The 57,671-nt window shown below is 41.3% G+C and carries 45 protein-coding genes, 5 tRNA genes and 1 other annotated feature (2 of these 51 cut by a window edge); of the genes, 28 read left to right on the forward strand and 22 right to left on the reverse strand.

The annotated features are described in order from the left end of the window. The 13 genes from FTV88_RS04695 to FTV88_RS04755 form a co-directional block, all read left to right on the forward strand. Nucleotides 1-2,234, forward strand: the 3' portion of a protein-coding gene (locus FTV88_RS04695; RefSeq protein WP_153724623.1) for a copper amine oxidase N-terminal domain-containing protein. Its footprint begins 10 nt before the window's first position; the window shows 2,234 of its 2,244 coding nt (coding positions 11-2,244); its start codon lies off the left edge, out of view; its stop codon occupies nt 2,232-2,234. Between the two features lie 103 nt (nt 2,235-2,337). After that, on the forward strand, nt 2,338-3,117 hold the full coding sequence (locus tag FTV88_RS04700) for a stalk domain-containing protein (RefSeq protein ID WP_153724624.1): 780 nt from the start codon (nt 2,338-2,340) through the stop codon (nt 3,115-3,117). A gap of 12 nt (nt 3,118-3,129) precedes the next feature. Then, entirely contained in the window at nt 3,130-4,701 is a 1,572-nt protein-coding gene (locus FTV88_RS04705; protein ID WP_153724625.1) for a stalk domain-containing protein, read from the forward strand. A 134-nt stretch (nt 4,702-4,835) separates the two neighbouring features. Continuing rightward, nucleotides 4,836-6,692 (forward strand): O-antigen ligase family protein, encoded by a 1,857-nt coding sequence (locus FTV88_RS04710; protein ID WP_153724626.1) that lies wholly within the window; start codon nt 4,836-4,838, stop codon nt 6,690-6,692. A gap of 159 nt (nt 6,693-6,851) precedes the next feature. Next, on the forward strand, nt 6,852-8,204 hold the full coding sequence (locus FTV88_RS04715; protein ID WP_153724627.1) for a sugar transferase: 1,353 nt from the start codon (nt 6,852-6,854) through the stop codon (nt 8,202-8,204). Nucleotides 8,205-8,226: 22 nt separating this feature from the next. Beyond that, complete coding sequence (locus tag FTV88_RS04720; protein ID WP_153724628.1) at nt 8,227-9,168, forward strand: NAD-dependent epimerase/dehydratase family protein; 942 nt, start codon at nt 8,227-8,229, stop codon at nt 9,166-9,168. A 123-nt stretch (nt 9,169-9,291) separates the two neighbouring features. Beyond that, nucleotides 9,292-10,665, forward strand: coding sequence for a UDP-glucose dehydrogenase family protein (locus tag FTV88_RS04725; RefSeq protein ID WP_153724629.1), 1,374 nt, complete (start codon nt 9,292-9,294; stop codon nt 10,663-10,665). Nucleotides 10,666-10,680: 15 nt separating this feature from the next. Further along, complete coding sequence (locus FTV88_RS04730; RefSeq protein ID WP_153724630.1) at nt 10,681-11,661, forward strand: SDR family NAD(P)-dependent oxidoreductase; 981 nt, start codon at nt 10,681-10,683, stop codon at nt 11,659-11,661. 191 nt (nt 11,662-11,852) lie between these two features. Then, nucleotides 11,853-13,139, forward strand: coding sequence for a lipopolysaccharide biosynthesis protein (locus FTV88_RS04735; RefSeq protein ID WP_153724631.1), 1,287 nt, complete (start codon nt 11,853-11,855; stop codon nt 13,137-13,139). A 132-nt stretch (nt 13,140-13,271) separates the two neighbouring features. After that, complete coding sequence (locus FTV88_RS04740; protein ID WP_153724632.1) at nt 13,272-14,789, forward strand: adenine nucleotide alpha hydrolase family protein; 1,518 nt, start codon at nt 13,272-13,274, stop codon at nt 14,787-14,789. A gap of 51 nt (nt 14,790-14,840) precedes the next feature. After that, a complete protein-coding gene (locus FTV88_RS04745; RefSeq protein WP_153724633.1) occupies nt 14,841-15,953 on the forward strand; it encodes a glycosyltransferase in 1,113 nt (370 codons plus the stop codon). A gap of 108 nt (nt 15,954-16,061) precedes the next feature. Beyond that, entirely contained in the window at nt 16,062-17,267 is a 1,206-nt protein-coding gene (locus FTV88_RS04750; RefSeq protein WP_153724634.1) for a glycosyltransferase family 4 protein, read from the forward strand. 318 nt (nt 17,268-17,585) lie between these two features. Beyond that, nucleotides 17,586-18,377 (forward strand): glycosyltransferase family 2 protein, encoded by a 792-nt coding sequence (locus FTV88_RS04755; RefSeq protein ID WP_153724635.1) that lies wholly within the window; start codon nt 17,586-17,588, stop codon nt 18,375-18,377. A gap of 189 nt (nt 18,378-18,566) precedes the next feature. On the opposite strand, the gene FTV88_RS04760 is transcribed toward FTV88_RS04755, so the two are convergent. The 3 genes from FTV88_RS04760 to FTV88_RS04770 all read right to left on the reverse strand — a co-directional run bounded on the left by FTV88_RS04760 (nt 18,567) and on the right by FTV88_RS04770 (nt 21,033). After that, entirely contained in the window at nt 18,567-20,045 is a 1,479-nt protein-coding gene (locus FTV88_RS04760; RefSeq protein WP_153724636.1) for a copper amine oxidase N-terminal domain-containing protein, read from the reverse strand. A gap of 192 nt (nt 20,046-20,237) precedes the next feature. Continuing rightward, a complete protein-coding gene (locus FTV88_RS04765; protein WP_153724637.1) occupies nt 20,238-20,396 on the reverse strand; it encodes a hypothetical protein in 159 nt (52 codons plus the stop codon). A gap of 235 nt (nt 20,397-20,631) precedes the next feature. Next, nucleotides 20,632-21,033: a helix-turn-helix domain-containing protein gene (locus FTV88_RS04770; protein ID WP_162007901.1), complete on the reverse strand. Its 402-nt coding sequence runs from the start codon at nt 21,031-21,033 to the stop codon at nt 20,632-20,634. A 292-nt stretch (nt 21,034-21,325) separates the two neighbouring features. On the opposite strand from FTV88_RS04770, the gene FTV88_RS04775 reads away from it, so the two are divergent. The 10 genes from FTV88_RS04775 (at nt 21,326) to FTV88_RS04820 (ending at nt 32,786) form a co-directional block, all read left to right on the forward strand. Beyond that, nucleotides 21,326-24,328: an S-layer homology domain-containing protein gene (locus FTV88_RS04775; RefSeq protein WP_153724639.1), complete on the forward strand. Its 3,003-nt coding sequence runs from the start codon at nt 21,326-21,328 to the stop codon at nt 24,326-24,328. Nucleotides 24,329-25,060: 732 nt separating this feature from the next. Beyond that, nucleotides 25,061-25,552: an RpnC/YadD family protein gene (locus FTV88_RS04780; RefSeq protein ID WP_153724640.1), complete on the forward strand. Its 492-nt coding sequence runs from the start codon at nt 25,061-25,063 to the stop codon at nt 25,550-25,552. 262 nt (nt 25,553-25,814) lie between these two features. Further along, nucleotides 25,815-26,039 carry a DUF1659 domain-containing protein gene (locus FTV88_RS04785; RefSeq protein ID WP_153724641.1) on the forward strand — a complete coding sequence of 75 codons (225 nt, stop codon included), beginning with the start codon at nt 25,815-25,817 and terminating at the stop codon, nt 26,037-26,039. Between the two features lie 62 nt (nt 26,040-26,101). Beyond that, nucleotides 26,102-26,332, forward strand: coding sequence for a DUF2922 domain-containing protein (locus FTV88_RS04790; RefSeq protein ID WP_243137329.1), 231 nt, complete (start codon nt 26,102-26,104; stop codon nt 26,330-26,332). Nucleotides 26,333-26,939: 607 nt separating this feature from the next. Continuing rightward, nucleotides 26,940-27,875, forward strand: a complete 936-nt coding sequence (locus tag FTV88_RS04795; RefSeq protein WP_153724642.1) for an Rpn family recombination-promoting nuclease/putative transposase — start codon at nt 26,940-26,942, stop codon at nt 27,873-27,875. Between the two features lie 259 nt (nt 27,876-28,134). Further along, nucleotides 28,135-28,359, forward strand: a complete 225-nt coding sequence (locus tag FTV88_RS04800) for a DUF1659 domain-containing protein (protein WP_153724643.1) — start codon at nt 28,135-28,137, stop codon at nt 28,357-28,359. Between the two features lie 62 nt (nt 28,360-28,421). After that, nucleotides 28,422-28,652, forward strand: a complete 231-nt coding sequence (locus tag FTV88_RS04805; RefSeq protein ID WP_243137329.1) for a DUF2922 domain-containing protein — start codon at nt 28,422-28,424, stop codon at nt 28,650-28,652. 145 nt (nt 28,653-28,797) lie between these two features. After that, nucleotides 28,798-28,971 carry a YvrJ family protein gene (locus FTV88_RS15610; protein ID WP_207707913.1) on the forward strand — a complete coding sequence of 58 codons (174 nt, stop codon included), beginning with the start codon at nt 28,798-28,800 and terminating at the stop codon, nt 28,969-28,971. A gap of 463 nt (nt 28,972-29,434) precedes the next feature. Continuing rightward, complete coding sequence (locus FTV88_RS04815) at nt 29,435-30,919, forward strand: S-layer homology domain-containing protein (RefSeq protein WP_153724644.1); 1,485 nt, start codon at nt 29,435-29,437, stop codon at nt 30,917-30,919. A 139-nt stretch (nt 30,920-31,058) separates the two neighbouring features. Continuing rightward, nucleotides 31,059-32,786, forward strand: coding sequence for a hypothetical protein (locus FTV88_RS04820; RefSeq protein ID WP_153724645.1), 1,728 nt, complete (start codon nt 31,059-31,061; stop codon nt 32,784-32,786). A 109-nt stretch (nt 32,787-32,895) separates the two neighbouring features. Here the strand turns inward: FTV88_RS04820 and FTV88_RS04825 are convergent, their stop codons facing one another. Beyond that, nucleotides 32,896-36,465: an S-layer homology domain-containing protein gene (locus FTV88_RS04825; RefSeq protein ID WP_153724646.1), complete on the reverse strand. Its 3,570-nt coding sequence runs from the start codon at nt 36,463-36,465 to the stop codon at nt 32,896-32,898. 466 nt (nt 36,466-36,931) lie between these two features. On the opposite strand from FTV88_RS04825, the gene FTV88_RS04830 reads away from it, so the two are divergent. After that, entirely contained in the window at nt 36,932-37,468 is a 537-nt protein-coding gene (locus FTV88_RS04830; protein WP_153724647.1) for a hypothetical protein, read from the forward strand. A 138-nt stretch (nt 37,469-37,606) separates the two neighbouring features. On the opposite strand, the gene FTV88_RS04835 is transcribed toward FTV88_RS04830, so the two are convergent. Then, the gene (locus tag FTV88_RS04835) at nt 37,607-38,899 is read right to left on the reverse strand and encodes an RNA-binding domain-containing protein (protein ID WP_153724648.1); all 1,293 of its coding nucleotides are present in this window, start codon (nt 38,897-38,899) and stop codon (nt 37,607-37,609) included. A 659-nt stretch (nt 38,900-39,558) separates the two neighbouring features. Here FTV88_RS04835 and ku point away from each other — a divergent pair. The 4 genes from ku to FTV88_RS04850 are packed head-to-tail and all read left to right on the forward strand — an operon-like array spanning nt 39,559 to nt 42,198. After that, the gene (gene ku / locus FTV88_RS04840) at nt 39,559-40,410 is read left to right on the forward strand and encodes a non-homologous end joining protein Ku (RefSeq protein ID WP_153724649.1); all 852 of its coding nucleotides are present in this window, start codon (nt 39,559-39,561) and stop codon (nt 40,408-40,410) included. After that, nucleotides 40,407-41,312, forward strand: a complete 906-nt coding sequence (locus tag FTV88_RS04845) for an ATP-dependent DNA ligase (RefSeq protein WP_153724650.1) — start codon at nt 40,407-40,409, stop codon at nt 41,310-41,312. Before ku ends, FTV88_RS04845 begins: the two co-directional genes overlap by 4 nt. Beyond that, nucleotides 41,255-41,596, forward strand: coding sequence for a non-homologous end-joining DNA ligase LigD (gene ligD / locus FTV88_RS16115; RefSeq protein WP_368277512.1), 342 nt, complete (start codon nt 41,255-41,257; stop codon nt 41,594-41,596). The genes FTV88_RS04845 and ligD overlap by 58 nt, the downstream gene beginning before the upstream one ends. Then, entirely contained in the window at nt 41,551-42,198 is a 648-nt protein-coding gene (locus FTV88_RS04850; protein ID WP_368277581.1) for a DNA polymerase domain-containing protein, read from the forward strand. The genes ligD and FTV88_RS04850 overlap by 46 nt, the downstream gene beginning before the upstream one ends. Nucleotides 42,199-42,361: 163 nt before the next feature. Here the strand turns inward: FTV88_RS04850 and FTV88_RS04855 are convergent, their stop codons facing one another. The 17 genes from FTV88_RS04855 to FTV88_RS04940 all read right to left on the reverse strand — a co-directional run. Continuing rightward, nucleotides 42,362-43,084: a copper amine oxidase N-terminal domain-containing protein gene (locus FTV88_RS04855; protein WP_207707914.1), complete on the reverse strand. Its 723-nt coding sequence runs from the start codon at nt 43,082-43,084 to the stop codon at nt 42,362-42,364. Between the two features lie 212 nt (nt 43,085-43,296). After that, entirely contained in the window at nt 43,297-47,091 is a 3,795-nt protein-coding gene (locus FTV88_RS04860; protein ID WP_153724652.1) for a phosphoribosylformylglycinamidine synthase, read from the reverse strand. A gap of 1,068 nt (nt 47,092-48,159) precedes the next feature. Then, a complete protein-coding gene (locus FTV88_RS04870) occupies nt 48,160-48,966 on the reverse strand; it encodes an undecaprenyl-diphosphate phosphatase (RefSeq protein ID WP_153724654.1) in 807 nt (268 codons plus the stop codon). Between the two features lie 32 nt (nt 48,967-48,998). Beyond that, complete coding sequence (locus tag FTV88_RS04875) at nt 48,999-49,370, reverse strand: DUF4870 domain-containing protein (RefSeq protein WP_207707915.1); 372 nt, start codon at nt 49,368-49,370, stop codon at nt 48,999-49,001. A 122-nt stretch (nt 49,371-49,492) separates the two neighbouring features. Then, entirely contained in the window at nt 49,493-50,224 is a 732-nt protein-coding gene (locus FTV88_RS04880; RefSeq protein ID WP_243137332.1) for a copper amine oxidase N-terminal domain-containing protein, read from the reverse strand. A 275-nt stretch (nt 50,225-50,499) separates the two neighbouring features. After that, nucleotides 50,500-50,575: transfer RNA gene (locus tag FTV88_RS04885), tRNA-Thr, on the reverse strand. Between the two features lie 6 nt (nt 50,576-50,581). Further along, nucleotides 50,582-50,657 (reverse strand) — tRNA-Glu (locus tag FTV88_RS04890). A gap of 5 nt (nt 50,658-50,662) precedes the next feature. Further along, a tRNA-Gln gene (locus tag FTV88_RS04895) sits at nt 50,663-50,737 on the reverse strand. A 13-nt stretch (nt 50,738-50,750) separates the two neighbouring features. Then, nucleotides 50,751-50,834 (reverse strand) — tRNA-Tyr (locus tag FTV88_RS04900). A gap of 9 nt (nt 50,835-50,843) precedes the next feature. Then, a tRNA-Met gene (locus FTV88_RS04905) sits at nt 50,844-50,920 on the reverse strand. A 286-nt stretch (nt 50,921-51,206) separates the two neighbouring features. Beyond that, nucleotides 51,207-53,717, reverse strand: a complete 2,511-nt coding sequence (gene leuS, locus FTV88_RS04910; protein ID WP_153724656.1) for a leucine--tRNA ligase — start codon at nt 53,715-53,717, stop codon at nt 51,207-51,209. 43 nt (nt 53,718-53,760) lie between these two features. Next, nucleotides 53,761-53,989: a binding site (T-box leader), on the reverse strand. A gap of 62 nt (nt 53,990-54,051) precedes the next feature. After that, the gene (locus FTV88_RS04915) at nt 54,052-54,798 is read right to left on the reverse strand and encodes a class I SAM-dependent DNA methyltransferase (RefSeq protein WP_153724657.1); all 747 of its coding nucleotides are present in this window, start codon (nt 54,796-54,798) and stop codon (nt 54,052-54,054) included. A gap of 64 nt (nt 54,799-54,862) precedes the next feature. Continuing rightward, entirely contained in the window at nt 54,863-55,228 is a 366-nt protein-coding gene (rsfS, locus tag FTV88_RS04920; protein WP_153726514.1) for a ribosome silencing factor, read from the reverse strand. A gap of 38 nt (nt 55,229-55,266) precedes the next feature. Next, nucleotides 55,267-55,848, reverse strand: a complete 582-nt coding sequence (gene yqeK / locus FTV88_RS04925) for a bis(5'-nucleosyl)-tetraphosphatase (symmetrical) YqeK (protein ID WP_153724658.1) — start codon at nt 55,846-55,848, stop codon at nt 55,267-55,269. A gap of 74 nt (nt 55,849-55,922) precedes the next feature. Continuing rightward, on the reverse strand, nt 55,923-56,180 hold the full coding sequence (rbp, locus tag FTV88_RS04930) for an RNA-binding regulator (protein WP_151620153.1): 258 nt from the start codon (nt 56,178-56,180) through the stop codon (nt 55,923-55,925). Between the two features lie 113 nt (nt 56,181-56,293). Then, complete coding sequence (nadD, locus tag FTV88_RS04935) at nt 56,294-57,076, reverse strand: nicotinate-nucleotide adenylyltransferase (RefSeq protein WP_368277514.1); 783 nt, start codon at nt 57,074-57,076, stop codon at nt 56,294-56,296. After that, nucleotides 57,051-57,671 carry the end of a glutamate-5-semialdehyde dehydrogenase gene (locus tag FTV88_RS04940; RefSeq protein ID WP_153724660.1) on the reverse strand. Its footprint extends 633 nt past the window's final position, so 621 of the gene's 1,254 nt are visible here — the last part of the coding sequence; its start codon lies beyond the right edge, outside the window; the stop codon is at nt 57,051-57,053. Before FTV88_RS04940 ends, nadD begins: the two co-directional genes overlap by 26 nt.

Raw genomic sequence — 57,671 nt, forward strand, 5'->3', positions numbered from 1 at the left:
AAGCTAACAAAAAAATGCTTGCTATCGTGACAGCATTTATGTTCATGTTCACGGTATTCGCACCCATCGGAATGATTGGCGAAGCAGAAGCAGCAAGCAAGAACCGCGTTGACCGTGTTGTTTATGTAGATAAGGATGAGAACTTTGAAGATCTTGCTCGAGTACCTTACCTTATCATTCAAGATGAAGATGGTGACTTTGGTGCTTCAGAAAGATTCCGCTTGCAATTGCCAGGTTCTGCTGAGTGGAACTTAGGAGAAACTACTGCAACAAGCGCTGCAGTTAGCGCAACCAGCGGCGCAATCGCTTCTACAACTGGTGCAGCTACTCAATATCAAATCAGAGTAATCTCTGATCAAATTATTGACGTAACTCTCAGTGGCATTCTCAAAAGCCAGACCTTCCACATTCCTTTGAACGTAGACCTAGACAACGCTTCCGGTGAAATCAAAGTAACTGTTAACCCAATGGATAGTGCAGTCTCCAGCGGTACCTATACTTTCGCAGTCGTTGAATCTGGTGGCACCATTGCTACAGTCGGCGAAAAGAGAGATGTTACTAGAGGTAATGCACATGGTGCAACAATTACGATAGATGAAGCTAGAATTGGTGCACTTGATCCTGGAACTCAAGAGTTTAGATTAAGATTGCCTAGTGGTTTCAACTGGAACGCTACTCTTACGAGTGGTAGTGCAGTTGTTGAAGGGTTAGGTAATACAGCAACACTCGAGGCTCGGATTGGTGCAAACGATAGAACGCTAGAAGTTACTGTTAGAAATATTGTTAGATCTTCAGATTCTAGAGGATATATCGCAATCACTCCATATTTTAATATCACCAGAGACGCTAACCTAGGTGATGTTAAAGTAGATATACTCAGCCGCTCTAGTGATGTTACAGCCGTATCCGGCCTAGTAGTTGCTGAATATATTGAGCACGGCGTTACTGTTTCAATTGACGAAGTAAGAGAATTCCTTGCAGGTCGTGCTGCTGTTGGCAATCTTGCTGACTTAGATGAAGAAGAATTTGAAACTGCTGAAATTACAATCGAGCAAAATGGTAGAGCTTTACTAGATGGTCGGATCGTAGAGTTTGAACTACCAAGCTGGGTTAAAGTAGCAGTTGCAGAAAATGCAGACCATGAAACTGTTTTTGATGAAATTTTTGGTGACGGTAGCGCTGTATTTGAAAGAAATTCCTTCTGGATCAACAGCGATAGAAACAGATTTGAAGTTACTGTAGAAGATAGCACAGAAGCAGATGAAATTGAGCTAGTAATTCCTTTGCTTATTGAAGCTGACAAGACTGGCAAAATCTACCTAAACATCAAAGGTGCAGGCATTGCTGAGCAAAACCTCCTAATCGGGACAGCAATTGCGCCTGTTGAAGTTGACATTAAAGTTGCGGATGTTAGAATCGGTGTTCAGAATCAATCTGCACCTGACATTGTAATTACTGAAAACCAAGCTGGTGCTTTAATGGAAGGTAGCTTAGTCATCGACTTAAGACAATTTGATGGACTAAGATTCACTGATGCAACTTTTGAAGTGATTGCTGGAGACCTTGAAATTGATGTAGACGCCTCTGATGTAGATGATCATCGTTTGACGATTGTTATTGAGGCAGACTCTACTGAACCTTCAACTATCAAAGTAAGCAATATTGAGCTAACTGTTAATCGCATGGCTCCAGAAGGCTTTGTTCAAGTTGACGTTAGTGGTGATGCATTAATTGGATATGTTTCTATTAATGGTGAAGATGCTATCGAAAGAGATGCGGATTCTGGCACATTCAACACTCGAGTAGCACGCGTTAACTTCGCTAACGTAATCACCCCAGCTCCTGGTCAAGTTCGTTCCGCTGCTACTTTCGTAATCGGTGAAAATGTTTACACTGTTAACGGTGTAGAAAAGCAAATGGACGCTGCGCCTTACATCAAAGACGGTCGTACTTTCTTACCAGTTCGCTTCGTAGCTGACGCTCTGGGTGTAAGCGAAAACAACATCATCTGGAACCAAGCTACTCAATCTGCTACTATCATCAAAGGTGACCGCATTGTTTCCGTACAAATCGGCAACAACGTAATGACTGTTAACGGCACACCTCTAACTATGGATGTAGCACCTGAGATTCGCGATGGTCGCACTTTCCTACCTCTACGCTTCATCGGTCAAGCTCTCGGTGCAGACATGGAGTGGGTAGCTGAGACTCAAACTGTAATCGTTAACCAGTAATTGTCTCAGACGGGCAACCGAATCGATAAAAAGAGGACTCCTTCGGGAGTCCCTTTTTGCATCATCACAAATTATATAAAGCACAAAGAAAGGAGTCTCTATCATGAAAATTCAAAAGGTAAAATACCTTGTAGCAGGATTTCTACTAGGTGCATCATTAACGGTGGGCACAGCCGTCTTAGCAACATCTATTAACACAGTGACAGCTTTTGAGGACAAGAATATACGTTTTTACTTTAATGAAGAGAAAAAAGAAGTAGCCCAGGACTATACAACCTTAATTTACGAGAATCGAACATACGTACCTGCGCGATTTATAGCCGAGAATTTAGGTGTCCAAGTTCAATGGGATGATCTCAACCGTGCTGTAAGAATTACAACAGAGCCTTGTGAACTCTCCGAAGAAAAAGAAGTCATCGAAGAGCCACAAGATGATCAAAAAGAAGAAGTGAAAGCGCCCTCTATCGAAGATAAGCAACCAGCAGGAGATTATCGCGAGTTACCCTTATCTAGATATTTCCGAGATATGGAACTTCACGTTCAATCGGTTATTCTTGGCGATGGTTACCCAGCAAGCAATGTCTACACTCGTGTCTATCTAACCTTGGAAAACACAGATTCCATACCTTTGAATCTGCAACAGCGTAAAACCAGAGCAATCATTGATGGCAAAGAATACACCGCCCAGAACATACCCGGAGCAGAACAAGATAGAAAATGGTATAACGATCTCTATCGAAGTGATAAAGTAGAAGGTTACATAGCCCTACCACCTATCCCCAAAGATGCTCAGAAAATGCGTCTCTATTTATACGTATTATCGAATGATCATACCCAAACAGAACGTGAAATACAATTTGACATTTCTTTAGATCTCAACTAGGAGGTCCTTCCTGTGAAAAAAATCAGTTGGCCTCTAACAGCACTTTTGGCTTTCTCACTAATGCTACCATGGCCTGCCCCAGGAAGTGCTAACAGTACGGAAACAGAGTCAACCATCCTAATCAACGGTGAAGAGCATACCTTTGCCCATGGGCCTTTGCATGTAGAAGGTCGAATCCTAGTTCCCATGCGTACCATCTTTGAAATCTACGGAGCAGAAGTAATCTGGCATCAAGACAGTCAAAGAGCCCAAGCCATAAAAAATGGAAACAATGTAGAAGTAACCATCGATTCTCACATTGCCCGTCGAAATGGTGAAACATTGTTTTTAGATACCAAGCCGCGCCTGCACAATAACACCACCATGGTACCACTACGTTTCATCTCAGAATCATTAGGAGCAGACGTTAGCTGGGATAGTCAAAAGCATCAAGCCCTCATTAACTTTCCAGCAACAGAAGCAGTCGCAGAAAGCGAAGCCCTAAGGGATAACAGTACCAATTCGAATGCTGCCGCTGTGAAGGATATCCCAACAGATGGCTCTATCAATAATGCCAATCTATTAACCTATGATGAAGCTGTTACCAAAGCGATTCAACATAGTTATCAATTAAAAAACAAAGGTCAAGACATAAAGCGCTTAGAAGAACTACGAAGAGATGCCCAGGATAATCTAACCTTTACTCGACCAGACTCTAACGATCCGCGTCAGATCTTTGCAGATATGATGGCCAAGCAAGCATTGCTCGGTCTTGTGCAGACAGAAATCGCTCTAGAAATGACGAAAAAAGAAGAAGAAGTAACCCGTGAAGCCATTGCCTTAGAAGTGCGCGCCTCCTTTGATGCCATCCATAACTTACAAGAACAACTAGACTTGCTTCAACAATCGGTAGCATACACCAAAGCTTCTATTGAACAGATGAGGCTACAAGCGCGCCATGGTCTAGTCAGCGAACATCAATTGGCTGAAAACGTAAGAAAATATGAACAAGCTCTAAAGCAAATAGAAGTACTACGCAAATCACTCGATAACGAGTATCTAAAGCTGGATAAGATTCTAGGCATTAATAACAGCAAAGATTATGCATTATCGTACCAAGTTACATTTGAGCCCCTTGAACCTGTTGCTGATCTCGATATGCATATCTACCGACTTGCTCAGACCGATCCCTATATCTGGTTACAACAAAAACAAATTGAACGACTTGAAATGAATCTAAGACTTTATACCTATACAGGTAGAGACGATCCTTATGCAGTGAGACAAATCGATTTACAAAAAGCAAGAAACGATTTAGCAGAATTAAAGCTAAAGCTCGCAGAAGCAATGAAAAGTCGTTATAACCAGATTCGTCAACTAGAGAGCAACTATGCCATTGCAGAAAGCAAGCAGAAGCAAGCCCAGCAAGATCATAACCTCCTACGCTTGAACTACAACCTCGGTCTGACAACGCAGTTAACAGTAGAAGGTGCAGAGCTAGCGCTCGTGGAATCAGAAAAGGAACTAGAAAAGATTAAAAGACAGCATAGTCAATTAAAAATAATTTTTGAAAAGCCCTATCTCATGCCTGATTATTTACGATAATCTTAAAGGGTAAAAAAGGAGAGCACATGCTGCTCTCCTTTTTTTGTCAAAATAGAATATCATATTGAGAAATATGATGACTTATGGCAATATATAAAGGAGTTAGATAGTATAGACTGGGAGGGGATTACTGTTTGAGTAAAAATAAACAAAAAGATAACAAGCAACACCATTATATTTCTACCTTTGACTTATTTCCGTTGTTAATCGTTATCGCTCTTGTACCATTGATTGTTTATATGAATCCAATTGAGCTGGAAGGCATTGTTAAGTATTACTGGCCCAGTGAAGTCAACAACGATTTTTTCTCTTACAACAAAGCAATTATCTTGATGATGGCAACAGCCACAGCCTTTTTCTTTTTTGCAATACGCTTTTTCTTGAAGAATATTGAATTCAAGCCAATGCAAATATATATTCCTTTGGGAATATACGCTTTATTTATCATACTATCAACTCTTTTGGCCGAACACAAAAGCGTAGCCATGCTAGGCTTTCCAGATCGTTATGAAGGCGCCCTCGTACTATTGTCTTACTTGCTTATCACTTTTATTACTTTGAATATAGTAAAAGAAGAAAAACACTTCAAGATCCTGATAGGCGGGTTATTCCTATCAGCTTCCATTATTGGCGTCATTGGGGTTTTCCAGTTTTTCGGCATGGACTTTTTTAAGAGTGACCTTGGCAAACAATTCATGGTACCAGCGGCTTATAGTGATATCGCCAGTACACTGAATTTTACCTTCGGGCCTTATACCATTTACGCCACTCTTTACAATACCAACTATGTGGGTAGTTACGCTGTTCTCGTCTTGCCTTTGGCTATGATGCTATTTTACTCACTCCGTCAACAGCTGCCCATGGTTGCTTCCTTTCTATTGACTTGCCTGATCTTTGCGACGTTGTTTGGCTCGAATTCACGGGCTGGTATGATGGGACTTCTAATCGCTTTTATCCTGTTAGCGATACTATTTCATCGGGAAATGCGTACTCAATGGAAGAAAACAGCGGCATTATTTACTTCTTTTGCTCTTATCTTGTTTGTCCTGAACACAGCTTCCGACGGTCGAACCTTAGGTCGATTGGGGAACATGACACCAGCAGCGCAACCAGTTCTAATGCAAAGTGGTGAGAGTGAATTCGCTGTCAATCAAGAGGCAGCTTCAGAACAAGCAAGTGATTCTAATAGTTTGACCTTATTAGATATTGTCATGGAAAGAAATCGTATTGCCTTGCTTTTTGATCAAGACACATTAACCTTTGCCAATGAAGAAGGTATCTTGCAAATTGTCAATCAAGCAGGAGAGGCACTTGATTATGACTATGATGAAGAAAAAGAGCTGATTGTTTTTACAGATTCACGTTATGATGGCTATGCTTTTATGCTCGCTGACAATCGCTTGAAAATTGATTTACCTCGAGGTTTTCTCGTTTTTGAAGCAACCGAAGATGGCTTTATGCTTTTTGGCCCTGGTGGAAAACTCCATGACCAGATAGTACTCTCAGAAGGTATAAGTCTTTTTGAAGGTCGAGAACGCTGGGGATCCGGTCGTGGCTACATCTGGTCCCGTTCTGTACCGATGTTGAAAGATACCTTATTACTGGGTTACGGTCCTGATACCTATGCCATCTACTTTCCCCAAGAAGATCTAATCAGTAAATTAAATTATATGAGCAATGCTTACACCATTGTGGACAAACCTCACAATCTCTATCTACAAACAGCCATTAACACGGGTCTTCCATCGCTGTTCGCTATGCTAGCCATGTTCGGCATGTATGGATACAGCAGTTTGCGACTCTATGGGCGCAGTCGCTTTGATAGCTTCTATGCTAGGACAGGCCTGGCTATATTCATAGCGATCATGGGCTATCTTGTAGCAGGCTTTTTCAATGACAGCCTTGTTTCCGTAGCGCCTGTTTTCTGGGTGCTCTTCGGTTTAGGATTGGCTTGTAATTATCTTTATGAGAAAGAAGAAGAATCTACGTAAATAGTAATTTCAGGAGATATGCCTGCAAACCTTGCATTGTAGCAATGGTTTGCAGGCTTTTTTGTTGCAATTGCCACCATTTACATCATAAAAACAGTATAAATTAATGGTATAATCTACGTAAATTTCAGCAAACCAATAATTCTTCGGAGGATCATCATGAACTGGACAGTGATAGCAAAAGTACTCATAGATATAAGCATAATGAATGGAGCAATTTTGATTGCTTTCTTACTTCGACTTGGCTTTCCCGTTCCCAATCCTAACTGGGAAGCCTATATATTTATGCTTCCTTGGATTAACATCTCAGCTTTTTCACTTTTAACTTTGTACAACCTTTATACACCAGGACGACGCTTGTGGAAAGATATCTTTTCTTCAATTATTTGCGTTGTCGTACTACTTTTCCTCGTGACGCTAGCTTTATCTTTTCTATTTTATCAATTTGCCTTTCCTCGTTCTGTATTGATTGTATCTGCACTTTTACAACTTGGCTTACTGAGTCTGTGGAGATACTATCTCTGGAACTGGACCAACAAAAAGCTAGGACCGATGAAATTAATTCTAGTAGGCCCTGAAGACAAAGCCATTGCCAGAGCCCTTGCCTTACGCAATGAAAGCAAAGAACTATATGCGATACAAGGTATCATCACAGAACAAGAATCAACTGGAAAAGCAAGTGAAAATCACTGCAATCACTTGGGGACCTATGCAAACTTTGAGCAAATCATCGATCAAGCAAAGCCCCAAGCTCTACTTTTTTCTGAAGATATAGCAAAAGACTTACGCAACCAAATGCTAGAGCAGACCTATATGCGCAATATTGTCTCTTTTCTCATTCCTGACATTCACGATATTCTTCTCATTCAATCACAAGCAACACAAGAAGCAGGATTGCCATTGTTTAAGATCAAAGAAGCTGTCAAAAAGCCGCAAGTAAGCTGGAAGCGACTTATCGATATCACACTGGTTATGCTCTTAGCCATACCAGCTTTGTTATTAATCGCGCTCGCTTCTTTAACTATGATAATCGAAAACCCGAAAGCGCCCTTGTTATTTAGACAAGATCGCGTTGGTCATAATGGCAAAGTATTTCGTCTCCTTAAGCTACGAACGATGATTCCAGATGCAGAAAAAAGTACAGGACCTGTCTTAGCCACAGAAAAAGATCCGCGCATCACCAGGGTAGGACGTTTTTTAAGAACGACTAGAATTGACGAATTGCCACAACTGTGGAACGTATTCATAGGAGACATGAGCTTCATTGGCCCTAGACCAGAACGTCCTTTCTTTGTAGAACAATTTGAAAAAGACATTCATGGTTATCAATATCGCCATCAAATCATGGTGGGTATCACTGGCTTAGCCCAAGTAGAAGGACGTTATAGCACGGCTGTCGACGATAAGTTACGGTACGACCTTCTCTACGCCAAAACAGTATCGCCTTCAACAGACGCACGAATCTTACTGCACACCTTGAAGGTCATGCTCTTAAAAGACAAAGCATCATAACAGAACAGGAGAGATAAACACCATGAAAGTACTAGTCACAGGTGGTGCCGGTTTTATCGGCTCCCATATCGTAGATGCCCTAATCAAAGAGAACCACACCGTCACAGTCGTTGATAATTTATCACAGGGCAAACTAGAACAGGTTCACCAAGAAGCCGACTTTTATCAAATCGACATTTGCTCTCCTGAACTGATAAAACTAATCAAGAAAGCAGCCCCCGAAGTAATTATCCATCAAGCAGCACAAATTAAAGTGAACAACTCCATTGAAGATCCCATCTTTGATGCTCGCGTCAATCTAATAGGAACACTGAACCTGTTAGAATCAGCCGCACAATGTGGCGTAAGGAAAATCACCTACGCTTCATCAGCCGCTGTCTACGGAGAACCTGCCTATCTAGCCATCGACGAAGATCACCCCGTAAATCCCATATCGCCTTATGGCGTATCCAAATATGCACCAGAAATGTATCTAAAACACTACAAAAACATCCATAACCTTGACTATACCGTCCTTCGCTACGCCAATGTCTACGGCCCTCGCCAAGACGCATCGGGAGAAGGTGGCGTTGTAGCCTTATTTTGCGATCGTCTGATTCAAGGAGAAACTTTAACGATTCATGGTGATGGAGAGCAGACACGAGATTTTATCTATGTTGGTGATGTAGCATCAGCCAATTTGGCTACACTAACGAAAGGTGATGGCTCTATTTATAACGTAGGCTGCAATCGACCCACCTCCATTAATGAACTTACAAAAATACTCAGCCACGCGAACCATCAATCCATCAAAACGAAATACACAATCCCGCGCCCAGGCGATATAAAAGAGAGTTATCTAAATTCAATTAAAGCACAACGAGAGCTAGACTGGAAGCCACAGTGGTCTTTGCATAAAGGATTGGCGGAGACGTTAGGAAGTTATAGAAAAGATAATCGTCATTTAAGAGTCAAAGTAAGCTAAATAGATATTTTGATAAGATGAAGGTAATCGATTCTAATGTAACTCTTTGTAGTTAAAAGAATTAACCAAGCATTTTCTAATCACGATAATATAATAACTCCTAGAAAGGAATGAATAGCAGCTGTGCATATCACTATTATTGGTTGTGGATATGTAGGACTTACCACTGCTGTATCCTTAGCTTATATGGGTCGTTGTGTTCACGTAATTGACCAGAATGAAGAACGTATTCAAATGCTACGAAGGAGTCAGCCCCCCATTCATGAAAAAGGTCTGGAAGAACTATTGAACCAAACCAACGGCCGACTCACTTTTGGAACTTGGGATAGTTTCGAGATCAAAACAGATGTTGTTATCATCGCAGTCGGTACACCGAGCAAAGAAAATGGCGATGCAGATCTCTCCTATGTTGAGGCAGTGGCTAGAGAACTAGGTCAACGTCTTACCCCACAAGTGTGTGATAAGTCCACTTCAGCCCCTGTCATCGTCAACAAATCCACTGTTCCCATCGGCTCAGCTCGTCGCGTACAATCCATCATTAGCCAGCACCTAAAGGAGCGCAATATTGTTACTTCTATCTCCGTCGCCTCTAACCCCGAATTTCTACGAGAAGGTGTGGCTCTTCATGATACGTTTTACCCTGATCGCATCGTCATCGGTTCCGAAGATACCCAAGCTGCTTACACATTGCGAGAAATGTACGCCCCAATCCTAGAACAAACCTTTTCAGCTCCTGAATTCTTACCAAGACCTGAGAACTATCTTCTGCCAGCATTTATTATCACGAGCCCCACGAGCGCGGAACTAATCAAGTATGCTGCTAACACCTTTTTAGCTATGAAAATTTCCTATATCAATGAGATTGCTGGCCTCTCTGAAAAAGTAGGCGCCGATATTCAGGAAGTGGCGCGTGGGATTGGCTTAGATAAACGCATTGGTAGCCAATTCTTAAACGCGGGCATCGGCTGGGGTGGAAGTTGTTTTCCCAAAGACGTACAAGCTCTCATCCACACCGGGGAACAATATGGCTACGCTATGCCACTTAGCCAGTCCGCCATTGATGTGAACTACCGACAAAGAGAAGAAGTAATTAAAAAGCTTCAATCAGCCCTCAAAGTACTACGAGGCCGAACCATTGGCCTTCTAGGGCTCGCCTTCAAACCAGGCACCGACGACTTGCGCGATGCACCCGCTATTACCATAGCGGAAAGGCTTATTGAACTAGGTGTACATGTAAAAGCCTACGATCCTATTGCGATGGAGAATTGTCGTCATATCCACCCTAATTTAGCCATTGAATATGTCAGCAGCTCTACCGAACTAGTAAATGGTATTGACGCTCTTATTCTTATAACGGAGTGGAATGAATTTATTCACTTACCGTATAAACTATACGGTGAAAAGATGCGACAAAAAGTTATCCTTGATGGACGCAATGCCTTGAATAGCCAGGCATTAAGGGACGCAGGATTTACTTACATTGGCGTAGGAAAATAGAAAGTGAGGCACTCCATGTCTGTCATTGTTGTTACTGGTGCCGCTGGATTCATTGGAAGCTCCGTCTGTCATCAACTCCTCGATCAAGACTATCAAATCATTGCCATCGATAATATGAACGACTACTATGACACCCGACTAAAAGAATGGCGACTCCAAAAACTTAAAGAGCATAAGAAAAGTAAAAAAAACTTTACTTTCTACCGCTGCGACATTGAAGACCTTGAATCTCTAACGAATATCTGCCAAAAATACAAAATCGATGCCATCATCAACGAAGCCGCCCGTGCCGGCGTCCGTTACAGCATCGAAAACCCTCATATCTACCTAACTACCAATGCCAATGGCAACCTCAACCTCTTAGAAATTTGTAAAAAGCACAACATTAACAAATACATCCTCGCTTCCACTTCATCTCTCTACGCAGGACAACCCATGCCTTTCCAAGAATGCCTGCCTGTCAACGAACCTATTTCCCCCTATGCCGCATCAAAAAAAGCCGCCGAAGCAATGGCTTATAGTTATCATCACCTCTTCGATCTCGATGTTACCATTCTCCGCTACTTCACCGTTTACGGTCCTGCAGGACGACCTGATATGGCACCTTTGCGTTTTATCAAGTGGACTCTAGAAGGGACACCTTTGACTATTTATGGAGATGGGAGTCAGACACGAGATTTTACCTATGTTGAAGATATCGCTCGAGGCACCATTAAAGCACTTAAACCCATGGGGTTTGAAGTTATTAATTTGGGTAACAACCATCCAGATAAAATCAGCAAACTTATTGAACTTATCGAAGAAAAGACAGGAAAAAAATCAATTCGCCAACACAAGCCTTTTCACAAAGCCGATATGATCGCAACTTGGGCTAATGTTGAAAAAGCGAATCAATTATTAGGCTGGAAACCAGAGGTAAGCTTAGAAGAAGGCGTAGAGCGGTCTGTGAGATGGGCGAAAGAGAGTTGGGATTGGGTAAGGAAAGTAAGTGTTTAGTTTAGCAATTCAGACAAAAAAATGAAATGAATATTACCACAAATAAACCAAAGAGAGCAAAGTTCACAGATTCAATGTAGGTTCAATAATTGATGGACGCATCAATTTTAGAGATACGCTTTGTCTCGTCGAGTTCTTCTGATAAATTCTCGATAATAGCCTATCTAATGAATTAAGGTAAATGTTTTTGAATGAAAAAAAGTGTAACAAGATTAAAAAAAAGCAAATTTATTCGTAATATTGCTATTTTAATGTCCGGAACAGCCATAGGTCAAGGCATGATGGTTGCCGCTGCACCGATACTTAGCAGAATATATGATCCTACTGATTTCGGTGTTTTAGGATTGTTCACAGCCTTGGTAAGTATAATATCAGTAATAGCCTGTTGGCGTTATGAATTAGCAATTGTTTTACCAAAAGAAGATGAAGATGCTGCTAATGTTTTAGCATTGGCATGTTTAATTGTGCTCTTTATGACTGGGATTACTGCAATACTTGTGTTATTAGGAAGAAGTTGGATTGCAGAGCAATTGGGTTCATCAGAATTAGGATCATACTTATGGTGGTTACCTATATCAATTTTAGGTGCAGGCCTTTACCAAGCATTAAATTACTGGTCTACCAGAAGAAAAAAATTCAAACAACTTTCAATATCCAGAATATTCCGATCGTTTGGAACAGTAGGCGTACAATTACCTGTAGGTTTGATGAAAGTAGGAGCATCTGGATTAGTAGGAGGGCAAGTTGCTGGTCAAGCTATAGCAACTGTTGTACTTGGATATCAAACATGGCGCAACGAGAAGAGCTTTATTTATAAAGCAATAAGTAAAACTAAAATTAAAAAAATATTTATAGAAAACAATGAATTCCCCATATATGGATCACCACAAGCACTATTAAACTCAATATCTCAAAACATACCACTATTCATGCTAGCTTACTTTTTTACTCCGGAAATAGTAGGACTCTATACATTAGCTCATCGCCTTTTAAGTGTACCATTAGGACTTATAAGTCAGTCATTTAAACAAGTAATATACCAAAAAATAAGTGAAACTTATAACAAGGAAGGTCATGTTTATGAAGTTGTGTTAAAAGCAACAGTAGGTTTAGCAGCGGTAGGATTTATTCCTATGTTAATAATAACATTTGCAGGACCGAAAATTTTCTCTCTTATATTGGGCGAAGAATGGTACTTTTCAGGGGTTTACTCTCAATGGCTTATAATATGGATGTTCTTAGGATTTATAAATACTCCTACTTTTGTGACAGCGCAAGTATTCAAATTGCAAAGTTTTATTTTAGTCTACGAAATTTTTCTAATTATTTTTCGTAGTGCTGCTTTTATCGTAACAGGTTTATACTTTGATTCAGTAGCAAGTATTGCCGTATATAGTGTAATAGGTACCACTTTTAATATAGTATTAATAGTAACGGTATTATTCTATTTGCGCAACTATCAACAGTTGAATAGATAGAAAATCAATTGTTTCAAGAATGTGTAAATTAAGTTATAGGAAAATCATATGAGTTTTTAAATGTAGCATAACTATAGTATGTGTCGACCAAAAGTATTGCCCGATCACACTATCTTTTGGAAGTGAATTTAAATGAATTTAACACAATACAAGACTATAGAACATTATGAATTAAAGGATGTAGTTGCTAGGAAAATTAAAATACAAACCGATCTAGCTGCCTCAAAACTTAAATATATCTACATCAATCAAGAAAAAAGATGCGCCTATGTCTCGACCTCACCAAAAGACCTTTTAGATAGTAATTACGTAAAAAAACCATTAATTATATCAAACTTAGGTGTATCTTTTTTACTTCAGAGCAGTGTAATCCCATTTCCCTACACTATATACAAGAATCTTTATTGTATAGGAATAGGTGACACATTTGAGCTATATGTAGAAGGAAATCAAATTAAGTATAAACACTGCCACAAATTCCCGTTCTTTAACAAAAACCGCGGGATTAATGGGTACACTGAAGCAAAATACGAAGAAATAATACTATTATTATCCAAATCTGTCAGCGAGTTTAATAATATAAATAATAAAAAGTATCTATTTTTGAGTGCAGGTAAAGACTCTATGTCTTTGGCCCTAGCTATTGCTACAGCTGGTTATCAGAAAGAAGTTGAATGTATCACATATAAGGCTCCAAGAGAACAAGACGAAAGCTCAATTGTGCAGGCTATTACTAATAAGTTAGGCTTAAAGCACAGAATTATTGAATTACCAAAAAAAATTGAGAAAAATCATGTACAAAGTATTGAGCTGTTTTTTTATGAGTCACCTTTTCCGTGCCTTGATAATGCAATTTTAGCTTATCCTATTTATGCGGGGCTACTAGATCTAGAAAGTTCAACAGTTATTGATGGTATGGGAAATGATGTCTATATTGGACATATTCCTACTAGTAAAGAGTATAATCGTCAAAAATATTTATCATCTCTTTCTAAGTTTAAAAAGTTTTCCTCAAATCTATCATACAGTAACTTTTTACTTGAACTATTTAAATACAGAGTAGAATTAGTAGGAATTAGTGGACTTCAATTTAATGTAGCCAAAAGGTTATTTAATAAATCGATTGACGTAAACGAATATTGGTGTAATGAAGAAAAGAAAAAACAAGATTGGGATTATTTAGATTTAAGAGCTGATACAAGAGGTTGCGTGCTAGATCAGTTAGTAATGATGAATAAAATTAGATTTTCTAGTATGGTATATAACTTTGATGTAGAATTTCCTTGGACAAATGATGATGTTGCAAAATACTTCTATAATATGCCAGAGACAGTACTATTTGATCGAAAACATTTAAAGAATAAAATCATACTCAGAATGCTTCTAATCGAAAAGCTAAACCTAAATAGTGATTTGATTGGAAAGAAAGGTTATAGATTTGATTATTATTTACTGCTAGATCAAATGAGACAAAATGTACTCAATGAAATAAAAAGTTGCAAGTTATGGACTATGGAGATTAACGACTTTGTCAAAAGAATAAATTATATGTCGCAGGTGAGTAACAGAGAAGGAAAGATTGCAAAAGGATTGTTATATAAATTATTCCTAATATCTGCATGGTACAACAACTGTAAGTATTTAAGATAACTATAAAAAATAATAATTTAATTTAGTAAGTATATTAAACAGGGAAGAAAAATGATCAATTCTAACAAGTTTACAATATTTGTCCCCACTCTTATAGGTGGTGGCGCTGAACGCATGATGGTCAACATTGCCAGAGGAATTGTTGAAAAAGGCTATGATGTGGACCTTGTTTTAGTAAAAGCGGTGGGACCATACTTAAGCGAGGTACCAAAAAAAGTTAAAGTAATTGACTTAAATGCCTTTAGTACTTATGCAAGTTTACCAAAGCTTATAAATTATCTGCGTATAGAGCAGCCAAAGAGTATTCTTTCAACTCTTCGTAATGCAAATATCACAGCAATATTAGCTAGAAAAATATCTAAAGTAAAAACTAGAGTTATTATAAGAGAAGCAAATATTACACCTTTATCATTACAAGCTTCTAAAGGAACAAATATAAAAAGTAATATTACTTCGAACTGCTATTTAATCAAAAAGATCTATCCATGGGCTGATACTATAATAGCGGTTAGTCAGGGAGTTGCACATCACCTTACTAATACCTATGGTGTAGCATCTAAGAAAATAAGGACAATATATAACCCTGTAGTAACTCCCGAGCTTATATATAAATCTAAAGAGCCAGTTAGTCATCCTTGGTTTGGAGTAAACGAGCCTCCTGTGATTTTAGCAGCAGGTAGGTTAACCAAACAGAAAGATTTCCCCACTTTAATTAAAGCTTTTTCTATCGTACGTGAACGAAAGAACACAAGGTTAATCATTCTCGGAGAAGGCGAAGAAAGAATAGGGTTAGAAAATTTAATAAAAAAAATGGGTCTAGAAAGCGAGATTTCCCTACCTGGATTTACCCAAAACCCTTTTGCGTATATGTCTAAAGCAAAACTATTTGTCCTTTCATCCTTATGGGAAGGACTTCCAGGGGTATTGATTCAAGCAATGGCTTGTGGCACACCTGTTGTAAGTACCGAATGCCCAAGTGGGCCTGCTGAAATACTAGAAAATGGGCGATACGGAATATTAGTTCCTGTTGGAGATGAATTTAACCTAGCAAATGCAATAGAAAAAGCACTTAATGAGTCACCTGATTCTAGCACCTTAATTAAGAGAGCGAACTTTTTTTCACTGTCCGAGAAAACAGATGAATACTTAAAAGAATTACAATAGACGAAGAGCCAGTACAGTTTTAGTTTCGTTTTATTTAATAATTTTTTTATGGGTTGACAAACAGATTAAGGGGTTTTATAAACCTATGTATATAAGGAGACAAAAAGGTTGAAAGTTTTTTATATCACAATGCAATTTCCTGTTCCTTCAGAAACATTTGCATCTAATGATATAAAAATGTTAATAGCAAAAGGTATAGATGTTCAAGTTTTTTCACTTTTAAGATCGCTGAAAGAATCGAAAAAACTTATTCATGAAAGATCTTTACAAGATGTGCCTATTAGTAATTCTACAATTTCTAAAAACCTTAAAGGTATCTTTTATGGAATAATTAGCTTTAGGAAAACAATAAATATAATAAAGTTTATTATTAAAAACAATAGAAAAATATCTGAAATAATTAAAAGTCTGATATTATTACCAAGGATACTCTCGATTTACCAGTCGATAATTAACAACAAGCCAAACGTTGTGCATTTATTCTGGGGGCACTATCCATCGCTTATTGGGTATTTAATATTAAAATATAATCCTGAAATTGTACTGACTACTTTTTTGGGAGCATATGACTTGGAAATGAAATACAAACCAAGCGAAGTTATTGCGAAAAATGCTAGCAAAGTATTTACCCATGCTCAGGTAAATGTAATAACAATTTGTGATATGGGAGTAAAGCTAGATAATATTTGTGTTTCATACAGAGGTGTTGATATAAATAATCTTAACAATAAAGGTTTATTAAGAAAAAAAGCAGGTAGGATTGTTTGTGCTGGTAGATTAATTGAATCTAAAAGAATAAAAGAAGTAATAAAGATTTTTTCTAAAGTAAAAAATATATTTCCATTTGCTTCTTTAGTAATACTAGGCGATGGTCCTCAAAAACATGACTTGCAAAAACTTGCGGTACAATTAGGAGTAAGTGATTCTATTCAATTTAAAGGCCATGTCTCTCAAAAAGAAGTATTTGCAGATTTTCTAAAGTCTGAGATATTTATATTCATGTCTAAAAAAAAGGGGGAGAGACTCCCAAATGTGGTCAAAGAAGCAATGTTAGCTCGAAGTATTTGCCTTGTATCTGAGACACCAGGAATTGGGGAATTGATAAGTGATGGAATCACAGGTTATATCATAAAAGGAGATATTGACGAAGTTGCAAATAAAATTTCATATATATTCAATAATAAACAGGAATTAATTCATATAGGTTTGAATGCAAGAAATTTTATTGTTAATCATTTTGATATTGAAAAGACAATCATGGACTACATCAATGTTTGGGAAGATACTCTAGTTAATAAGAAGAATGTTTTGTAGCATAGTATCGATTCTCTATTGAAAATTTTAAAAGTCTCAAAAAGAGTAATAACGTTTTATTGGATTGTTTTACGGTATATGTACAATCGCTTGATATACAGAAAAAATCTTAATACCCTGCTAGTAGCAATGACCTCCATTATGATTTTAATGGTTATGACGCTAAGAGAAGGACTTTTATAGTTCTAACGGAGGTTCACATCGGTGTTCAGTTAATACATCTTTTTCCATTCACAATCCCATATATAGTGATCGCGTCTTATTGCAAGTGCAATATCTAGTGAAACCAAATCCATTAATTGGGTTAACTGAACACTAATGAGGAGGTTCATAAATATTCTCCCACGTATATTAGAAAAAGAACTAATAACAGTCATAACACCAACCTATAATGCATCAGATTATATACTAGAAACTATCGAATCTGTACAAAACCAAACACATCAAAACTGGGAAATGCTCATTGTCGATGATTGCTCTCGAGATAACACATATGAGCTTTTACTAGAGCAATCTCAAGTTGATAATCGAATTCGACCAATTCGATTATCAACAAACAGAGGTCCTGCCGTAGCAAGAAATACATCGATAACACAAGCCAGAGGGCGGTATATTGCTTTCGTAGATAGTGATGATTTGTGGTTGCCACATAAACTAGAAAAACAACTAGCTTTTATGAAAAATCACAATATTTCTTTTTCATTTACGGAATACAGTATTATTAAAGAAGATGGTAGTGAAACATCATCTATCGTAAAAATACCGAAAAAAATAGACTATATAGGTCTTCTAAAAAATACTATTATAGGGTGCTCTACCGTAATGATAGACTTAGAAAAAGCAGGTATTGTGCAAATGCCAAATTTACGAGCTAGACAAGACACTGCCCTATGGTTAAATTTACTAAAAAAAGGCTTTATTGCTTATGGGTTGCAAGAACCACTTACTAAATATAGAAAAGTCAAAGGATCTGTTTCAAGTAATAAATTAAAAATGATGCGGCAAAATTGGCGATTGTACCGAGACATAGAAAAACTAAGCTTTTTATATGCTACTTGGTGCTTTATGAACTATGCATGGAACGGACTGAACAAAAATTTCTTGAAATAGAGCCCGCAGTCCAGCCCCCTGTGTTAAACAAAAAAAGGTGACTGCCATCCACAGGCGTCACCTTCTTTTTCTTATAAAATTCTTGATTCTGCTGCAAAAATCTCATTATCGTCAAAGCGACCACCAGGCATAGCGCTAAAATCCTTTCAAACAACAATCAGCAGTGGTCATAATCTTAAACTGACTTTCTCACTCAACAGGCTTCATAAACGTAACTGCCCTCAAAACATCATCCCAAACATACTCCACCTGAAAAGCTTGCGCAACATAAGCAATCGGAATCATAGTGCGACCCAACCCATCACCAATATCTACTATTTCAGCAGGTACATCCATCAAGATAACTTCACCATTCATATCTAATGCGGAGCTATCAATTGTAAGCGCGACTCGATCAGCGCCTTTTCTGATGATGACCTTTCTTTCTTCTGCGATCCACTCTACTGAATCACTTCCAAGAGCAGTAGATGCAAAAGAGAGAGGAACCATTGTACGCCCCAAACCATCATCAAAAACTTTAATGTAAGGAGCGACATCTGTTTCTATGATAGTCCCGTCTAGAACATAGTATTTTTTATCAATAAAAAACTGCACCACTTTATAATGAGGCTCTTTATCTTGATCTATATGATTATCCTTGTCCTTATATGTATCTTTATCTGAACTATCCTTGACGTAATCCTCATCTTTTTTTCCAACGCCATCTCTATCCCTATCCTCTAACAAAGCCTGACCCACAACATAGCGCTGTTCTCTTATAGAACTACCTACAAGACTCATATTTAAGGAGACTTCACCTGGCTCAGCAATCTTAAAATACAGAGGTACCTCTAGCATCATTTTATCACCAGAAAAAACCCCCGGGTGTACAGTAATCTCAATAACCTGATCATTACGCTTGCTTATTTGCTGAATTGCCGCATTTTTTCCACTTAAAACATGACTGTTCTGATCCATAGCAGAAACATTCAAGTTGGCAAAAGAATCAGCAAACCAAAGAGCCTTTTCAAGCCGTAACTGAAAGCTTCGAGCAGTAGGACCAAAGGCACCAGCTCTATTTTCTTGAATCAATAGTTTGACGGGGTTTTCAGTACCAAATTCATATCCCACAGGCATCTGTCTATGTTCACCCACAGGCATGGTTACATCAAGCTGAATCTTCAGGTCATCACTCCGGCCTACTCCATAAGCAAAAGAATAGGTTCCACTAGAGACCATACTATCTCTACCATCAATCGTAACAGTTGCGTAACCGGCACCTGTTACCTTGGTGAACAAAGGAATAACCCATAGGGCTTTTTCATCAGTACTTCCATCTGAACGCAACGTTACATCCATAATGGTAGAAGTGACTCTTCGAACAGCAACGACAGAAGCCCCACCACGAGTCATCGTCTGAGTTCCAATTCTAGAAGCATTCAAAGGATGAGAATCATCATACCACTCTGCATTATGCAAGTGAATTCTAAAATGTTGGTTCTCCGTACCAAAATGATTGGGATAGGCTTCCTCAATTCTTAAACGTACAAAAAAGTTCTCATCAAACTCGTGACTGTCCTTAACATGGGGCACTCTGTCAACGGAATTGTTCGTAGCAGCAAAAGCCGAAGGAACCCACAACATAAGAAGAGTCGTAGCAAGGAATAGAGACATTACTTTTCTCACCATAGTCACCTCCAAAAGAATAGGCACAAATGCAATTCTTATTTTACCATTTTATTGTGTGAAGAGCCACAAGGAACACATGGGTACCGGTGCTCTGCTTCGAGCTTTCCAAAATAAGCAGAAACGGGCTGACCAGTTTATACCAATAATAACTAAAAAATAAAGTCGACCCAAAACCACAGGGTCGACTCTCTATCATAGCACTCTATCAGAGCAAGGCATATCAAAAAGTATAAGATCTTTCGTTATAGAACAGGCCTCTTCATCACTTAGTTCCGAATCAAGAATCAAGAAATCTTTACCTGCTACAGTAGCGAAGAACCCAGAAACACCTTCGGGCAATTTTCTACGCACGATGACTACTTCCTGTCTCTTTCCAAGATTCAGACACTCGAAACCGACGTGCAATGCTCAATACTCCTCTACGAAGCCGAATGATAGAATCAAACTCTACTTCATATAATAACAAAGAAGGCAAAAGAAAAATGTCGTATTTTGTCGAAGAAACTAAAGATGATTAGAGAAAAATAATACAATTAAAATTATTTAGATGCAAAAAATGATCACACAGCACAAGTCGCTTTGGTGATCATTTTTTCTCAGTATAATGACTTCTTTGTCGTTCTTCCCACAGTATTTTAGCAATTTGTAAAAGCTTATCCTTGTCGCTTTTTAACAAAGGCTCTCCGTGAAAACGAATCATCGATCGTTCAAGTAACTCTTCAAGATCAATCGACTCTGGCTTATAAGCAGAGTCAGCAATTCGCTCTGCGAGAGGTTTTTTTACAGAAGAATCTTCCGTACGGCCTAGCAAATAATCGGTAGACGTTGAAAAAACATCAGCTAATTTCTGCAAAATCTCAGGAGAAGGATGACGGGCACCTTTCTCATAGCCTGAAATCGTTTGCTTGGACAAAGAAAGCTTACGTCCGAGCTCTTGCTGTGTTAAGCCATGAGAACTTCGCAATTCTTTAATACGTTGCCCAAGCATAAGATCACGACTCCTTTCAACCATAAATATTACTACAGACTTAGTTAAAAATCCATAATCTATTCAAAAAGGAATTCCAAGCTGTCAAGTTTGAACTATCAAATCTTTATGTTGACAAAAAGAAGAACAATACTTAAAATACAGTCAACAGTACGCAAATTGAGTACTGTTGACTGTAGCAAGATCAGGCGCAAAAGAGGCGAAAAGCAAAATTTTTTGCACCTGAAGTACGCGAATAGTGTACATACGAAGGTTGTGCTAGGTTTATTTCAGTCGATGGGAGATTTTTTAAGTGAATTTCAAAAAAACCAAACGTTATTTTGCTGTGCTCACAACAGCAGCATTCTTTGCAGGAATCATTCCTGGTGCTTTATTTGCGAATGAGGAAGTTTCTCAACAATTTCCTCAACAAGAAGTCATGATTCAAGAATATGACACAACAGAACAACAAGAACAAGGGCCAACAGAACAAACAGTAGAAGTAACGCCTAGCATATCAACCTATGAATTTGAAAGCGACTTCTCTGAACGCAGATTTATTCAAAATGAAGAAGTTCCTGTGTCGGTTTCACTAAAAGTGAAAGATCTTGGAACACAAGGCTATGATCGTGTTAGATTTACTATCGATATAATCCATACGCCTAATGGCGCCAATCCACAGATCATAGCTACCGATACCAACGGTACGGAACACAATGTTGCAGCAATTGGAGCATGGGGCCCAGCCGAAGGGTTCCCGATTCCCGCAGACTATGAGGCTACCACAGAATTTAAAGTAACTTTTGATCAAGCCGGTTTCTACGCCATGACCTTTCATCTAGTTTCACTTGATAAAACCAATCCTATTGCGACGCATCAAGCAACATTTGAAGTATCTTATGACGAAACATATTATGCCATTATCGCTATGGAAGACCTAACCATATCGACCATTAATGCAGATGAAAGGAGTTTTCATCCAGAAAACCCCTATTATTATAGGAATGCAATGGAGGCCTACGATCTATATGAAGCAGTTATGGAGATGGTTCATGCCCTTGAAGATGGAGACGTTAAAAATCAATTGCTTGAAGAGGGCACCGATGCATTAAAACACCTGAATGATAAGTTTGTTTCCTCAGTCGATTATTTGAACAATATCGACACCATCACCAAGGAAGATGAAACGGCAGTCTGGGCTACATATTGGCATCACCATAGAATTCCTGCAGAATATAAAGCTCATGAAGAAATCAGGGACGCTTTCGATACTCTCCGACATCTAATGAATGTTTTAGTAGATATAGAAATCGCAGATCTAATGGAAGCGCTAGAAGTGGCAATAAACGCTAAAGCAATGGAGGATCTTACTTTTCCGGAAGACAACAATATTATTATTCCGTTTTTACAAAAAAAAGATGAAATGACACGGGCTGCAGCAGCTAGAATGACCGATGAGCAATATGAGGCTTTCTTTGGCTACTATAGGGCAATTACAGAGAAGCTTTTAAATATTTTTTATGTAAGAGGTTATGCTGGCACTGAAAGTTTTCTAAGCGACTTCGAAGATGTAGTAACTATCTTTGGATTCAAAGGCTCTGAACTAGAAACTGACATTGATGCAGAACCACTTATGAATATCTTTGCTGGGATCTCTCAAATCCCAGATAAAGACCATATCCTAGAAGTGATACACGAAGAAGCAAAAGTCACAGTATCTGACTTCTATCAACTGAGAGATCTTTTCGAAGAAAAGCTCACACAAGAGTTAGAAGACATTCAAAATGCAGAACTAGCTTCCTTGAAAGTAGATGGAGCACTACTATGGCCTTCTTTTAATAAAGACGTACTTGCCTATACTGTGCTTGTACCAGAAAGTACATCGCAAGTAACGATTACAGCCAACCCAATGATAAACCGAGCGATAGTAACCGGAACTGGAATCATTAATCTAGAAGATATCACCGATGATCGCGAGATTGTTTCTGTTAAAGTTCAATCAGTCGACGGTACTACCAAGTCCTATAGCCTCGAAATTCTCAAAGTAGCAAAAACAGTGGTAGAAACCAATACACCTGTAAGCGTAAAAGAGGCGCCCCTGTTCCTTGTTGTTCCATCGCATATCGAAGCAATAGCTTCTTTTGGAGAACCTTCTGGCAACAACGTCATATCAAATACCCATTACCTAGAAGTTACATTAGAAGATACGCCAGTTGTAATGACACTACCACAAGGAACAACCATCACAGCACAAGGCAGTTGGAACGGAGAAATCCTTCTCCCAAGACCACAGACAATTTCAGATGAAGCAAAACCGGCTGCTGTAGCTTCTGTAAATGCTGCTTTTAAAGTAGGTTCCGATGTGGATCTCACTTTTGATAAGCCTGTCCGCCTTGTTTTTAGAGGACTTAGCAACCAATCTGCCGGTTACATCAACAATGCAGGTGAATTCGATCAAATATTGAAACCGCAAGAAGTAGCAGGTCTTGGTAAAGTAGAAAATGTAGATGCTGTTAATGCCATTATGACAAGTCTTGGTAGAGATTATGTAGCTGTTGTTGACGGCAGCGATCTTGTAATTTGGACAAAAAGATTTAGCACCTTCTTAGCCTACGAGCCTGTTCCGAGCGAACAAGCGCCAGAGACCACGACGCCATCAAGCAATAGAAGCAGAAGCGGTGGTGGAGGCGGCGGTGGATTTGCCAGTCCTTCCCCTCAAGATGAAGTGAAAGAGCCTGAGATTTCAGAAGTGATTACAGAGACAATTGATGAAGAAAAGGCTATAAAAAGCCCTGTTGTATCAAAAAGATTTAGCGATCTTAATGGCCACTGGTCCGAAATCTACGTACTAGATTTAGTTTATAAAGGAATCATCAGTGGTTACCCCGATGATACTTTCCAACCAGAAAAGACGATGACCCGTGCAGAACTAGCTGTCATGATCGCCAACTACAAAGGCTTATCACCCAACGAGAGCCAGATCTTTGCAGACACCAATACGCACTGGGCAAAAGGTTATATCAGTGCTGTAGCCAAAGAAGGCATCATAGTTGGCCATGATGAAACATTCAGGCCTGACGACACCATAACGCGTGAGCAAATGGTAACAGCCATAGTTCGCATGCTTGATATAACAGTAACTAACGATGCAACACCCTTTATCGATGCTTACCAAATTTCAGATTGGGCCAAAAGCTACATAGCTGCAGCTCAAAAACTCGGCATTGTCACGGGTACACCAGAAGGTAAAATCATACCAAAAGCAGGTGCCAAACGCGCCGAAGTAGCAACTATTTTCTATAACATTACAAAGTAAAGCCAAAGAAATCACGGTGCCACGGGGACGCTACGCGTGCCACGGCTTTGCTCGCCGCTGGCTCGACCTTAAAAAGAATGCCAAGGCAATCTTTTTAAGTGAGGGGTACGTCTCCGCAACAACTAGACTTTTTACATTTTTTGCATACAAGCGAAAGAGTCCTGATAATCTGTAATCTAGGATTAAAGAGCTGCTAATTTGTCGAATGCCGACAGATTAGCAGCTCTTTTTTTTTGTATGACTATGGAGCATCGGTTAGAAGGAAAGTAACATAGGGTAAAAAGAATCACCAGTCATCATTTACCCCGGTGATTTAGACAAAATCTCTGCTTTTACTGCTTAGAACCGATTACTAAAAGACACAAAGTTAGAACTATCCCAACCAACACCAATCCTGCTACAATGAAAGAAAAACCACAGCAACCGTAGAAAAGCACAAGAATAGAGAAAAAACTTTTTCAGAACAGGCATTCCTTTTAGGAGAAAGATATGATACCATACAAGTAGATGGGAAATAAAAGCAACCAAAAATTAAAATACAAAAAACTGCTATGGAACAAACAAAGCGGAAAAGCATGAAGAATAAAATTCCCTTATCACGAGATAGTCAAAAGGGAGGCTGGTCATGAAAAAACCAGTTAGCACAGCAGAAAGCGAGGTAAGCCGACAGAACAAAGATGTAGTACTCAAAGCAGTAGCAGAAACCTTCAAATCGTATATGAGGTAACCAATTTGTACTTCAAAAGCTTCGATGGAGATGAAGAATTAGCAAGATTGACCGAAAAGATAGAAAAAGATCAAGAATTCGATGAATACGACATACTGAAACTCATCTTTCTTCCTTTCATGAAAAGCAAGAAAAACAAAGAAGAAAGAACTATAGAAACAGTAACTCTAGCCAAAAACATTAACAGCAAAAATCGAACATTTGTAATTGGAGCCATCATAGCCATAACAGACAACTTTCTCTCAACAAGTGTAAAAAAGACATTGATGGAGGTGCTAAAAATGACAGAGATTGAACAATGGATTCGTGAACAAGGTCGCGAAGAAGGTTGGAAAGAAGGCATACAAAAAGGCCTAGAAAAAGGTCGAGAAGAAACAGTTCGAGAAAAAACCAAAGCGGCCCTAAAAGCAGGGCTAGATGTCACCCTGGTATCCCAAATCATGGGATTAGACATAGAAGAAGTACAAAAACTAAAAGAAGAACTGAACAAACCATAACGAGCCCTAACAAGGGTTCGTTTTTTTATACCCTCACGAGAACAAGGAAACCCTTCACCAAAGCAAACACCTTTTCGGCACAAGAACATACATTCCAACAAGAAACAAAGCATTCCAACGCAACGAGAACCTATGTTCCCCTAAACACCCCTAAAAGCCCAATTCACCGCCAGAACAACTTTGCCAAAAAAGGAAGACCCTGCTATGATTACATTGCAACCGGTTACAAACACTAGTTCCGAGAAAGGAGGTTCCCCCCCCTATGTCAGTTAATACTACCACAGCCATGTCGACGTTACGCATCGTAGTTCTAGGTCAAACCCTCGACGACGGCACCCAAAAGATACAGAATCGTGACTTCAGAGGGTTAAAGCCAGTCGCTTCTAACGAGGATGTCTACGAAGTAGCCCACTTACTCGCTTCATTAATGGACCATCCCCTAGAAGAAGTACAACGCCTCGACGTAAACAACCTAGTTAGCGCCTAACTAGGAATAGGCATCGAACAAGCCCGCGCAACGAAAGCACCAAGGCAAGGGAGGTGAAATCATTGAGCATAACGCGCAACACCTTAGAACTCGTCTTTTCCAATCAACTAGGACGTGATGTTACCCTGCGAATTCGGGACCCGAAGACCGACGTAACAACAGAAGAAATTCTAACTGTTATGGACGGAATCATCGCCAAAAACATCATCAACTCTACAGGCGGCGACTTAGTCAACAAAAAAGACGTCCGCTTCCTAACTACAACCATTGAAGATCTCTACGACCCAGCATAAGCAAGGGCAACACCAGCACAGCACACACCAGCACAGCACACACCAACACACCAACATCGAGCAATACAACCACCAACTACCACAACCAACGGCGTGAACCCTCTATCAACGCTCACTCATCAACAACAGAAGCAGGAGGACTTCTGACAAAAAAATGGAGGTGAGACATTGATAGGGACACCTATAATAGAAGAAACTTTTCTTCACGCCCTGACCAACGTCGGATTTCCCATGGCAATAGCCTTGTTCTTGCTCTTTCGCCTGCTCGCCCCTTTAAAAGACTGCCAAGGCAATCTTTTAAAGGAAAGGGTACGTTCCCAAAACTATTGTGAACATTCGGAAAATTTTACGATAACAAAAAAACCTAAATCAAAAGGCATCTGCTGGGAACAAAACCGGCAGGTGTCTTTTTGATTAAGCAAACAACCGCCCCAGTACGATTCAAAGACTCAATCAAAAAACTATTTGAAGAACAAAACCTTTCTATTATATGGAAATACAAACAATTCTGTTATAATAAAGCTAAAAGACACGAGAAGAATCCACAACTACGAAACGTACAGAAAGCAGAAATAAAAAGAATTTTTAAAAAGAGGAAGGTGACAAAATGACAAGACAAAAAAGCAACCTAAAAGAAATCAAAGCAATCAACCGCATCAACGACTACGCCTTCAAAAGAATATTCGGCTCAGAAGAAGGCAAAGAAGTACTCATCAACTTCCTTAACGCAGTCCTAAAACTTCCACAAGACAGAGAGATCAAAACCATAGAACTACTAGACAGAGAAATCGAACCAACCTACTTATTAGATCGAGGAGCCAGACTGGACGTACTAGCAAAGACAGAAAAGGGAACACTGATCAACATAGAAGTACAAGTAGGCAACCAGTACAACATAGACAAAAGAACCCTCTACTACTGGTCCGGCCTTTATCATGGTCAACTCATGCGCGGCCAATCCTTTAGAGAACTACGTAAAACAATAACCATAAACATAATAGCCTTCAACTGGTTCCCCGACGAAACCCGCTATCACCGTAAATTCCACATCCGAGAAGAAGAAACAGGAGAACAACTAAACGACGACCTAGAAATCCACTTTCTCGAACTAGATAAAGCAAAAAAACTAAAGCGAAAACCGCAAACCCCTCTAGAAGCATGGCTAATGTACCTAAATAACCTAGAAGGAGAAGAATTGGAGGAGATAGCCATGGAGAATCCGGCCATAAAAAAAGCAGTCACCATAGAACAAGCCTTCATGAAAAGCAACATCGAAAGAAGAATCTACGAACTAAGAGAAAAAGCAGTACGCGATGAAATATCCGCATTAGCCGGAGCGAAAGAAGAAGGAAAAGCAGAAGGCCGAAAAGAAGGCATTCAACAAGGTCACCAAAAAGGCATTCAACAAGGTCGCGAACAAGCAGTACACGAAAAAACCATAGCTGCCCTAAAAGCCGGCCTCGAAGTCAACCTCGTAGCTCAGATCATGGGGTTAGACATAGAAGAAGTACAAAAACTAAAAGAAGAACTGAACAAACCATAACGAGCCCTAACAAGGGTTCGTTTTTTTATACCCTCACGAGAACAAGGAAACCCTTCACCAAAGCAAATCCCTCTCCAATGCCAGAACAAATATTCCAATGAAAAACAAAGCATTCCAACGCAACAAGAACCTATGTTCCCCTAAACACCCCCAAAAGCCCAATTCACCGCCAGAACAACTTTGCCAAAAAAGGAACCCCCTGCTATGATTACATTGTAACCGGTTACAAACACTAGTTCCAAGAAAGGAGGTTCCCCATATGTCAGTTAATACCACCACAGCCATGTCGACGTTACGCATCGTAGTTCTAGGTCAAACCCTCGACGACGGCACTCTACAGCTACAGAATCGTGACTTCAGAGGCTTAAAGCCAGTCGCTTCTAACGAGGATGTCTACGAAGTAGCCCACTTACTCGCTTCATTAATGGACCATCCCCTAGAAGAAGTACAACGCATCGACGTAAACAACCTAGTTAGCGCCTAATTAGGAGCAGGCATCGAACAAGCCCGCGCAACGACAGCACCAAGGCAAAGGAGGTGAAATCATTGAGCATAACGCGCAACACCTTAGAACTCGTCTTTTCCAATCAACTAGGACGTGATGTTACCCTGCGGATTCGGGACCCGAAGACCGACGTAACAACAGAAGAAATTCTAACTGTTATGGACGGAATCATCGCCAAAAACATCATCAACTCTACAGGCGGCGACTTGGTCAACAAAAAAGACGTCCGCTTCTTAACTACAACCATTGAAGATCTCTACGACCCAGCATAAGCAAGGGCAACACCAGCACACCAACACACCAACATCGAGCAATACAACCACCAACTACCACAACCAACGGCGTGAACCCTCTATCAACGCTCACTCATCAACAACAGAAGCAGGAGGACTTCTGACAAAAAATGGAGGTGAGACATTGATAGGGACACCTATAATAGAAGAAACTTTTCTTCACGCCTTGACCAACGTCGGATTTCCCATGGCACTAGCCTTGTTCTTGCTTTTTCGCCTAGAAAGCAAAGTAGGCTCATTAACAACAGCCATCGCAGAACTCACTAGCAAAGTAGAACTCTTACGACACCTCGAATAACCAACACAATAAACAACACAGAGGGGCCGATTCTCACTGCGTCGCTTGAAAAACGACCCAGGAGAGCCGGCCCCTCTGTATTTTTCACTATGACTCACCCGCCCGCGTCCACGGACAAAACAGAAAACCTCTTAAATCAAGACTTTGAAGTCATCACTTGAAAAAAGATAACGTCACAAAACCAATTACCATGGAATAAATAGTCACAAATTGCTATAATAAACATAACAAAGCAAACCAAAAGAAATACCCTCTTTATTTATACATAGCACTTGCATCGTTGATAGAGCTGCCCCATTCCAAACCGCAACCCTTTAGTAGAAACGACTTACAGAATCTTTGTACGTTAAAAGCGTACTAAGATAAAATCCTTTTTTATTACATAAAGAGGGGGGTATCCAGAGAATACACAGTTGCCAATAAAAGAAAAAAACCTAATCAAAAAGAAGGAGGGTACTGAAATTTGTTCAAGCCTAGAAAAAAGAGAAAGATCTTAGCAATTATCACCATGATAACCTTGTCTCTAACAATGCTCCCCCTATTGGCACTTGCAGGCACCCCACAGGATATCCAAGGACATTGGGCAGAAAAATGGATTGAAAAAATGATCCAAAAAGGCATCGTATCAGGCTACCCAGATGGAACATTTCAACCAACCAAAGAAATAACCAGAGCAGAGTTTGCCACCATAGTCAACAATGCCCTTGACAAAAATGATGCTACAGCAGAAGCCAACTTCACCGATGTAAAAACATCAGACTGGTATTACAGACAAGTTGCCATCGCCAAAAAAGAAGGCTACATATCAGGATATCCCGATGGCACCTTCAAGCCGAACCAACCAATAAGCCGACAAGAAGCCGCTGTTCTAATGACCAACTTACTAAAACTCGATCAAAATGCACAGCTACGCTGGTACAGCGATCAGAACCAAATCGGCAACTGGGCCGCTACAAGCATCGCAGCAGTAAACAAAGCAGGCTTAATGCAAGGATATCCCGAAGGAACCTTCCAACCCCTAAATCCAATAACTCGAGCAGAAACAGCAGTCTTAATCGATAAAGTACTAGAATACAAAAGCGCAATAATACCCCAAGAAGAATCCGCACTAAAAGGCATAGTGCAACTGAATGGACAAGCCCAAACCGATGCCAAAGTAAAACTATTCAAGCAAGGCACAATTGAAGTAATAGCAGAAACCACCACAGACCAAAAGGGACAATACTCCTTTGACGTCGAAGCAGGTCAATACGACCTAACAGCAGAAAAAAGCAACAGAATTGGCTATCTAACAAAAGTAGACAAAACAGCAAGCAGAAACATTGAACTACAAGCAGCCGTCCAAGTAACAGGGAAACTAACCGACAAAGACGGCAAAAGCGTCAATAACGCAGCCATAGCCTTCACCACAAACCCCACGTTCCTAACCAAAACAGACAACAAAGGCGAATACAGCCTCTATGTACTACCCAATCGCAGCTACACAGTACTAGCAGTCAATCCCACCAAAGAAAGTGACGGATTCCAAGTTGTACAACAAAATGTTGCCATTGGCCAAGAAAATACGACTTTAAGTGAACTGAAAGCCACCTTTGCTGTTACCACCCCCGTTGTCGGCGGTGGAGGAGGAGGGGGCGGCTTTGGCGGAGGCGGCGGTACTGGTGGTACCGGTGACGATAGCGCCGACTCTAATAACGATAGAGTTAAGCTCTTCAGCAAAGCCCAAAGTCACGGAATGCCTACATCTGAAGTAAAAGTAAAAACTGGTGATTCCTATGAAAAAAGATATACAATTTACTTTGATGGAGTCCCTTTGGCTAAAGCAACAAATGAAACTGTTATTGTAGCGTCTGAACTACTTCGTGATTCTACAAGGGTTGATATTATTATTGATGGCAGTGATAGCCTTAAGCCAGTTGACAGTGTTACACCTGTAATTGATTTTTAACTATGAAAAAAGTTTACCAACCAATAATACAAAAAGCGTGACCGTAACGTTACAGATTGTTGATGCAATAGCAAATGCATTCAAGAGATAGAAAAATGGATCCGCTGCACTCATTAGACTAAGAAGGAGGAATTATTAAATGACAAGAAAACGAACAAGCAAGATTTTACCAATCTTGCTTGTATTGACCATGCTATTTACACTGATAGCACCTGCGGGAATGGCTTTTGCGACAACGCCAAAATTAGAGGTAATTGGAAGTGTGGACTTAGATTTTGGGCAATTGCCAAAAGGTTATAAATCAATACCAGAAAAAACAGTAACAGTAACAGCACGAGAAGCTGATTTTCTCCATCTAACCCCAGATTTGAAAGTTTTTGAAGTAAAACCGGTTGCAGGACTTAATCGGCTTTTGGAAAACGAGAGAGTTACCTTCACCATAAGCCCTACTCCTGAAATGTTACAATCACCAGGTGAATACAAAGAGACATTAGAAATATACGGAGTAGCTGATGTTAGTGGGCGGCCTACATCAATATTAGAGTATCCTGTAAACCTAATCATCGCAGATCTAACCCATAATATAGAGGGTAACAACAAGGTATTTGCTTCTGTAACAGAAGGTTATGCTGAAAATGAAATGGAAGAGGCATTAACAGTTACTATAACAGCAATTGGAGAGCATAACGACGTAACAGTGATGTTAAGTGGAGAGGATTCTAATAGCTTTGTGCTAGATAATGCTCCAAACAAAAAGAAGATTGAATTTGACAATGTAAAAGACGAGACAGTTACATTCACGGTAAGACCACAACATGGATTAACATCACAAACACATACAGAGAAAACGCATACAGCAGAAATAACAATCACATCTGACATGTTTCCTGAAGGTATCAGTTTTACATTAACTCAGGTCGTAAAACCAATACCAGAAATTAAATTACACGGCATAAGTACGAAAATTGAATTTGAAGATGTGACAGAAGGGTATCAAGAAGTTCAAGGCATAGAAGTTGCATTTACAACAGTAGGAGACCATGCCAACGTAAAAGCATCCATCGATGACAATGGCGCCAAAAATTTCAAACTAATAAAAAATGGCTCTAGCAAAACCAATTTCGATTTCGGCGACCTACAACACAATAGAGAAATAAAATTCATAGTAAAACCAGAACTAGGTTTAGAAGCAAAAAAACTAGCAACCGAAGAACGTGAACCGGAAGAATATACAGCGACAATCACAATCACTTCAGACAAAGATGAGGTAAGCTTTATAGTAAAGCAGGTTGTGAACCCAAAAGGAACTTACTCCATAAACATAGACCCGGTAATAGATGGAACAGCGCAAGTAATAACCAACCCAAGCAAAAGAGCAGCAAAAGGTGATATAGTAACTATTTATATATCTGATATTGAGGTTGGGAAAAGACCCAGAATTGTCACAGTAAACGGTGGACAGGTTAGCGTTACTCCAGTAGAAGGAAAAGTAGGAGAATACACCTTTGTAATGCCAGAAGAATTAGCTGCAGTGGAAGTGAGCCTAGGCAATATACGAGGCCATATTGTCCACTTAAAAGACAAGAATAATATCCTCTTGGTAGGAGAACATGCTTTTGAATTGGGAAATGAACAATACAACCTAAACAATTTCTTGAAAGCAAGCGATAACTATTTAGACATGACACAGGATGGAAAGTATGCTATCTACTACAAAGCAGGTGGCAAATGGTACAACCTTGTTAAAGCAGAAGGAATTGGCCTTGTAGAAGCAGCTGAAGTAAAAGATCTTAATCAAATCAATAGTAGAATTAATAAAAAAGGCATCTACACATACATGAACATGGGAGAGCCTGATAATTTGTAACGCATGATTAAAGAGCTGCTAATTTGTCGAATGTTGACAAATTAGCAGCTCTTTTTTTGATATGACTATGGAGCACCGGTTAGAAGGAAAGCAACATACCCACCCATACCTAAGAAATCAACCGTGCTTGAATCAATAAATTTCTAATAGCCTGGGCTGCTTCAGCATAGGTAAAGGTATCCTTCGGATCAAGCCTTTCCAAAGTTTTACCTTGAAAGACGCCAGCACCCACCGTTTTCTTCACAGATTCATAAGCCCAGGTCGCAATTTGATCTTTGTCCACATAATTTTCAATTCTACTCCGATCTACTTCTTCCAATCCAGCCCTATCCATGGCTCTCGCATACAGCGTCATAGCTTCTTCTCGCGTTATTGTCTCGTCAGGTCGAAAGGTCCCGTCAGGGTAGCCTTGGATCAGGCCATAATCTACAGCCACCGTAATCGCGTCACCATAGGCATGGGCCAGATCAACATCGGTAAAATAGGCTTTGCTCACATTCGTTCTATAGATACCCAAAGCTTTGGTGATATACTCCGCGAAGTCACCTCTTGTAATAGAAGCATCAGGCCTAAAGGCGTCTGGATTATTAATAATCAACCTAGAGGCCATATCATTGACGGCATTTTGTGACCAGTGGTTCTCTACAGAGGCGACAGTTATAGGATTCCAGATCACAGAGTAGCTTGAATTTGTCAAAGAATTTAACTTGGCGTACCATTTTCCATCTTCCACAAATACTTCCGTTGGGATATGAGCAAAAGTTCCATCAAAAGGGTTATACACGATGCCTGTCGTTATCTTATTCCGATCAACCTCCGCGGGAATGGCTACAACTCTTGAAACATAACGATTGAACGTAGAAATGGCTACCTTGCTTTCACCGCTAGGCGTCATCGCCTTTGCCACAACTTGGAACTCAACGGGAGGAACAAGAACTTCATAATTCTTAGCCATTGCTTGCGCTGCTATCTCTTGAGCGTTCTCGCCGTCAACTTTTACAATATCTACTTCTATATCGATTTCTGCCAAAGAATCGGCACCTACTTGTAGTAGGGAAGCGATTTCTTCAATAGCAATATCTCTAGCCGGTAAAATATAGGCCACCTCTCCGGTATCGATTACCAGGCTAAATTCATTTTGCTCCATCTTTTTGACAATATCGCCTGTTAAAATACTTTTTACGTGCTTTGCATCGGTTCCCGCAACAGGTACGACGATTTTGTTTTCTTGAAGCCCTTTTGTCGCCTCTTTTTCTGATGAAGATACTTCGTCGATGATTCGACTGATCACAGCAGAGTCTGTTCTGATTTCAACCAACTTTTCCCCATCTACTTCTATAAGAGTACTCGTCCCTGCATTTTGTTCTTTATCATTCACAACAATTGATATCTCTGACTTGAATAGCACTGCATCTGATGTTGTAGGATCAAGCGCTGCGCCCGGCACCCCTGGAAGGAACCCTGCGCCTGGCTCTAAAGTTCCCGAAGCATTACCAGAGCCCCCAGAACCAGACCCACCAGACCCTGATGAACCTGTTGAAGAACTACTTCTTCTTCGAATCGTAAAAGTGCCTGTCTCAAATTGAATGATATAGTTGGCTGCAGTGATGCCAGAAGGCGTAATCATATAAGTCCCCACAGATTCACCTTCTTCACGAACCAATGCCAGAGTACCTTCTATAACAGAGGGAGTATCACTCGCAATCAACCCCACATAGCGTACAGTAAAAACAGGATCGGACGAGCCAACCGTTTTCACAGCATCATTGGCGATAACCAGCAACTCTCTCTTTGTCACGTTCAAGGTACCATTTTCGTAAGTGATAGCATAGTTTTCCAACCCAGTGCCGGCTGCTTCGCTGATCAAGATATCATAATCGCCCACCATTGCGCTCGCTGCAGCACCATTGCTATGGAAATTCACAAAACCTACGCTATCATCATTGATGAGTCCCTCAGTGCGAAACTCGTAACCATCAAAAGTATGAAGATCACCGTACCTTTTGGTAACCCCATTGGCAGCAATCGTGAGATCTTTTTTGTGAATTGTTAACACTTGAGAGACAGAAGGCGCAGGACTGTAGTAAGAGTTGCCAAGCTGAGAAGCTGTAATGGTGGTAGAACCTGCCCCCACAATCGTCACAGTATTGCCTACCACAGTAGCAACGTGGGGATTAGAACTAGCAAAAGTTACCGCAAGATCGGAGCTGGCTGTTGCTACTAGATCAAAAATATCATCCCCATAGGTCCGAGGCGCCAGTGCTTCAAAAAGAATCGTTTGTTCCATCAGAGAGGCTGTCGTAAAGCTTCGCTGTGGTCCATAGCTTGTCCCCAAGGCATTGGTAGCAAAAGCTCTAACATAATAAGTCGTACTAGGACTGAGATCAGTCATCGTAGCTGTAAAAGAACCGATCCCGCTACCACTTATAACAGTACGATTATCAATCGTAGGAAACGGTGAAGTGCCATAGGCCAAACCTCTAGAAGTAACATCTAGAGCGCCATCGCTGCTAACATTGCCACCAGAAAGGGCGCTATTAAAGGTAATTGCCGAAGGCACCGCTGTATCATTTACCGTCGGTGGAGCTTGGACAAGACCACTTGTTACATCCCAACGATAGACCCCAGGCTCACCAATGTTTGAACCTGTAACAATTTGTCTGAAAGTAGGTTGACCAGAATGAAAAAGCTCTGCATAGGAAACTTGGAACAAGCTTCCAGTAGACCACCCAGCAGTAGGCCAAGCAGAATTATTGCCAGATCGGGCCCATTGTAACTGATGGTAACGAAGCTCGATTTGAAAATCCTTAGAACCAGCCTCGCCAATTCTTCGCAAAACAATCTGATAGGTATTTTCAGAATCATCACTGCCATCAATGGGGTTCCGAAAAGGCCGTACATTTTCAAATGTAACTACAACATAGTTTTCAGCAATATTTTGATCATAATAAATCGTACCGCCCTTCCAGGGATCAAGATCATCAAATTGCGCCGCTATAATAGGTCCCCGCGTATATTGCGTGATGCCCAAAGGACTATAGCCACTATTACCATGACCAAAAGTGATATAACCATTGGTGCTAATGTAAAGATCCCTGTAATTGTTACCACCAAAATCAATACCATTATGAAAAACATTCGTTATGGAAACCCTTGCGTTATTATCATCTGCTCCAGATAAAATAGCCTGGTCCTCTCCCAAAGGAGCCAACAATGATGCACCAAGACCAAAGTCCTGAAAGGTCCCCATAAATGCTTCATCAACATCAACGTCTACTTGCGAATAAAGGTCATACTTGCTTTTTCCAGCTACCTCATCGACAAGCCAACCCTCCACGGTCCTATCTTCATAACTCGACCCATCGTCCATAGTAGCATCTCCATGACTCGCTCCATCGTCCGCAACTGCATCCCCATGACTCGCCCCACCTTCCACGGCCCCATCGACTTCCTGTGTAACACCAGCTTCACCTTCACCAAACTCTTGTTGCTCACCAACACCTACAGTCTCATCAAAAATTGCTTCATCTAAATGCAGTTGATAATCAGCATCCGCAACCCTTTCAACATCCTTTGTCGAAATATTAGAACCCAGATCATCGGCCATTACAGGTATCAATCCAACAAATAACAAAATAACAAAAGAGGCAACAAATATCTCTATTCTTTTCCCCATCATAACAGCCCCCTTAACCAATCAAGGTCACAACACTTCCGGTTAAAAACCCAACGAACCAACCCATCCTCCTTTCTTCACAAAAACGTAGAAACAGAACAAAAACAAACCACCCCCCGCTTATATAAAACCTAAATCCATCTATAGGAAAATTTTAAAACTGAATTCCAGTTCAAAGTTAAAAATAAAACAGCTTTACTGTTTATTTCTAGTAATTTCATATCCCTTCCTTCAAATAACCTTATAAAACTTATTTATAGCCAAGGGTATAACCAAAGTAGCCATAGGAGTAACCAACAGGAAGAGAAAAAATTGTTCACCTGCTACCGATGTCTCATGACAGCGCACCAAACCCTTCGCTTATGGATCCCAAAAACTTCAAGAACCACCCCCGCACAACATACGGTATAATGACTTCATAACACAACAACCTCACAAGCCGAAAAAACCAACCCCAGGGAGGTAACGCATGAATCACCCAAAAACTCTAACAAAAAAACTTCCTCTCCTCACCATAACCATCCTACTCCTAACGACCCTCTTCATCACCGGCTGCAACACCAAAGCACCTCAAAGCAGCACCATAACCCCTCTCGAAATCCCACAAGAAATCAACGAACTCACCCCATACCTTGAATCCCACCTCCCCCCAGAAGCACAAGGCAACGTAAACATTGGCACCAAAGCCAACGGCATGTACGGCACCGTCGCCGTTGTACCCCTACAAAAAGAAAAGGGCAACCAAGAACAGATCCGCCAATACGCCCGAGACTTCATCTTCGCCACCTATCGCACGGACTTCCCCATCGACGTGGCCGCCATTACAGTGCTCCACGCTAACGGGGAACAAGCCCTCACCGTCATCGTCGGAAAAAACACAGAACACTTCCTCGACGAAGAAGTATGGAAAGAAAACACCATGACCACCGACGACTTCTTCCAATGGCTCACCGAATCTAGAACAAGCCACGACGACCCCGCCCAAAGCATCGTCCTAACCGAATAAGAGCACAAAAAGACGGTTCTACTTTGTTACCCCGCATTGACGGGAAACAACAGAAGAACCGTCTTCTTATTTTTACCGCCCCCCTAACAGTAAGAGGCAAGGAGACCAGGGGGAACGCCCAGGGTACTCGATCTCTTATCAAAAAGAACCCTTAACGAGTTGATAAACGGTATTTCTAGCGTTACCTTTTTGAACAATGAAACCTTCGTCGAGTAGCTTATTCAAAATTATTGTTACACTAGATTTACTTAATCCAAGTTCTTTCTCTAATTCTCTTCGTGCAACCCTTTCTTTCCTTCCGATAATCTCCAGAACTTTTTCTTCATTGCTTTTCAGATCTTTCTTATATCGAGTATTTGGTAGAACAACAACAAATGCATTGTCCGATATATGAAACTCAGGATCAACCCGAAAAGAACGATAGCTCTCTTTGATTCGCTGAATACCTGTTCCATAGCTTTCAATAAGCTTTAGTCTATAAAAACAGTTCGCTAAATTTCTATTTCTGCTTTCCGAAACGCCTAAGAAAATGTCCTTTTGTGTTAAACCTAATACGAGACCACCGATAGATACAATTTCAATTCTATCTTCGAACACATGAACAAGAATGCTACCACCAAAGCTGTAATCTCTGTGTACAACCGCATTGATTAAACTTTCTCGTATTGCGAAGTATGGATAATCAGGTATCTCTACTCTACTTAACCCCTCGAAAGTTGATTCTACTTTGTTTTGCAAGTTAATATATTCATAAGCCTCGGCGAGTTGTTTCAAAATTGATCCATGAAACTCTTTGCGATCTCTAAACTCTAGCTTACTCGTTCCTTGATAGATAGCACATTTTATGGAATGCTCACATTGGTCGGATAACAAAAGTCCTAAATTCGTAAAGTACCCATCTTCATCTGCCATGCCTAAAGTTCTATATTGAGCTTCTTTAAAAGGCAATCCCTTTTCTTGAAAAACATTTTTAGCATATTCAAAAGATAGATCTTGCTTTAGACAACGTGTCTTCTCAAATGTGTTTCCGTCGCTATCAATAATCATTTGCCGAATCGCTTCTTCTGAAGCAGGACTTGATGTTATACCATGTCTTACAAACACACCACTCGGCCTTAAGCCTTTACTAGACAAATGGTACGGTCTTTTTGTTCCTTTTGATACTTCTATTACAATGATTTCCTTCTGCTCTGCTTCTATTATAGTAGCAGAAGTATGCATTGATATATCGGGCCTTATTGAATCTCGAATCATATTGCTGATTGATTCTAAATCTTGCTGAGCATTTTTGAGGCCAATAACATTTCCGTGATCATCAACACCAATGTATATTTTTCCGCCATTTGTATTAGCGAAAGCCAAAATTTCTTTTTTTACAGAATCATTAAGCTCGGATTTTAGCTCAATTTGACTTGTCTCTCTGAATTCCATAAATTGCACCCCCCCTTAATACCAATTATACCCATTAATCGAAGGATCTACAACAAACAATATATTCGATTGTTCGTTATTATTCGATTAGAAAACGAAAATAGCTACCTTGTGGTGGGTTCAGGCGTTATGAATTCCTTCCGAACGGACTCATCCCACGCCATGAGCGGCAGCAAGCTGCCGATGGCTGAGGTCTGAAGTCCTCTCTCCAGGAAGTCATAACGCCTGACCCAGGTACATTTTGCTGGTTGTGACTGAGTTTTGGCCTATTGCAAATGCAAAAAAAATAAGCAGTTGCATATATTTCGCAAAGCAATGTCAACGGAAAGTAACAATCAGCAAAAGTCCTCTGGGCCTGGGCATCACGCTTTCCGCAGCGGGACTTGGGACCTCAGCGTATCAGTAGCTTGCTGGCGGTAACAGCGTGGGACCAGTCCAGAGCGGAGGAAAGCGTGATGACCTGGCCCCTGTATAAAGTAACTCCAACGTAATCAGGAAATATTGATATTGATCTTTATCTTTAACTGTACAGGCGAGCAGGAGGGTTTTTCCGAAAAATCACTTTTTCAGTGCTCCTACGTGCTCTGCTATGCTACTTAAGCCCTTGGTTTTTCTCTTCTTTGCAGGGCAAACTGATCGCAGGAGGTGAAGTGTATCTGATGCGCAGTCTTTGGAAAGGTGCTGTCAGCTTTGGTCTCGTCCACATTCCGATCAAACTGTTTGCAGCCACAGAAGATAAAGATATTCGCTTTCGTCTTCTCCATAAAGAATGTAATCATCCCATTCAATACCAGAAACGATGTCCTCACTGTGACCGAGAAGTGGAACCAGAAGAAATCGTCAAAGGCTTTGAATACACGAAAGGTCGTTTTGTCATTGTCACAGAAGAAGAGCTCGAAGCTTTAGAGCCTGAAAGCAGTCGTACCATTGAGATCCAATCTTTTGTTAATCTTCCAGAAATCGATCCTATCTACTTTGTCAAAACCTACTATCTAGCACCGGATCAGCAAGGTCAAAAAGCCTACGCTTTGTTACATCAAGCACTGCAAGAAATGAACCGTCTGGCTTTAGCCAAAGTTACCTTGCGATCCAAAGAAGCCATTGCCGCTCTTCGCGTATACGGTGAGGGCTTGGCAATGCATATTATGCTTTTTCCCGAAGAGATTCGCTCTATGGACCAACTGGGAGAATTAGGGCAAAGCGTAGAAGTCTCAGCCAAAGAAAAAACCATGGCCATTCAACTGATTGAAAGCCTTACAGAGCCTTTCAACCCAGAGCGATGGCAAAATGAATACAAAGAAAAGTTGAACCACTATCTACAAGAAAAAGTACAAGGCCAAGAGATTATCGATCAACCAACGGCTCCCGCACCGAAAGGAAAAGTTGTTGATTTGATGGAAGCTTTGAAAGTAAGTCTCGATCAAGCAAAAGCCCAGCAAGCACAACAGAAAAAAACAACGAAAAAAGGCAAGACCACAAAAAGCACAACAGAGCGCAGAAAAACGTCATGACCTATCTTTTGCCCATGGAACCACAGGTAGCGACAGCGCCTTTTGATCATCCTGATTACTTGTTTCAAATCAAGTGGGATGGCATTCGTTGCTTAGCAACAATCACAGAAGAAGGTATGATGCTACGGAGCCGTAATGGCAAGGATATGTCAAAGCAGTTTCCCGAAATTGTTAACTCACCCTTTTTCTCTTCTGGACGAAGTAAGACCATTGTTGATGGTGAGCTTGTTGTTCTTGATAGGGATGGTTTACCCAGCTTTCCTTTAGTACTCAAGCGACATCGTTTTCAAAAAGCATCCTCTATTGAAGAAGGTCGGAAAGTCTATCCTGTTTTATATATGATCTTTGACTTATTGCAGTGGCAAAATCAATCATTTTTAGAACACCCTTTGGAAAAGCGCTTGGCCAAGCTAGAAAGAGAGCTAGTGCCTTCTAATCATATCGTTTTTACAAAAGCGGAAGAGGCCGCGGGCATTGCTTTTTTCCAATCCATTCAAAAACTGAACTTAGAAGGCATGGTCGGCAAAGATCGCAACAGCCTCTATCGACCAGGAAAAAAGGCAAGAACCTGGAAAAAAGTAAAAAACTTTCGACAACTTTCTTGTTTTGTGATTGGCTTTACCCAGTCTCAAGAAGGTCAAATTGCTTCTCTCGCCCTTGGCTTGCCTCTGGAAAATACATGGCAGTATATTGGAAAAGTAGGCACAGGGATCTCCCAGAAGGAGGCTCGGCTATGGTACGTACGTCTCCATCCTCAGCAGATGAAAGAATCAACGACGGAAGTGAAAAAACAAGGCTATCACAAAGTCCACCAACCCTACCCAATCATAGTGCAATATCTAGAATGGACCCAAGATCTGCGCTTACGCCATCCATCGTTGCTATCGACGATAGAACCTTAGAAGTAAAAGGGAAGGGAAAAAAACTTCGCCTGACCAATTTAGACAAGATTTTTTGGCCTAACGAAGGGTATACAAAAGGAGATCTTTTAGACTATTACTTGCAAATAGCGCCTTATCTCATGCCTCATCTACAAAAACGACCGATTGTCATGGTTCGCCACCCTGATGGGGTTGAGGGAAAGTCATTTTATCAGAAAGAAAGCCCTTCTTTTCGCCCCTCCTGGCTACCTGTATTGCTATCTACTCCCGTCAGAGTAAGAAGTCCATTACCTATTGTCTCGTAAAAGACTGGATTGACTTACTTTACCTAATCAACCTCGGCTGCATCGAACTTCATCCCTGGCTTTCACAAAGTCCACAGCTCCATGTACCCTCTTATATGGTCTTCGACCTCGATCCCCATGAGAGCCAGTCATTTGAGACCGTCGTAGAAGTTGCCTGGCTCGTCAAAGAAGCTTTAGATAGTTTTGGACTGACTTCGTACCCCAAAACATCGGGACGATCGGGCTTGCATATCTATGTGCCCCTTAAGCCCCAGTATAGCTATGATACAGCAAGGCAATGCGCTATCGTCTTAGCCCGATTTATAGAAAAGATAGACTGCCGCGTTACCCTAGAGCGCTCGATTGAAAGAAGAGGACAAGCTCTCTATCTCGATTGCTGGCAGATAGGAAAGGGAAAAACCTTGGCTTCTATCTACAGTCCTCGACCCCTTCCTGGTGCACCTGTCTCAACACCATTAGCGTGGTCAGAAGTGAAAAGCAATGTAGATCCACAAGCTTTCAATCTAACCTCGGTCGTAGATAGAGTAAAGCAAAAAGGCGATCTTTTTGCATCTCTTTTGACAGAAGAAAATGACTTGACGGCTTTGTTGGAGCTTTTGTAGCGAAGAATGAGCCATTCAACATAGGCCATACATGAAGTATCATTTGGAAGTAAATAGTAAAAACCCATCGTAACGATAAAGTATACGATGGGTCTTTTGTAGTGCTATTTTCATCGTAGGGCTGTGCCTATGGGGGGCACGAGGAGACCTTCTATAGCTTGTCTTATTCGTTGGAACTCTCTTCAGTCACTTCTACAGGCAAAGGCAATGGTTGGGCCTGTGGGGGGCTGTGGCATTCCATACAGCTCATATTCATAAAGCGATTGGCTTTCTCTTTTTGCTGGATAAAGTCATCAGCAGCAGCCATTAAAGCTTCTGCAGCTGTAGCATTGTTGTTTTGCTTTTCCTCAAGAGCTAGAGAAAGCAATGCACTTCCTGAACGTACTTGGAAGACGCTCTCTAAGAAGTCCTGATTAACCTTGCTATGTCTTGGTGGCGTTCGATAAGAGGAAGCTTGGGCAATGATTTCTTCATCAATCATCGTCTGAATTTCTTCTAATGCAGTTGCTTGTTCTTCTACTGTTAATTCTTCTAAAGCATCAATTTTTTCTAATACTTCACCAAAAGCTGCACTAGAAAGTCTTTGCCACTGTGAAAAATCTTGTCGTAACTGACTACGAAGCGCAGCCTGGGCAGCCGCTTCGGCAGATTCTGTGCTTATGTATACAGTTGAAGTCTCTCCATCCCACTCTACATCAGCTTGCAAAGCTTCAGCAATCGCACGAACTGGCACAAGTGTACGACCTTCTACAATTTGTGGTGCCACATCAGACTGAATCTCTTCTCCATTAACGAAAATCTTGATAGGACTAAAAGCACTAGCCGCTACAACAGCACCCATAAAAAGTGCCGACGTAATGAAGGCCGTTAGAGTCCATTTTTTCATTTTCTCAAATCCTTTCTACTGTTTTTTTAGCTGGTGGGCATCTTTCCCACAACTTGTTCCTGCTTAATAAGGAAATAAGATTACAGGAGATCACTTCCAGCACTTTTGTAATGATAACAGCTCTTTTTTATAATGACAAGGTATTTATTGGAAGAAGAATAAAGGTAACTGCACAAACCCTAAAGCTTGTACAGTTACCTTTTCAGATCTTCTTACTTAAAGTAGTTCACACCGGCCTGGAAGATCTTTTGATCTTTTTCCCCAGGAATGTTGATAGCCACATGGTTACCAATGCGCTCTGAATGACCCATCTTACCGAGGATACGTCCATCAGGGCTTGTGATGCCTTCTACGGCACAAACAGAGCCGTTAGGGTTATAGGGCATGGCCATGGTCGGCTTGCCCTGGTCATCGACATACTGTGTAGCAATTTGACCCTTCTCGATAAGCTGCTGCAGTAGGGCATCGCTGGCTACAAAGCGACCTTCACCATGAGACATGGCAATACTATGGATGTCACCGAGAGCTGTCTCTTGTAACCAGGGGGAAAGATTCGAGACAACTTTCGTAGTAACCATAGAAGAAATGTGTCGACCGATGGTATTAAAGGTCAAAGTCGGGCTATCTTCCGTAATCTCTCGAATCTCACCATAAGGGAGAAGACCTAACTTAATCAAAGCCTGGAAGCCATTGCAGATCCCAATCATCAAGCCGTCTCTTTGCTCTAAGAGCTGGGTCACTGCTTCTTTGACCCTTGGATTGCGGAAGAAGGTAGCAATAAACTTGCCAGAACCTTCCGGCTCATCACCAGCACTAAAACCACCAGGAATCATAATGATTTGTGCTTTTTCAATGGCTGCCACCATCGCTTCAATAGACTCTTCTACATCAGCAGCTGTCAGATTTCGAATCACCAAGCAATCGGCCTGCGCACCGGCCTTTTCGAAAGCTTTAGCCGTATCGTATTCACAATTGGTACCAGGAAAGACAGGAATAAAGACTCTTGGTTTGGCTAGGGCTAAAGTGCTTTTGCTTCTTTCTAAGCCCTTGGTCGCACCGTCAAAAAGTATCTCCTTGGCTTCACCAGGCGCTTCTACTTTGCTAGGGAAGATTTTTTCAAGGGGACTTTCCCAGCGTTGTTGCGCCTCTTCCAGAGAAATGTTCACACCGTTGATCCGAATAGCTGGCTCTTCAACTGTCATTCCGAGTACTTCATAAGCGACAGTACCAAAGGCTGCAGCTAGATCAACAGAGGATGGAATTTCTAGAAGTAAAGAACCGTAATCAGCACTGAAAAGACGATGTTCTTCTATAGCCTCGTCAAAAGAGAAGCCAATGGTATTACCAAAAGCCATTTTGCTTACAGCGGCTGCAATACCACCGAATCGGACTGTCTGGGCAGCAAGAACCTGGCCTTTTTGCACCAGTTCATAAACTTTTTGATAATTCCGTTCCAGTTGGTCGAGACAAGGCAAAGCCTTACCATCCTTTGGCAAAGGCAAAAGCACAACAGTACTACCAAACTTTTTGAATTCTGGTGAAACCACTTTGTCGGCGTTGAGTACATTTACAGCAAAAGCAACGAGCGTTGGCGGAACATGCAAATCTTTAAAGGTACCAGACATGCTGTCTTTGCCGCCAATCGCGGGAATTTGTAGCGCTTTCTGAACCGCATGAGCACCTAAAAGAGCGCTAAAAGGTTTGCCCCACTTGCGCGCATCTTGCCCAAGCTTCTCAAAGTATTCCTGTAAAGTAAGGCGAATCTTGCGATAGTCTCCACCAAGTGCTACAACACGAGCAACCGCTTCGACTACGGCATAAAATGCACCGTGGAAGGGACTCCAAGAAGCAAGATGGGGGTCGTAACCAAAGGTCATGGCTGTCGCTGTTTTCGTCTCTCCCGAAAGAAGAGGAATTTTTGCTACCATGCCTTCTGCCGGCGTGACTTGATTGCGTCCACCAAAAGGCAGTAGAACAGATCCAGCGCCAATGGTGCTGTCAAAGCGCTCCACAAGACCTTTTTGACTGCAAACGTTTAAGTCTTCTAAGTTCGTTAACCAGGCTTCCTTTAGATCAGGTAAGGTTTCTTTCACTTTGGACGGGATGCTTTGGAAGTAGTTTTCCTGCTCTTCCGGTGCTTCTACAACCACTTCTGTCTTTTGTTGCACACCGTTGGTATCAAGAAATTGACGACTTACATCAACAATGGCTTGTCCACGCCAAAACATTTTCAATCTTTGCTCATCCGTTACGGTCGCAACAACAATGGCTTCTAAATTTTCTTCTTGCGCAAAGCGCTGGAAGGCTTCCACGTTTTCTGGTGCAATGACGACAGCCATCCGCTCTTGTGACTCCGAAATGGCCAGTTCAGTACCATCCAAACCTTCGTATTTACGAGGCACTGCGTCTAAATTAATATGCAATCCTTCGGTAAGCTCACCAATGGCCACTGAAACACCGCCGGCACCAAAGTCATTACACTTTTTGATCATTTTGCTTACTTGGGCATTGCGGAAAAGCCTTTGAATCTTTCGTTCTGTAGGAGGATTGCCTTTTTGCACTTCGGCGCCACAAGTAAAGAGAGAGTCTTCTGTGTGCTCTTTGGACGAGCCGGTAGCGCCACCGCAGCCATCGCGACCGGTGCGACCACCAACAAGCACAATCAAATCACCGGCGACAGGCTTTTTCCGAACCACATTCTCTTTCGGAGCTGCCGCCATAACAGCGCCAATCTCCATTCTTTTGGCCACAAAACCTTCATGATATAGTTCAGCAACTTGCCCTGTTGCTAGGCCAATCTGGTTACCATAAGAACTATAACCAGCAGCAGCACCAATGGTAATCTTTCGTTGTGGCAATTTACCAGGCAAGGTTTCTTCCACCTTGCGTCGAGGATCGCCACTGCCTGTTACACGCATGGCTTGATAGACATAAGAGCGTCCCGACAAAGGATCGCGAATGGCACCTCCGAGACAAGTAGCAGCACCACCAAAGGGCTCAATTTCAGTAGGATGGTTGTGCGTCTCATTTTTGAACATAACAAGCCAGTCTTCAGTCTGACCATCCACATCAACAGGGACTACAATGCTGCAAGCGTTAATCTCATCGGAAACATCTAAATCGCTGAGCAACCCTTTTTTACGTAGTTCCTTCATGGCCAGTACAGCAATATCCATCAAGCATTCATCTCGTTCGTTCACTTTCTCTTCATAGACAAAGTTACGAGATGCCACATATTCTTCATAGGCTTTTTGAATCGGTTCTGCAAAAAGACCTTCTTCGATGGTTACATCCTCAATTTTTGTTAAAAAAGTAGTATGACGACAGTGATCGGACCAATAAGTATCAATTACTTTAATTTCCGTAATCGAGGGATCGCGCTTTTCTTCATCTCGGAAATAGGCTTGACAAAAGATCAGATCTTCTATATTCATCGCCAAACCGGTTTCGTCCATCCAAGCTTGTAACTCTTCTTCTGACTTCTGAGTAAAGCCATGCAAAATGGCCACATCAGCCGGTACCTCTGCCCTTACCGTTAAAGTCTCAGGCTTTTCTAAAGCAGCTTCTCTTGCTTCTACGGGATTAATAAGATAAGACTTAATCTTATTGATTTGCTCTTCTGTAAGGGAGCCGCGGAGTACAATCACAGGCGCTGTTACAATAAGAGGCCTTTCTTTTTGCGTTAAAAGCTGAACAGACTGCGCGGCTGAGTCGGCTCTTTGATCGTATTGCCCCGGCAAGTATTCCCAAGCAAAGAGATGGTCTCCTTCTTCCACTGGAAAAACTTCATCATAGACACGGTCTACAGGAGGCTCAGAAAAAATCGTATTGCGAGCTTCTCTGTACTCCTCATCAGTCATACCTGCTATATCGTAACGATGAACAATGCGCAAGCCGTCTAAGCCTTGTATAGCCAAATTCTCTTTCAAATCGCTATAGAGACTTCGAGCTTCAACATCAAAACCTTCTTTTTTCTCAACATAAATTCGTCTCACATCTTGTGTCATGAAGATCCTCCTGTATAAAATATACAAACATTACGAATAAAACTTTAACAAAGCTTTTATAAGAATATACTATTAAGAATAAATGATGACAGCAAGAAGGGCAAGAAAAAAACAAAAAGAGAAGGCTGATTAAAAAGCCTTCTCTCTAGAAGCAACCATCCCTACAGTTCCTACATAGACTAAACAATCTACCAAAGTAAAGGATTCAAAACCAACCCTTTCCCTAAGAAAAAACAGGTGATGGACTAAATTTACCGACGTAACAAGAGACAACATACCCGATTGCTGAGTTACTACTGAATAACCCTAAAACTACTCAATTCACCAAACTAAAGTCACTAACTCTACCCAAGCAGAGAGTCACTAAAAAACCTTACCAAAGTTTCGAAACCAGAATTACCTGATTCACCATATGGGCTGATTTACCCAACAAAAGGGATTCAACTTACCAATCTTAAGTCTACTAAATATACCGTACTAATAAATCGACGTTACCAAGTTACCAGTAGGTTCACGTAGTCAACCAAAATACCCAAACTCGAGAATACTAGAAACACCGGATTGAAAGACAAACATCGCAACCACTTACGGTTTTCTCCAGGTGACACTCAGCATGACTGGGTAAATCCTAGGAAAATCTTTCTCTAAAAACCTTCGAATGAATTAAACCCACCTGACAACCTACCTGACGATGCTTTCTACGCTCCTTTTTCGTTTCTCTCTCTCTCTGAAACTGTAAGGATATTGCCTGACTAAAGTGTACCACAGTGTTACTCTTTTGACAAGTACTTTTTGGTACTTTTTCAATATTATTTTCAGACTATTTGCCTTTTTTCTCTTGAAAACCTGTACAGGGATGGCCGCAGCTTTGAAACACTACGAGACTGGGCATATGTGCTGTTTTAAAGTTAAGAAGTCTACAACCTCGAGGATGCCGATCTTCCCAGGTGATATAAAAGTGCTCACAGCGCAGGCAGTTTATTCTTTTCTTTTCTCTAGCAATAGGACGATTATCTTTATTCGTCATGATCCATCCTTATCCCTACATTGATAATTCTTTTCTCCATTCTACAAGAAAAATATCCAGTAGAAAGCAGCCAGGATAAATCGATAATAGGCAAAAGGCGCCAAGCCTACGTTTTCCAAGAACCGCAAAAACCAGACAATCGATAGCCAGGCCACAAAAAAGGCTGTTACAAAACCAAGGGCAAAGACAGGAACATCCGCCATTGTTAAGATGTGGTAAGATTTGAGCAAATCATAGCCTGTTGCAGCAAACATAATCGGTACAGCTACAATAAAAGAAAGCTCCGCCGCCACTTTGGGTGTTAACCCTACGAGAATGCCACCTGAAATGGTCGCTCCGGAACGGGAAAAGCCAGGCCATAAGGATAAACATTGAAACAAACCTACAGCAAAAGATTGTCGAAGCGTAATGTCATCAAACCTATCAACCTTTGCTTTGGCCGAATAACGATCGGCCACAAGCAACAAGACAGCACCGACAACAAGTCCAATGATAACCGTTTCCTCAGAAAAGAGCCGTTCTTTAATAAGACCATGCAATAGATAGCCCAGTAACAACGCCGGCATTAAGGCTGCAAGCAAATGCAATACAGAAAACCCATGGCGAGGTGGTTTTAAGCCTTGCTTGAAAAAAAGCTGACCCATATCAATAAATTTTTCCTTGTAAAGGAAAAGAACTGATAGTATGGCGCCTAACTGTATAAAAATCTCAAAAGTAGCTGCTTTTTCATCATCGAATCCAAGCAAGTGACCTAACAAAATTAAGTGTCCTGTCGACGAAACCGGTAAAAACTCTGTAAAACCCTCTACAATCGCCAGTATGAGGGCAACTACATAGAGATTTTCCACAGATTCAACTCCTCAAGAAGCCTGAAATGGATCTAGCGAATCAATCGAATTGTCAAAGGGTAACGATAACGAATTCCTTCATTCGATCGGATCGCCGCAATAATCGTTAGAATGAAATGAGCAATTGGAATAATGATCAAAAAGGGGATTCCAATGGCAATCACCACTAATATGCCTGCTATAAAAGTATATAGTAAAAGGCTGATTTGAAAATTCAGCGCTTCTTTTCCTTGATCGTCAACAAAAGGCATAGACTCCCTTTTGAGCAACCAGATGATCAAAGGTGGAACAATCTGTCCAACAAGGGGTAAAAGATAGCCAAGAAAAGATGATATATGACACAACATAGCCCACATACGTTCATCTTTCGAAGGATTCGTTATAGGATCTATACTGAGATTCACAAAAACCCTCCTTTCCATACAATATTGCATCTTTATTCATTAGGAAAGCAACAAAGAAGCCTTTTATGTTCACAGTAGAAGGTTCATAAAAGGCTTTCTATCTCTGTCTAAAAATCTCCTGCTCACTTTGTAGATTCATAGTCTAGGTCATAGGCATCAAAACCCCAAGACGTAGCATCTTTATACTCTGGTACGCCTGCAAAGATAAAGACATAAGCAACATTTTCGCCCGGCTTTAATTGGACAGGAATATTTTCGAATCTGTGATCAGCCACAACGGCTTGTTCTCCATCCTTATTAGCCATGTAAATTTTGATATCAATATAATTTACTTTTGTAATGGTATCATTGCCACGATTGTAGAAGATTCCTTCTGCTTTTAAGATACCTTCTTCATAGAAAACTTTCTCCAAATCAAATTCTATCAAGGAATCCTCTAAAGGTTTGCAATTAATATCAACACGTCTTTGTTCGCCATCCCAAGCTACCTTTTTGTCCAAACTTTCAGCAATAAAGCGTAAGGGTACATATGTTCTGTCATTGATAATCGTAGCGGCTACATCTAACTCGATAATCTTATCGCCTACTCTCGCTTCTCGATTATCGATTTGTAACCATATATGTCCTGACGTAACGGAACGTTCTTCTGCATTCCATGTAACAGTTTGACCGAGAGCCTCAAAAATAGCACGCATCGGCACTAGCGTTCGATTGTTTTCAATCACAGCAGGACTCTCAGAAAGGAGTGGAACCTCATTAATAAAAACAGTAGGCGGTGCCGCAATCGCAGAAGTCACGACCATTATCGAGAAGAACAGTAACAAGGCAAGAACGATATACTTTTTTTGCTTCATAAAAAAACCCCCTTCTCTTTTAGTTGTTTAAAAAGTAAGCTACACCTTCCATTTGACAACGGAATCATTACTTTGTCAAGTCTTTTCACAATGAGAACAAAATGAGAACAGAAACGCAAAAAACCGCTTAAAGCCTTTGCTTTAAAGCGGTCTCCATTGCGATTCGGGTAGTTAGATCCCATGACTTCATCGGTAGAACTTCTTCATAGCTGATACAAACAACTAGACTCCAGCCGTTCCATCCACCTGGTGATCCCGCAGACCCTTATGTACGATGGAGCCAGCGACAGGAATTGAACCCGCAACCTACTGATTACAAGTCAGTTGCTCTACCAATTGAGCTACGCTGGCAAAATATGGTGACCCGTAGGGGATTCGAACCCCTGTTACCGCCGTGAAAGGGCGGTGTCTTAGACCACTTGACCAACGGGCCTTATATGGCTGGGGTGGCTGGATTCGAACCAACGAATGGCGGAGTCAAAGTCCGCTGCCTTACCACTTGGCTACACCCCAACGGTGGAGAAAATGGTGGAGGGAGAAGGATTCGAACCTTCGAAGCTTACGCGGCAGATTTACAGTCTGCTCCCTTTGGCCACTCGGGAATCCCTCCATATTACGTTGGTAGCGGTGGTAGGATTTGAACCTACGACTCTACGGGTATGAACCGTATGCTCTGACCAACTGAGCTACACCGCCAGACTGTTTGCGACCAAACCCCGGTCACAGGACAGTATGTTATCACTTATCTCTGGACTTGTCAACAAGTTTAGCAAACATTTTTCGATATTTTTTTCGTACCCTTATACGGGAGCCTAAGCATCTCGCTTTCCTCCCCTTTGGACTGGATCCACACTGTTACCGCCAGCAAAGCTGGCAACCGTTGAGATCCCAAGCCCCGCTCGGTCGGCGAGATGCCTAGGCCAGAGAGTTTTACTTGTTCGTTCTCTCAGAAGCAGAACAGAGCAGAACCTCCCCCCCTGTACTACTTTACAACAATATTCACGAGCCGATTGGGAACAGCAATTACCTTAACTACATTCTTACCGCCAAGCAACGCAACAACCCGTTCATTGGCAAGAACCTGAGATTTCAAAGTCTCTACATCAAGTCCATTGGCGAGAGACAAGCGCTCTTTCACCTTGCCATTCAACTGCACCACAATCTCTACTTCATCTTTGACCAGCGCCTTTTCGTCATAGGTAGGCCAGGGTTGCTGGTGAACATAGCCACTACCACCTAGGCTCTTCCACAGTTCCTCACAGACATGGGGGGCAAACGGTGCCAGAATAAGAACGAGTCGAGCGAGGCCATCTTTGAACAATGGCAAGTTCTGTTTCTCTTGAGGCACTTTTTCTTTGTACAAGTACATCGCATTGACCAGTTCCATAATGGCTGAAACAGCCGTGTTAAAGTTAAAGCGATTGCCTACATCTTCCGTTACTTTTTTGACAGCGTAATGGATCTGACGAGCCAATTCTTTATCTTCACGATTCAACGTAGAAGCATCTAGATGTGGGAGCATTAAAGTGGAAAGGTCACGAAGGGGTTCCTGATAAGCCTGAATGAGACGCCAGACGCGCTGTAAGAAACGATGAGCGCCTTCTACGCCACGATCGCTCCATTCTAGATCCCGCTCTGGTGGCGCAGCAAAGAGAATAAAGAGTCGCGCTGTATCAGCACCATAACGCTGGATAATCTCTTCAGGGCTGACGACATTGCCTTTTGATTTGGACATCTTGGCCCCATCCATCAGTACCATACCCTGGGTCAACAAGTTTTCAAAAGGCTCATCGACACCAACTAAGTTGAGATCGGACAACACTTTGGTGAAGAAACGAGCATAGAGCAAGTGCAAGATAGCATGTTCTACACCGCCAATGTACTGATCTACATTCATCCAATAGTCTACATCATCTCGAGCAAAAGCTTCGTCATCATTTTTCGGAGAGCAGTAGCGCAAGAAGTACCAGCTTGAGCAGACAAAGGTATCCATTGTATCAGTTTCCCGCTGTGCTGGTTCACCACAGCTCGGGCACTGACAATTCATAAAGTCTTCCCGTGAACGAAGAGGGGACTCACCAGATGGCTTAAATTCTACATCCTTCGGTAGCATAACAGGCAATTGCTCATCAGGCACCGGTACTTCCCCACAAGTAGCACAATGAACAATTGGGATGGGCGCACCCCAGTAACGCTGACGAGAGATCAGCCAATCGCGCAAACGGAAGTTGACTTTGCGAGTCCCTTTTCCGTCTTTCTCTAGCTCTGTAGCAATAGCTGCCAGTGCTTCTCTATTTTTCATCCCGTTAAAAGGGCCTGAGTTGACAAGGATACCATCTTCATCATAAGCGTGATCCATGTCTTCGGCCACCAGATCAGGGATTCCTTCTGGCTGAATAACGACTTGGATCGGTAAATTGTATTTAGTAGCAAATTCAAAATCCCGTTGGTCGTGAGCCGGTACACCCATGACAGCTCCGGTACCATAGTCGACGAGGACATAGTTTCCAATCCAAATGGCTACTTTTTCACCCGTCAGGGGATTCAAGCAATAATGCCCTGTAAAGATACCTTCTTTCTCAATATCTGTCGAAGTACGATCGATATCACTAAGATTGAGAACCTTGCGAATAAACGCTCGAATCTCTTCTTCTCGATTGTTGTTTTGTAGCAATTCTTCTACTAGAGGATGCTCTGGTGCCAATACGAGGTAGGTGACACCATAAATCGTATCTTGACGCGTTGTATAGACGCGAATCTTCTCAAAGTCGCCCTTTTTCTCTGGCAAAGCAAAATCCATTTCAGCGCCTTCAGAGCGACCTATCCAGTTCTCTTGCATGGTCTTAACCTTGTCAGGCCAGCCTGGCAGCTTATCCAAGTCATCTAAGAGACGTTGGGCATAGTCTGTAATACGGAAAAACCATTGCTCCAGTGCTTTTTTCTCAACAACAGTATCACAACGCTCACAAGCACCGTCAACGACTTGTTCATTGGCCAATACAGTGGCACAAGAAGAGCACCAGTTTACATTGGCTTTTTTCTTGTAGGCTAAGTTGGCTTTATAAAGCTGCAAAAAGAGCCATTGCGTCCATTTGTAATAATCAGGATAACAAGAAGCAACCTCTCTGTCCCAGTCATAGGAAAGGCCCATTGCTTGCAGTTGGCTGCGCATGTTAGCAATGTTCTCTGTTGTCCATTGTGCTGGCGGTACGCCGTGCTTAATGGCCGCATTCTCAGCTGGTAAACCAAAAGCATCCCAGCCCATAGGATGAAGTACTTGCAAGCCTTGCATCGTTTTAAAGCGAGCGACTACATCACCGATGGAATAATTACGCACGTGACCCATATGCAGTTGCCCAGAGGGATAGGGAAACATTTCAAGACAATAGTACTTCTCTTTGTTCGGATCGACGGTAACACCATATATGTTATCTCGTTCCCAGGCTTGCTGCCATTTTCTTTCTAGATCTTGAAAATCATATCGTTCTTGCATTGCTAGAATCTTTCCTCCTACAAAAAATAAAAACCTTCTCGCCCCATGGGACGAAAAGGTTATTCCGCGGTACCACCCAATTTGTCACTTTGTTACTACATCGTGACCTCTTGCAAGGAGATAACGGTCCTACCGGCACAAACTTAAAATGCATTCGCACGCTCAGTCTGGCAACTCCCGGGCGAGTTCAATCGACTTTCTCCTGTCTCGCAGCAAACGACAGGTCTCTGAAAGAAAAGTACAGATCTACTACTCCCGCTCAACGTCTTTCCTAAAAATATATAATTACACTTCGTTATTATATATTTTTTGACACAAAAAAGCAAAGGCAGTCCTATTTTTTCTGTGCTATCAGAAAAATTCTTTCACTTTCTTTTTCCAGTGGATTCATCTGTAGGTCTCCGTAAAGACCTTGCAAAGTCAATCCAGACTCAGACACAGCTTTTTCGATCTCTTCTAGAGAAAAGGCTTGCTGGCGATGAAACTCCTCAAATCGTTCATAAAGCCCACCTTCTCGAGCTACAAAAAAAGTGAGGTCCATTTCTACGGCTCTTTTGGTTTCATCGTAGTGATTTAACCAAATATAAGCCAGATCATCGTCGACTTCGTAAAAAACATCATTGCCAACCAGGGTAGACAATTTATATTCCGTATGCAGATCGGCGATAAAAAGACCATCTTTTACTAAGACTTGCGCCACTCGTCCAAGTACTTGTGATAGTTCTTCATAAGATTCTAAGTAATTGAGACTATCTAGAAAAGACAGGATTGCATCGACTTGAAAAGGCATCTCTAGGCGCCTCATATCCTGCGATAGAAGCACCAAGCGAGAATCTTCTAGAAAGGATTGGTTTCGGTCTGCTGCAATCGTCAACATATCAGGCGATAGATCAACGCCTATTACATCATAGCCTCGTTCTAAGAGCCTTTTGGTCATGGCGCCAGTACCACAAGCTAGGTCAAGAACACGACGAGGTTTTTGGGGAGATAAGGTGAAAGCTTTTTCGGTAAAATCCATCCGTCCATCGTAATCTACATCCACCATTAAGCGATCGTAAAAAGCCGCAAAAGATTCATACATCGATTCTATTCACTCCGACGTCTATAAAAGCCTATGCCTTTATTTACTTTTCGATCATAAAGCATTAAACCGTAGCAAATTCAGCAAAGTTCGGCTCAATAGCCCGAGGCGCATCGCCCCAGAGTCTTTCTAAAGAATAATAGTCTCTTGATTCAGGACGGAAGATATGAACCACCACATCACCGAGATCGACCAATACCCATCGTCCTTCACGATACCCTTCAATCCGTAAGGGTTGCTGACCCAACTCTTTCATGCTATCTTCAATGTTTTGACATATGGCCTGTACTTGTGGTGTTGAATTTCCTGTACAGATCACAAAATAATCGGTAAATCTTGATTTTTCACGTACATCTAGCAAAAGAATATCACTTGCTTTTTTTTCTGATGCCGCTTCGGCAAGTCGGATGGCCAAATCTTTGCTATCCATCAAAGTTAACATTACCTCCCTATTTTTCCTTGGATTGCTTACTGTAGCTTATGCAGAAAAAGATTTCTTGTCTCTACTGTTAGAGGATGTAAACAGTGCCCTTTTTGTACAACGTAAACGATGGTCTGATCTAAGGAGAGGAGCAGGGCCTTATCTATAGACTTCTCCACCCATTTACGAATTTCCTCTACTCCATTATAAGTTCGATTCACTTCAATTTTGTCAGAAAGATAAATGATTTTCGCTAGATCGCCCATTTTAGGATGCCCCAGGGTGTGGAAAGAAATTGCGTCTAACACGTCTTTGTCAACAATGTCGTAGTTGTCGCTGGCCCACTGGCTCCCAGCAGGTCCATGCAATAAAGCAGGCACTTCTTGGGCACAGAATGAGAAACCGTCTATATTGGCTTTCTCATAGTAGAGACATTGTTTTTCCAAAGGCCATTCACGGGCTACATCGTGAAGCAATGCTGCTACCGCAGCTTTCATTGGAGCTATTCCCCAATGAGAAGCAATCGCTTTCGCACATTCCATAACAGCCAGCGTATGTTGAAACCGTTTGGAGCTCATATTTTTCTCTATGTCTTTCTGAATTTGATCGGATAGTCTTGTCCAGTCCATCCTAAACCCCCTTACAGTGAAAATAAAACCTCCTACACCCGTAAAAACAGGGTCTAGGAGGTGAGCAGAGTTTTTTACTGTTCCATTTGTCTTGGTTTTGCTTCATTGACAGTCAATTGTCTGCCCTCATATTCGAAGCCATTCATAGCCTCAATCATGCGCTCGGCATCTTCATCACTGACTTCTACAAAACCAAAACCTCTAGAACGGCCTGTCTCCCGATCGGTAATGATTCGGCTGCTAACGACTTCACCGTAGGGAGCAAAGAGATCCTGAAGATTTTCTGGTTTTGTGGCCCATGGAAGATTGCCTACATAGAGAGTCCGTACCAAATGATTTCACCTCACCTAAACCTGTTTCACATCACGGCACAACTTTTATTGCTGATATTCCGTCTATACCGTGTCGCGATTTAGTATAAGCCATAAGAATGAGCCTTATGCGCTTAACGATACAACTGTTGCGCTCGAATATAATGTTCTACTGGTTCTGGTACCAAATATTTGATCGAACGTCCCTTTTGAAGACGTTCTCGAATATCCGTAGAAGAGATGGCCAGTGCTGGTACTTCAATGAGGTGAATCCGCTGCGAAAACTCTACTGACCATTGTGCAATGGTCTTATGGAGATGGTCTCGTTCATATCCTGGTCTATAGACAGCAATAAATTGACAATACTGAATCAAGCGCTCAACCTGATGCCAAGACATGATTTCCACGATGGCATCAGCACCTGTTATAAAATATAGTTCAAGATTGGGCCCATAATGATGATAAAACCACTGCACTGTATCAATGGTATAAGAATAGCCTGTCCGCTTTACTTCTATATCTGAGATACGAAAACGGCAATTCGAAAGTGTCGCTAATTCTGTCAAGCGCAAACGCTCTCTAGAATCTGTTACTTTCTGCTTTTGTTTGTGAGGGGGTCGTCCTGAGGGTACGAATACAACAGGTGATAGATTAAAACGTTCTGCTGCCGCTTCAGCTGTTACCAGATGGCCATAATGAATGGGATCAAAAGTGCCACCCATAATACCAATCTTGGTCTTGCTTGAAGCATCTGCTTTATTTAATTTCCGTTTCGGTACTTTTAACCCAAAAGAGCTTTCTTCCCAATCATAGTTGTTTTTATCTTTTTCATCAATTTTCGGTATGATAACACCATAGGGAGCGGAGATAAACAAAGAGTCCTCTTCTTTATTACTCTCTTGTCTGACCATCGCCATAGCAGACGTACTTGATGGTCGTTAGCTCTTTGAGACCCATGGGTCCGCGGGCGTGTAACTTTTGTGTGGAAATGCCGATCTCTGCACCGAGACCATATTGGAAACCATCAGTAAAGCGAGTAGAAGCGTTGACATAGACGGCGGCTGCATCGACTCTACGAGTAAATTGACGAGCCAAACTGTAATTATTGGTTACAATCGCTTCTGTATGTCCACTACCATATCGTCGAATATGATCAAGGGCTTCATCAAAAGTATTGACAATACGAATCGCTAAGATTAAGTCAAGAAATTCTGTTTCGTAATCTTCATCAGTCGCTTCTTTGATCCCTGGAACAATGGCTACACTACGAGGACATCCTCGCAATTCCACTTCAAGATTCATTAAGCGATTGCTTACTTGTGGTAAAAACTTTTTGGCTACATCTTTGTGTACCAACAATGTTTCCATAGCATTACAGACACCAGGTCGATGGGTTTTGGCGTTAATGACAATTTTTTCTGCCATCTCTAGATCGGCATCACTGTCTACATAGACGTGACAATTGCCTACGCCCGTTTCAATAACAGGGACGGTGGCATTTTTTACAACGGT

The sequence above is a fragment of the Heliorestis convoluta genome (genome assembly GCF_009649955.1).
GTDB lineage: Bacteria > Bacillota > Desulfitobacteriia > Heliobacteriales > Heliobacteriaceae > Heliorestis > Heliorestis convoluta.

Bases quoted from the DNA above. Each gene is read 5' to 3' on its own strand.
- FTV88_RS04730 (WP_153724630.1), top strand. From the start codon at position 10,681: ATGTCTGTCATTGTTGTTACTGGTGCCGCTGGATTCATTGGAAGCTCC.
- FTV88_RS04700 (WP_153724624.1), top strand. From the start codon at position 2,338: ATGAAAATTCAAAAGGTAAAATACCTTGTAGCAGGATTTCTACTAGGT.
- FTV88_RS04880 (WP_243137332.1), bottom strand. From the start codon at position 50,224: ATGAAGCAAAAAAAGTATATCGTTCTTGCCTTGTTACTGTTCTTCTCG.
- FTV88_RS04845 (WP_153724650.1), top strand. From the start codon at position 40,407: ATGACCTATCTTTTGCCCATGGAACCACAGGTAGCGACAGCGCCTTTT.
- FTV88_RS04740 (WP_153724632.1), top strand. From the start codon at position 13,272: ATGAATTTAACACAATACAAGACTATAGAACATTATGAATTAAAGGAT.
- FTV88_RS04755 (WP_153724635.1), top strand. From the start codon at position 17,586: ATGAGGAGGTTCATAAATATTCTCCCACGTATATTAGAAAAAGAACTA.
- nadD (WP_368277514.1), bottom strand. From the start codon at position 57,076: ATGGCGATGGTCAGACAAGAGAGTAATAAAGAAGAGGACTCTTTGTTT.
- FTV88_RS04855 (WP_207707914.1), bottom strand. From the start codon at position 43,084: ATGAAAAAATGGACTCTAACGGCCTTCATTACGTCGGCACTTTTTATG.
- FTV88_RS04735 (WP_153724631.1), top strand. From the start codon at position 11,853: ATGAAAAAAAGTGTAACAAGATTAAAAAAAAGCAAATTTATTCGTAAT.
- ku (WP_153724649.1), top strand. From the start codon at position 39,559: ATGCGCAGTCTTTGGAAAGGTGCTGTCAGCTTTGGTCTCGTCCACATT.
- FTV88_RS04795 (WP_153724642.1), top strand. From the start codon at position 26,940: ATGACAAGACAAAAAAGCAACCTAAAAGAAATCAAAGCAATCAACCGC.
- FTV88_RS04770 (WP_162007901.1), bottom strand. From the start codon at position 21,033: ATGCTTGGGCAACGTATTAAAGAATTGCGAAGTTCTCATGGCTTAACA.
- FTV88_RS04715 (WP_153724627.1), top strand. From the start codon at position 6,852: ATGAACTGGACAGTGATAGCAAAAGTACTCATAGATATAAGCATAATG.
- FTV88_RS04915 (WP_153724657.1), bottom strand. From the start codon at position 54,798: ATGTATGAATCTTTTGCGGCTTTTTACGATCGCTTAATGGTGGATGTA.
- FTV88_RS04760 (WP_153724636.1), bottom strand. From the start codon at position 20,045: ATGGTGAGAAAAGTAATGTCTCTATTCCTTGCTACGACTCTTCTTATG.
- yqeK (WP_153724658.1), bottom strand. From the start codon at position 55,848: ATGGACTGGACAAGACTATCCGATCAAATTCAGAAAGACATAGAGAAA.
- FTV88_RS04820 (WP_153724645.1), top strand. From the start codon at position 31,059: ATGACAAGAAAACGAACAAGCAAGATTTTACCAATCTTGCTTGTATTG.
- FTV88_RS04830 (WP_153724647.1), top strand. From the start codon at position 36,932: ATGAATCACCCAAAAACTCTAACAAAAAAACTTCCTCTCCTCACCATA.
- leuS (WP_153724656.1), bottom strand. From the start codon at position 53,717: ATGCAAGAACGATATGATTTTCAAGATCTAGAAAGAAAATGGCAGCAA.
- FTV88_RS04745 (WP_153724633.1), top strand. From the start codon at position 14,841: ATGATCAATTCTAACAAGTTTACAATATTTGTCCCCACTCTTATAGGT.
- FTV88_RS04800 (WP_153724643.1), top strand. From the start codon at position 28,135: ATGTCAGTTAATACCACCACAGCCATGTCGACGTTACGCATCGTAGTT.
- FTV88_RS04825 (WP_153724646.1), bottom strand. From the start codon at position 36,465: ATGATGGGGAAAAGAATAGAGATATTTGTTGCCTCTTTTGTTATTTTG.
- FTV88_RS04860 (WP_153724652.1), bottom strand. From the start codon at position 47,091: ATGACACAAGATGTGAGACGAATTTATGTTGAGAAAAAAGAAGGTTTT.
- FTV88_RS04785 (WP_153724641.1), top strand. From the start codon at position 25,815: ATGTCAGTTAATACTACCACAGCCATGTCGACGTTACGCATCGTAGTT.
- rsfS (WP_153726514.1), bottom strand. From the start codon at position 55,228: ATGGATAGCAAAGATTTGGCCATCCGACTTGCCGAAGCGGCATCAGAA.
- ligD (WP_368277512.1), top strand. From the start codon at position 41,255: ATGGACCCAAGATCTGCGCTTACGCCATCCATCGTTGCTATCGACGAT.
- FTV88_RS04835 (WP_153724648.1), bottom strand. From the start codon at position 38,899: ATGGAATTCAGAGAGACAAGTCAAATTGAGCTAAAATCCGAGCTTAAT.
- FTV88_RS04720 (WP_153724628.1), top strand. From the start codon at position 8,227: ATGAAAGTACTAGTCACAGGTGGTGCCGGTTTTATCGGCTCCCATATC.